This is a genomic window from Gilliamella sp. B3023 (assembly GCF_026536845.1).
Taxonomy (GTDB): Bacteria; Pseudomonadota; Gammaproteobacteria; order Enterobacterales; family Orbaceae; genus Gilliamella; species Gilliamella apicola_E.
Window position 1 is genome coordinate 53,961 of the sequence record NZ_JAFNNH010000008.1, and the last position, 55,675, is coordinate 109,635.

The window sequence follows — 55,675 nt, forward strand, 5'->3', positions numbered from 1 at the left end:
TTTATCTGCAACATGATAAGGTAAGACTAAACAAAATAATCCATTTGGTTTTAATAAACGAATTACCGCATCAATAAGTTGCTGATAGTTTAAACTCTCGGTATAACGAGCCAACTGACGTTCTGTATTTCGACATTCGACTGCTGATTGGAAATAAGGTGGATTAGTTATAATCAAATCATAACAAGCATTATCATCTATTCTAAATTGATTAACATTGATATTTAATGCTTGGATCGTTTGAAAATTAGCATTTAAGCTATTTTGCTGACATTGCATAATCGCTTGCGGATCAATGTCGATCGCATCAATTTGACATGAATGGTTTTCTAAACGTTGGGCAAGCATCAATGCTATAACACCACACCCAGTACCAATATCTAAAACATTTTGTATATCAGGTTTAATAGGAGCCCATGCACCTAACAAGCAACTATCCGTTGTCACTTTCATGGGACTTTTATCATGGGCAACAAAAAAACGCTTAAAGGTAAATCCACCTTTTTTTAATGGTAGCTGATTATTTGGCATGACTAAACTTTCTAAATAATGGCTTATTGGACGCAATTGCATCAGCCCAACGAGTTGGCTCCGGCAAACGGTAACCGCGTAAACATTGTTTGACCCAATGTAATGCGCTGTCCTGACTGATTCTATGCCCTGCGGAAACAAATAACGGATTACAATTATCTTTACTTTGTAAAACCCAGCCTATCTGTTCTTGCTTATCAAACAGAGGCGTTACATTTCCCGCTTTTTTCGATTGAGGCTCGAATTGTCCACATAATTTTCTTTTTGCTACACCAATCGTTGGTATATCGAGCAATAAACCTAAATGACTTGCAATACCTAATCGTCTGGGATGAGCAACACCCTGCCCATCAACCAACAACAAATCAGGTTTGTGCTTAAGCTGTTGCCATGCTTTAAGCAATGCTGGATACTCCCGAAAAGACAAATATCCTGGAATATAAGGAAAATTTGTTTCCAATCGAGCAATATTATATTCAACCACTTCAAAATCAGGAAATGTCAATATCACAATCGCAGCACGAGTTATCATGCCACCTTGTTCAAAACCGACATCCGTCCCACCAATCAATTTTATTGCTGGGTTAAAATCATCCACCAAGCTAACCTGATTGGCTAATTGCTGTTGTGAAAGTTTTAATTGTGCTAAATTAATAGACATTTCAACTCTGCTGAGTATTATAAGTTACAATAAAATGATTTTACCAGAATAAGTATGCCTTATACATTAGCAAATCCAACCGAATTAACCGAAGAAATTAAAAAAAGTCGCTTTATTGTTAATGCGGCACCCATTATAAATGCGGAGCAGGCTGCACAATTTATTGATAGCATTAGTGATCCAAATGCAACTCACAACTGTTGGGCATGGAAAATAGGACAACAATATCGTTTCAATGATGATGGAGAACCAACCAGTACTGCTGGGCGCCCTATTCTATCGGCTATTGAAGGACAAGATTGCGATCAGGTCGTCGTTGTTGTGACTCGCTACTTTGGCGGAATTAAATTAGGCACAGGTGGTTTAATTCGTGCTTATGGTGGTTCAGCAAGCCATTGCTTACAACAAGCTGAATTAATAGAACTTATTGCCAGAACAACCTTAGAATTTCACTGTTACTATAACGAGTGGCCTATCATAGAAAACCGACTGAAGGAACTCGATGCAATTATTGAACAACAAAATTTTGATGCAGAAGGTGTCACAGTCGGCATCGCTATCACGCAAGACAATTTACTCACACTTAAAAAGAATATTAGTGATATTACTCGCGGAAGAGTGATTATTGAATGAAATCTGAAAACTTTTTAAATACCTTCAATAACGTTAAATATACTCTTGATTGAAATAACTTCGAAATAGATAAGCATAAAAATAATTTAAATACTGCTTCAATCAATGCACTCAGCACGTTGGAAAATATACACTTAAAGTAGCGGGATGACGTTTAAAATTAATTTAAATGTTTTTAATCATTCAAAAAATGACCTCAAAAACCCCGCTCCTCAACTTTTTTTATCTATCCCTTCAAGGATAGATAATTGCTAGTGATAAATATTTAGTTATTAAACTCATATACACTACCGTCACCCCATGTACCAATGTAATAACGATTATTATGATAAGCTAATGCAACAGCTTGAGATAAGTTCGAAACTAATGTCGTCACTTTTTTGCTTTGTACATCAATTTTTCGCACCATACCTGCACCATTATCAACCACTGCCACTACATTTGGGGCAATTAGTACAATACCTACACCTGGGCGATTAAATTCGGCGCCGAGTTCCGTTTGAGTACCATTTGGACTGATCATAGTTAGACGTCCACTGTATTGAGAAACAACTAAACTATTATCCGCTAATTGAGTCACGCCAACTGGTGTAGTTAATCCACGAGCAACAATATTTTTTTGTTTTGTTTGAAGATCAAGCGAAACAATTTCACCTGTTGAACGATTAGTGATGAGTAATTGCCCCTGATTAGAAAAAGCGATTCCGGTAGGCGTATGATAACCATCAGAAATTTTTTCTGATTTACCATCACGATTAATTTTTAAAATATAATCATCGCCATAAGATGAAACATACATATTATCTTTTGCATCAAAAACTATTCCAGCTGGTGATGATATACCCGAATAAAAAGTCTCTTTTTTACCATTAGCATTTATTTTCAAAATTGAATTATTTGACCAATCTGTCACATACATCTCACCTTTACTATCAAATGCGATTCCTGTTGGAGCATTGAAGTCTGAGGAAATCTTTGTTAAACCTGCCATAGATGACCCTCCATAAAAACAGCAAAATATAAACATCGATATACGCAGTAAAAATTTTTTCATTATTAATTTCCTTATTTATAACACATTAATTTTTAATACTATTTTTAATTAATCGAATCGCAATTAACGCTAGGATTAAATTAACGATAGACAAAAAGACACAAAGTATTATGGCTCCATTCCAAGCTTTATTTTGATAAACAATACCGAGTAAATAAGTACCAATACTACCGCCAGCCAAACAAGCAAGAAGATATAAAGACGAAATAGCACCTCTAGAACTGATTGGTACAATTTTATTTAGCATTGCAATCACTAATGGTTGAATACCAAATACGAATAGGAATAAACAAAAAATACCTAATCCAATAACATATAATGATGAGCTAAATCCGATAGTAACAATCGAGACACATACCGCTAACAGACAGATGATGAATAAGTATTTTTCATTGATGACTTGAGTTAATTTACCAGTGATCATGCTTCCAACAACCGCACTTAGACCAGCAAAATTCAACCAACCTAAAACGGTTGAAGATAAGTAAAAAGGTTCGCCCTTCAAATAAAAAGTGAGTAAAGAAGATATTCCAAGATAAACAAAAAATAGTAAAAAACCGATTACTAAAAAAATAAAGACAGTTTTATCAAGAAATAATTTAAGTGCAGAGAAATACGTACCAATCACACTGGTTGTTGGAGATTGATTTGTTGTTTGCTTTATGCCAAAAGGAATAAAAAGACATACTACAATGATGAATCCCGCATAAATGATAAAAGCAATCTGCCAAGACCAAAAATCAGTTAACATCGCAATCACACTACGGCTAAAAATGATGCCAACAATTGAAGCTGAAATCATAATTCCCATTGCTTGTGGTAACTTATGATTTGGCGTGTTTTTAGCGGTATAAGCAAACAAAGCAGCAGGAACAGCAGCTGCAAAAAAGCCTATTAATGACATAACAACCAAATATAAATTAAAACAATCAATGATCACCGATAAAATAAGACAACAAATGGTACCAATACTGCCGATCAGAACTAATAACTTTGTTGAAACGTTATCCGAGAGTGGACCATAAATAAAAAAAGAAATGGCATAAAAAAAACAAGATAAACTAAACACATTTCTCGCTTCTAAAATATCAATATGATAACTTTTTGATATTTCTTGAAAGATAAGTTGACTTATATAAACCGAGCCGACTAATAGCACAATTAAAATTGCTGACAAAATTAGACTGGATTTTTTCTGTATTGTTTCTTCTTTTAACATAAATTTCATAATAAAGATTGATTAGTTTTCAAGAAGACTATCTGACAAATAATTAATTTAAAAATACATATTTTGTTATACGAAAATCGTATAGCCAAAAATGATGATTAGCAAAAGATGTAAAACTCATTCATAATAACTAGATGATTATCGTGCTAAAAAACTATACGACGATTTGGACACCAACCTAATCGACGTATTGAGAACTGTGTAATTATGGACATTTACAGCAAAAGATTACCGACTATTAAGCAATTACAATATTTCATTGCGGTCTGTGAAGAACTTAGTTTTACTGGCGCAGCCAAAAAACTTGGTATTAGCCAACCTCCTCTTTCAACTCAAATTAAAAATTTGGAAGAAACCCTACAAAGCACACTTTTTTTAAGGAACTCTCACAATATTGTATTAACCAATGAAGGCGAAATACTAAAATCTAAAGTAACACAATTATTAAGTGATCTTTGTTCAATGGTTAAATCAACAAAGCATCTAGAAAAAGTTATTATAGGAACAACTAAAACCTTAAGTTTTGACTATATTCCTTATTTCAAATCTTTTTTATCCAAATTTAGTGATGAAACAGAAATATATAAACATAACTATACCTCTAAAGAGTTAATACTTGAGTTACAAAAAGGCAATATTGATTTTGCCTTTGTTTCGGATTATTCAACTAGAGATTTTAATGAAAACTCAATACTAATCTATCAAGAACCCATGACCTTAGTATTGCCAGCTCATCACCCATGTAGTAAACAAGATAAAGTTAATCTTAATGATGTGATTGATTTACCCCTGTTTTGGTTTAAACAACATTTAAACCCATTTTTTTACGACCAGTGTGAAAAGGTTTTCAATAGCTTAAACCACCCACTACATCGTCGTGCCGAACTTGCTGATAATTTATCTATGCTACTGGAAGTTGCATTAGGTAAAGCAATAATGCTTTTACCACAATCGATGACACAAATGAAAGTCGATGGTGTTATCTATAAAAAGTTGATCAACAGCCAAGATAAAAAATTAAAAATAAATATTTATCTGATATGGCGTAAAAACATTAAAACTTCAACAGTCAATCAAGCAATAATTGATTATTTTAATCAGCATAAAATCAGCTAAATTAAACCTCAAAAACCCCGCTCCTCAACTTTTTTTGCTAATTTATTTATTATTGAAATGGTGTCAAAAATGTTGAGGAAAGGGGTTTTTGGTAAATTCTTTTAAACTATTTTTCTTTTTTTAGTTATTAAATCGCCTTTGGTTGCTTGTACATAATAAAGCCATTACAATTATGCAAAACTAATCACTTTTCTTTTAAACTTATGATTACTTACACAGATGCAACTTTAGATGATTTGCCTTTTATCGTGGATGTATATAATTCAACAATTGCTAGTCGCCAAGTTACAGCTGATTTACAGCCGGTGTCTGTTGAAAGTCGTTTAGCGTGGTTTGAGCAGCATAATCCACAAAAACGCCCACTTTGGTTAATCAAATATCAAAATCAACCTTGTGGTTGGGTGAGCTTATCATCATTTTATGGCCGTCCGGCTTACGATAAAACGGTTGAAATTAGTTTATACATTCATCAAGATTTTAGAGGGAAGAAAATCGGTCAAACCATAGTGACTGAAATTGAATTATTTGCTAAGCAAATTGGTATCGAAGCCATACTTAGCTATGTTTTTGGACACAATACGCCTAGCATAAAACTATTTGAAAAGCTTCATTATCAACATTGGGCACTACTCCCCAAAATTGCCGAACTTGATGGCGTCAAGCGTGATTTAGTTATTTTAGGTAAGCATCTGGATTAACACATCTATCTAACTTAGTTATGATTTATTTTTTTCAAAAGGGATACTCCACACATGGGCAATCTAAGAAATCTTCAATATTTATTTCAACAAGCAAAAATTACTAGTATTTTAGTTCTGCTTAATGTTGCATGGTTTGTTATTTCTCATCTACTTGATTCTCGTGGTTTTTCAACATATATGGAAAACGCCTTCTTGATTGACTGGGGTGCTGATGTTGCTCAGTTAACTTTTTCTGGTGAATATTGGCGTTTATTTACCAATATCTTTGTACATGCAGGATTAGCTCATCTTGCTATGAATATGTTAGCATTATGGAGTGTTGGGATTGTTTTAGAACGATTAATCCCACCATTTTCTTTTATTGGTATCTACTTATTGTCCGGCTTATTTGGTAGCTTAGCGAGTGACGTTTCAACCATTCGTCATAGTGTTATTAGTTGTGGTGCTTCGGGGGCTATCTTAGGTATTATCACTGCACTGCTTGCCTATTCACTCATCAATCGTACCGATCTGCAAGAGATGCCTATCAAGTCTATTGTAATCAGTTTATTTCTAACTCTGGGATTAGGTTTGTTACCTTCTATTGACAATATGGCGCACATTGGTGGTGCGATTACAGGGTTTATTTTAGGTGGAATAGTTACGGTCTGTTTGAAAAAATTTCGCTATCAAAGCAATATTTACACTCTATTAATCTTAATTCTCTTTGCGGCATCGTGTTTGCTGTTATATTCAGTTTATCAATATTATAAAACAGCATATGGTTTTAATTATTAAAAATAAAGGCGCAAATTGAACTTTGCGCCTTTATTATTTTATCTGATTTATTAATAACTACTTAGCACTCGAGCCGGATCAATTTTATATGCTCTTCGAGCTGGGTAGTAGCTGGCAATCAAACTCAATAACATTGCCGTAATAAACACAATGACAACATCAAACAGATGAATTTCGGATGGTAAAAAATCAACAAAATAGATGTTGCTATTTAAGATTTTATGTCCCATCATCGACTCAAACAAACCCATTATGTTTGAAAGTTGCCATGAAACGATAACGCCAAGCACCACGCCAATCACACTACCAATCAAACCTGAAATTACACCATACCAAATAAAAATACGTTTTATAAGATTATTGGTTGCGCCAAGTGTTTTAAGAATAGCGATATCTCGTTGCTTATCTTTAACTGCAATAACTAGCGTCGATACTATATTAAAACAAGCAACGCCAATTACGACAATCATTGCTAAATACATAATTTGTCGAATCATTTGAATATCACGATACATAAATCCAAATGTACGTTCCCAACTATTAAAATCGAGATTCTCTTCAAGATTCAACGTTGCCTGGCCAATAATATCACTAGCTTGATAAACATTATCTACATTGATCATCAATCCTGTGACACTGTCACCAATATTGAGTAGCTTTTGTGAATCAGTTAAAGGTAATAAAGCCACATTGTTACTCAATGAACCACTAAGATCTAAAATACCATGTACTTGTAAACGAACTCGACGAGGTGGTTTAAGTTGTTCTGGATTGTTTGAAACCGGAATAAGCAAAGAAACCCACTGCCCTTCTTGAACTGCAAGTGATTTAGCTAAACCGGCACCTAAAATGATTTGTTGATTATCTGCTTTAAAATCTTGCCATTTATTATTAAGTACATAATTAGGTAATGCACTTATCTTCTTTTCTTGTTCTGGGTCAAGGCCTTGTACTTCAACCGCACCTAGCTTGCTACCATTTTCGATCAATCCCGTAAAACTAACAAACGGCATAGCAGATATAATACGTTTATTTTCTTGCAGTTCAGTTTGAATATGATCCCAATTTTCCAAATTGCCCATATGAGAATAAACTTGTCCATGAGGCACGACCGATAAAACTCGATCATTTAATTCACGCTCAAAACCATTCATGGCACTTAAGCCAATGATCAGCGCCGCAATACCTATAGCGATGCTCAGAGTTGAAATAATTGATATCAACGAAACCATACCGCTTTTACGGCGTCCTTTACGGAATTTTATGGCTGTGATTAATGATAAATTCATAATCCATTTACCTTTATTTCACCGAATGAGACAACTGTCCATCACTCATAATCAATTGATGATCGAGTTGATTTGCTAAAGCGAGATCATGCGTCACCACTAAAAAAGCCGTACCATGTTCACGATTAAGTTTTATCAGTAACTCAAAAATTGAATCAGCTGTTGATTTATCTAAGTTACCCGTTGGTTCATCAGCCATTACTAGTGCCGGATTATTAATCAACGCTCGTCCTATCGCAACGCGTTGACGTTCACCACCTGATAGTTCAGATGGACGATGATTAGCACGTTTAACTAGATTTACCGACTCTAACATCGCCATAGCACGTTTTTTAGCTTCGCTAGGTGATGTGCCTCCAATCAACAAAGGCATTGCTACATTTTCAAGCGCAGTAAAGTCAGGCAATAGATGGTGGAACTGATATACAAATCCAATTTCTTGGTTACGCAAATGTGCTTTTTCTTGTTCTGATAAGCGATTCAGTTGTTGAGATTTAAATGTGATTTCACCTGAAGTTGGTTTATCTAATCCACCAAGCAAATGCAACAAAGTACTTTTACCTGAGCCAGAGCTACCAATAATTGCCAGCAATGATTTAGGATAGATATCAAACGAGACATCTTTTAATACCTCGGTCACCATTTTGCCTTCTTTATAGGTTTTATAGAGATTTTTAGCTGAAAGAAGTGGCTGTGAATTATTCATAACGTAAAGCCTCGGCTGGTTGGATATTGGCTGCACGATATGCAGGATAAATAGTTGAAATTAGCGATAACATAAGTAATCCGAAAATAATAAATATAATTTGTGCAGGTTCAACTAGCGTTGGTAATTCAATACCAGCAAAGGATAAACCAAGCACCGACATCAACTCATTTAAATATGAGGCAAGTAACAAACCAATGGCGCTACCTAATAAAGTTCCAATGACACCTGAACTAGCACCTTGAATAATAAAAATCAGCATAATCTTAAAGCGTGATAAACCCTGCGTTTTTAATATGGCCACCTCGCCTTGTTTTTCCATAACTAATAAACTAAGCGAAGTAATAATGTTAAATGCCGCGACAATTACAATTAAACTAATCAACAGCCCCATCACATTTTTTTCCATCTTAATAGCTTGGAACAGCTCACCTCGTTTTGCTCGCCAATCGGTAAACACCAAGTCTTCAGGTAATGGATTTTTTGTTACTGATGAAATTTCAAGTGGATGAGCTAAAAATAGACGCCAGCCACTAATATTATTAGCAGGATAACGTAATAAATTTCTAGCATCAGTTTGATTGATATAAATTAACGCTTGATTGATATCATGATTAACGGAAAACAACCCGCTCACGGTAAATAGACGTTGGGAAGGAATACGGCCTACTGGTGTAATCTGACTGGCATCGGTGACCATCAAGCGAATCTTATCACCAACTATCACACCTAATTGATCGGCTAACGTCTGCCCTAATATTACATTATAGCTACCCGCCTGTAAGGTATCGATTGAACCAGCATAAACATAATCTTCAATCGGATCGTGGTCGTCAACAGTAATCCCCATTAAGGTGCTGACCGTGATACTTTGTTGACTTTGTAAAACCACATCACCTGTAATAATCGGCGTTATCCGCTCAACACCTTGGATATTTTCAAATTGCGATGAAGTGATAATACTAGAATCAATTTTACCTGTTTTAGAGGTAATTTGTGCTTGAGGAAAAAACTTTAAGATACTATTTTGCATCTGCTCTTCCAGCCCATTCATTACCGACAATACTACAATTAAACCGATAGAACCAAGCATGATTCCAATCATAGACAGCCAGGAAACAAAGCGGCCAAAACCATCATTTTTTTGCCCATATACATAGCGTAAACCAATATAAAATACTAATGGACGAAATATCTTTGACATAATAGTTATTAAATACCTGAAGTTTTCAATCAACTTTTTAAATTTTAGTTGCTTATCATACAGGATTAAACAGTTATAGAAAACAACCATATAATTACGTTATAATATCACGATAACTTTGTCGCAATTATCTATTATTCCAACATGCCTAATAATATTTCTAGCATCATTCCTAAAAAATCAGGTGAAGTTAAACAAGTTGGTCAACTTGTCGGTTCTTCATTATCTCAATTTTGTGCACAAATCATTGACGCACATGATGGTTTAGTGGTGATTGTTACAGATGATATGCAACAAACAACTCGTCTCCATGAAGAGCTAAAACAATTTTCACACTATCCGTCGATCTTCTTCCCCGATTGGGAAACGCTGCCTTATGATAGCTTTTCCCCGCACCAAGATATCGTGTCAGAACGATTATCTTGCCTCTATAATCTAGGGCATTTGACCAAAGGTGCATTAATCTTACCAATTAATACGCTTATGCAAAAAGTTTGCCCGCAGAACTATTTAGGTGGGCATGTCTTTATGATGAAAAAAGGCTTAGCCATAAGTCGGGAAAATCTACGCTTGCAACTTGAAAATGCGGGTTATCGTTCAGTTAGTCAAGTCATGGAACATGGTGAATATGCTACTCGCGGAGCATTATTTGATATCTATCCGATGGGCAGTGAAAGTCCTTACCGCATTGATTTCTTTGATGATGAAATAGACAGCATTCGTACCTTTGATGTCGAAACTCAACGGACTCTCGATGAAATTACCGAAATTCAACTACTACCTGCTCATGAGTTTCCTTTTGATAAAACATCAATAGAATTGTTTAGAACCCAATGGCGAGAGAGATTTGAAGTAAGGTTAGATCCTGAAAGTATCTACCAACAAGTCAGTAAAAATATTTTACCAACCGGTATTGAGTATTGGCAGGCATTATTCTTTAATGAACCGCTCACGCCACTATTTAGCTATTTTTTATCTAATACACTGATCATTAACACTGCTAACATCGAACAGTTTGCTAATAAATATTGGCAAGATATTACTCAGCGTTATGAGAGCAGAAAAGTCGATCCTATGCGACCGCTTTTAGAACCAACAATTATTTGGTCAAAAACCGATGAAATCTTTGCTCATTTCAAACACTATCCACGAATTACGGTTTCACGCGCTCAAATCACTGAATCGAACAAAAGTATTAATTTACCATTTAGTTTACTGCCTGAAATGGCTATACAGATTCAGCAGAAAAATCCCTATTCACATTTTGAACAATTTACTCAAAATTTTAATGGCAGGATTATTTTTTCAGTCGAATCAGAAGGTCGAAAAGATGCATTGCTAGAAATATTAGGCCGTATAAGAATACATCCAACCACCATCACTCAACTTAGCCAACAATCGGATAATCGTTATTGTTTAATGATTGGTGCTAGCGAACAAGGTTTTATCGATCATCAACAAAATTTGGCCTTTATTACTGAAAACGAATTATTGGGCCGTCGAGTTATTCGTCGTAAGAAAGAGAACAAGCAGGCAATTAATACTGACAGTTTAATCCGTAGTTTAGCAGAATTAACACCTGGTAAGCCTGTTGTACATCTTGAGCATGGTGTTGGTCGCTACGCTGGTTTAACCACATTAGAAACAGGTGGTATTACTGCTGAATACCTTATTTTACTTTATGCCAATGATACCAAACTCTATGTACCCGTTTCATCGCTAAACTTAATTAGCCGTTATTCTGGTGGTGATGAAGAAAATGCTCCACTCAATAAATTAGGTACTGATGCATGGAGTAAAGCTAGACAAAAAGCTGCCGAAAAAGTACGAGATGTTGCAGCTGAATTGTTAGATATTTATGCTGAACGCGAAAGTAAGCCAGGCTTCGAATTCAAACAAGATCGTGAACAATACGAGCTGTTTTGCCAAGCTTTTCCTTACCAAGAAACGGAAGATCAGCAAAATGCCATTGGTGCTGTTATTGGTGACATGTGCTCACCTTATGCTATGGACCGATTAGTTTGTGGTGATGTTGGTTTTGGTAAAACCGAAGTGGCAATTCGTGCTGCATTTTTAGCGGTGATAAATCATAAACAAACCGCAGTCTTAGTCCCGACTACTTTACTTGCACAGCAACATTATGAAAGTTTTTGTGATAGATTTGCCAATTGGCCAATACGCATTGAAAGTTTGTCACGATTTAAAACCGCTAAACAGCAACAAGCTATAATTCAAGAACTCGCTGAAGGTAAAATCGATATTGTTATTGGTACCCATAAACTTTTACAAGAAGATGTAAAATGGAAAGATTTAGGGCTTTTAATTGTTGATGAAGAACATCGCTTTGGTGTTCGCCAAAAAGAGCGTATTAAAGCGATGCGAGCCAATATCGACATATTAACCTTAACGGCTACCCCTATTCCTCGAACGCTAAATATGGCAATGAGTGGTATGCGTGATCTCTCAATTATCGCTACACCACCTGCTCGCCGATTAGCGGTAAAAACCTTTGTTCGAGAATATGATAACTTAGTTATTAGTGAAGCCATCTTGCGTGAAATTTTGCGTGGTGGTCAAATTTATTACTTACACAATGACGTATCAGATATTGAAAATGTGGCTGAAAAGTTAGCTGAATTGGTACCTGAAGCACGAATTGCAGTTGGTCATGGGCAGATGCATGAACGCGATTTAGAGCGCGTAATGAATGACTTTCATCATCAACGATTCAACTTATTGGTGTGTACTACCATTGTCGAAACCGGAATCGACATCCCTAATGCCAACACCATTATTATTGAAAGAGCCGATAAATTTGGTTTAGCACAATTACATCAATTGCGTGGTCGAGTTGGACGCTCATATCACCAAGCTTACGCTTATTTATTAACACCACACCCTAAATTACTAAGTAAAGATGCTAAAAAACGCCTTGATGCTATCGCTACATTAGAGGACTTAGGTGCTGGTTTTGCTTTAGCTACACATGATCTTGAAATCCGTGGTGCAGGCGAATTATTAGGCAGTGATCAAAGTGGGCAGATTGAAACAATTGGTTTTAACCTTTATATCGAATTACTTGATGATGCCGTTAAATCTCTTAAGGAAGGCAAAGAACCGACTCTTGAATCATTACTCAATAATCAACAGACCGAAGTTGAGTTACGATTACCAACGTTGATTCCTGATGATTTCATCCCCGATGTCAATACTCGATTGTCACTATATAAGCGAATTGCAAGTATCGAAAGTTTAGATGAATTAACCGATATTCAAGTCGAAATGCGCGATCGCTTTGGTCAGCTACCTGATCCGGTACTTTTTTTATTAGAAACAACGAAAATCCGTTATCAAGCACAAAAAATAGGTATTACAAAAATTGAATTTGGTGAAAAAGGGGGTTTTATTGAGTTTGGATCTAACAACAAAATTTCAGTTGATTATTTAATTGAAACAATTCAAAAATCACCAAAAAATTATCGCTTGGAAGGAACAAATCGATTAAAATTACTCAAAGCTGATTTAGAGCGCATTGAACGCATTGATTATATTAAAAATTTATTAGCAGATTTTGCTGAACATCAAGAAAAATAGCTCGAAATATACAGGAACATAAGAATTGAAAAAAACAATATTAACCATTATTACTATTGCTATATTCACCATTATTACTATATTAGGCTATATTTGTATTGCATGGCATACAGGTATCGTAATAGAAAAGGAACTATACAATACGTTACCCGAAACCGTTGCAAAATTTAACAATGCGCAAAATATCTTTAAGTTAAACATTTCCCTTTCTAATCATGAAAGACATCTGTTTTCAACCAAAACACACATCTATATGACGTTAACACCCAAAGATGGAAGTTCAGAGGATGTATTAACGTTAGCTGATAAAGATTTTACTATTCATCATGGACCATTCCCAATTGCAGCTTTAAAACAAGGTATATTTTCACCACAACAGGCTTGGATTGATTATGAAATCAGCCAAGAAGCTAAACCTGCGTTATGGGAAGCTATGGGAAATCAACCATTTATTACTGGCTACATTAGTTTGGATTATAGTAATAATCTGATCATGAAACTTTTTAGTCGAAAATTTAGTGAAAAAAGGGAGTTCGAAACTAATATTAATCTTGAATACGAATTAGGTAATGGTAGTTTTACATTTATTAGTAATAATGATTCCCCTATACCTTCGATAACGCTGGATTTAGATAGATTTCACACCAAAAAAGCTAATGTATATTTCACTTTAGATAAGCTTCACATTGAGTTTGCTGGCGAAAAACAATCAACAAATACTCATTATTTATTGAGTTTAGATTCTTTAAATACAAATCTAAGAGATGCTTTTTTCAATCCTGATTATGACTTTACTAAGTCCGATAATGACACTTTCTTAATAAACAATCTAAAAGTAGATAGCACTATTGATTCCAATAATCAAAATATAACCTTACAAGCTAACCTCGATAAGTTTACCTTAATTCCTGAGTCAGACGATAAACGACCTGCTATTAAATTAAATAAAATTTCAGTCAATCAGAAAGTTAATTTTGGTGATAGCCGTACTCTAAATGGCTTTTTTAGCGGTAGTATTGACTCGATCTTATATGGACAACAAGAGTTAGGCAAAGCAGAAATAAATATTGATTATCAAGGGTTAGATAAGGCGGAATTTGGTGCAGCGTTTATCGATGAAGATACTCAATATAATCAACCTATCAATAGTCGATTTGAGTTAAAAAAATTAAATTTACATAATGATAATGGTGACATCAATATCAAAGGCTTACTTGATGTTACTAATCTTAGTAAAATTTATACAATTAATGATCCGTTTGATAACATCAATAACTTTACATTATACGTGAACGCCCCGCTTAACGTACTAGCGCGTACATTTGCTCAATATCATTCGCCTAATAATAGTGGTATAACAGAGGATCAATTTAATAAATCTAAAAAAATAGTCCAAGACATATTGGCACATATGTCTAATGATTCGCCATTATTTACCTTTAGTAAAGACGGAGAGCAAGGTTTATTTATCGATATACATCAAGATAGCAATGATGTTAATATTAATGGAAAAATTTATAATAAAAGTAATGTGTTGGAACTATTTAAATAACTATGAATTAAACGCGATTAGGCTTAAACCCGAAGTAAGAAAACAGTAAAAATTATTAATTTTAAAAAGTAATTAACAAGTAATAGAAATCAAGAGAGTAAAAATGAAGAAAACAAAATTAGCAGTTGGTGTTATTGCAATATTAGGTTTGGGGTATGTTGGTACTGCATGGTATACCGGAAATGTAATAGAAGATGGTCTTGATAGCACATTAAAAAATTTAACCCAAGAAGTTAATAGCTTACAAGATAATTTTGAGGTACAAATCACGCATACAAATGACGAAAAAAGCCTCTTTTCAACTAAAACACACATAAAATTAGCTGTAACAAACATTGAAAACTCAAAAACAGTTGTATTATACGATGATGATGTGATTATTCATCATGGTCCTTTTCCAATTGAAGCGTTAAAAAATGGCGTATTCACACCACAACAAGCTTGGGTTGAATTTCAAAATAGTGAACAATTTAATCCTGATTTATGGAAAAAAGCGGGCAATCAGCCATTTATGAAAGGTCATATAAGCCTGTCTTACTCTGACTTCATAGACTATAACATATCAACTCAACCAATTGTACTTGATTTGAAAGATATCGGAGTTGAAGATGCTGATGCTAAACTTGATCTTGGTGAGATAAATTGGCGTGCTTCAGGAAACATTAATTTTGTTGCCCCATCAATTTCGATTGAAGCAAGTAAAATTAATTATCAACATGATGCAGATAATCAATTAAAAATAACCAATTTAAAAGTTGTTAACGATGCAGATTTTCAAAATAAATATACTTTAAATGCTAGCGTTGATGATTTCTATTTTAATTTTGAATCGGCCAGAGATACACCAGAAATTTCTCTGAAAAATTTAGCTTGGAATTATGTGTTAGAAGCAAAAGAGAGTGGCTTAAATGGTGATTTTGCATTCAAGATTGGTTCATTTAAATATGGTAAACAAGACATAGGTAATGGTTCGTTTGAATTTGATTTTGAAGGATTAGATAAATCTTTTTTAGAAATTTACCCGGAAGCAGCGCCGTTTTTAGCTAAAATAAAACATAGTTCACCTAATACCAAAATGAACTTCAAAAAAGTCAATTGGCACAATGCAGCCGGTGATTTTAACTTCAGTGCATTTTTTGATGTTTCAGATTTCACTATAATGTCAAGTTTAAGATTGGCTCAAAATATCGATCAACTTAACCAATTTAAAGTAAATCTTGATGCACCATACAAAGTTATAGCACGTATTAAGACTCAATTTGATAATCCAGAAAATGAAAATATTTCTGAACAACAATTTGAGTCTGATGCTAAACAAATGCAATTCATCGTTGAAAGATCTTTTAATAGATCTCCATATCCAGCAATTTTATTTAAAAAAGGAGATGTGGAAGGTATATTCACTGAAATTGAATACACTAAACAAAGTGGTCAATTCAACCTTAATGGCAAAAAAATGAGTTTTCAAGAGCTTCAAAACCATTTTTAAAAGTTAAACTTTTTATCACTAATTTATCCCGCCACCTTTTGGCGGGATAGCTTCTAAAAAATAATTTATTTGCAAATCCGATACATATTATTTGATTAGTTATATCAAATCGCAAAATAAAGTTTTTGATTAAACAATGATAGATGTAAATTTATAGAATTTATTAAATTTTGAAATAACATACTTAATATAGTTAAATAAGTCTTTAAAAAATATCATTAGAAAATAAGAATATTATAAGTGAATATTAATGAAAAAAAGCATCTTAATTATAATGTCAGCACTAGGACTTGGCTATATTGGAATTTCATGGCATACAGGCAATATTATTGAAAGAGAATTTGATAATAACCTTCAATCCTTAACCGAAAAAGTTAATAGCTATCAACAATTATTTGATATTACGATTAATAAAAGCCATTATCAAAAGAATATTTTTTCGACAAAAGTTCACTTAACTTTTACCTTATCCCCTAAAAATCAATCTCAAAAAAGTACCCTAAAAGTATTTGATGATGATTTAACTATTTATCATGGTCCCTTCCCCACTGCAGCTTTGGCAAATGGTGTTTTTACTCCAAAATTTGCTTGGATTGAATATGAAATGGGTAAAATAAACTCTCCAGAACTTTGGAAAATTGCGGGTAATAAACCTTTTATAACAGGTCATGCAAGCATCGGATATGGGCAATATCTAATTGTTAAATTAGCGACAAAGGCAATCAAATTGAATCATTCGAAATTAGAATTTTATATTTCAGATGTTATTTACAATTTAGAAAGTGGAGAAGACAGAAATCAACTCATATCGACATTAAAATTTGATAATTTAACACTTTATAAAAATAAACAGGATGCTATTTCATTTGAGCAGTTTATCTTAACGGCAAAACCAAACCAGGATCAGATAGAATATAAAATGAACCTTGGTAACTTACACATAAACGTTGGCACGATTAATCGATTTCTATTTGATATAAGCAATATTGAAAATAAAGGCCATTATGCTTTCAATATAGATGAACAAGAAATATTTACCATTCCTAATATCGATTCAATAACAAATATTGATAAAATCAAATTCACTTCGACTTATGTTCCACCAATTGCAATTAATAATTTAAACATAAAGCAAAGTAGTAAACTTAATGATAATCTCACAGTAGATGGTTATTTTATAACAAATATTAATTCAATTACTTATGGCAATCAAAATCTAGGATAAGGAAAATTAGATATTAATTATGAAGGCATAGATGGTGAAGATTTGGGATATCCAATCGATCCAATAGCCAAACAAAAATGGCTTTTTGATAATTTTCTCACCCCTTCTAATCGAAAAATTTCATTAAATAATTTAAGTTGGCACAATGATGAAGGCGATATAGCAATCCGTGCTTTAATTGAAATAACCGATGATATCTATAAGTACCGTAATATAGATAAAATAAAAGCCCTCAAATGGAATATTGATATACCAATTAAAGTATTAGGACGTATTAAAGCACAAACCAACAATCCTATAGACAATAACGTTCAGTTGGAAGAGATACAAAGTAGTAGTCGAGAACTTTTTATAATTTGTCATCAATTTTTAAAGGATAATCCATTATTTACATTTGATAAAAACAATGAAAAAGGAATCTATTCCAACATTGATTACAATTTAGAACGAGATAAAGATGAAGTTGATGTTAATGATAAAAAATTAAATAAACAAGATTTCTTTAATCAGCTGATTAGAACAATGCGTTTATTAATCGTTAAATGATGACAAAAATATCGCTTATATTAATCGTATCTATTACAATTAAGAGCAATCATCCAAATAAATGTCATGATATAAATCATTGAAAATTTAAATCATAATTCAACTTACTTAGAATTATGGATTCTTTTACTTTAACTAAAAATAAATTTTATGAATAAACATTCTTCTGTTAGTAATGAAAATCAATTTAAACGCACCATGAAAACTCGGCATTTAATTATGCTATCTTTAGGTGGTGTAATTGGGACCGGTCTATTTTTTAATACCGGTTATATTATTGCCACTGCTGGCGCAATTGGTGCAATCATTGCCTATTTAATTGGCGCATTAGTCGTTTATCTTGTCATGTTATGTTTAGGTGAACTTGCTGTGGCTATGCCTGAAACGGGTGCCTTTCATACCTATGCATCACGATTTATCAGCCCTGCTACAGGCTATACGGTAGCCTGGCTTTATTGGTTAACTTGGACTGTCGCGTTAGGATCAAGCTTTACCGCTGCCGGATTGTGTATGCAATACTGGTTCCCGCAAGTCCCTGTATGGCAGTGGTGTTTAGTTTTTTGCTTAGTCATTTTTATGTTGAATATAATTACTGCACAATTTTTTGCCGAAAGTGAGTTTTGGTTTTCGATAATAAAAGTCATCACTATCGTAGTATTTATCATTGCCGGAAGCGCAGCTATTTTTGGCATAATTCCGATGAAAAATGATATGCCAGCTCCATTTTTACATAATATTACCGAGTATGGCTGGTTCCCAAATGGTATTACGCCAATAATTATGACCATGGTATCAGTTAATTTTGCTTTTTCTGGAACCGAACTTATTGGTATAGCTGCTGGTGAAACCCATCAGCCTGAAAAATCGATTCCATTAGCGATTAAAACCACTATTTTCAGATTAATCATCTTTTTCGTTGGTACAATTTTTGTATTAGCAGCGCTACTACCAATGGAGCAAGCTGGTGTAATCAAAAGTCCATTTGTTGAAGTGTTCGAAAGTATTGGTATCCCCTATTCGGCTGATATTATGAATTTTGTTATTTTAACCGCTATTCTATCCGCCGCTAATTCTGGTCTATATGCTTCTGGTCGGATGTTATGGTCATTATCCAATCAAGGCACATTACCTAAATACTTTAGTAAACTAAATAAAAAAGGTATTCCAACCACAGCTATTGCCGTTAGTATGATTGGCGGTTTATTAGCGCTGTTTTCTAGTGTCATCGCCCCAGATACGGTGTTTGTCGGCCTAACCGCGATTTCTGGATTTGCTGTGGTGGCGGTTTGGTTAAGTATTTGTGCTTCTCATTACTTTTTTAGAAAACAACTTTCATCTTCTGACATTGAAGGTCTCAAATATAAAGCACCTTTATACCCATTAGTACCAATTTTAGGCTTTATTCTATGCTTAGTTGCTTGTGTTGGTTTGGCATTCGATCCAGAACAGCGCATCGCGCTTTATTGTGGTATTCCATTTGTGGTGTTTTGCTATATCGCCTATCATGTTACCCGAGCTTATCAACAACGAGTGAACCGATAATGTCTAATCCAATATCATTCAACCAAAATATCATAATTGACGGTGCTTTAGCTAGTGAGTTACAGCGCCGTGGCTGTGATCTTAATGATAGTTTGTGGTCAGCCAAAGTATTAATAGAACAACCCGATCTGATTAGGCAAGTTCATTATGACTACTTTAAAGCTGGTGCAGATTGTGCAACCACTGCCAGCTATCAGGCATCACCTTTAGGGTTCGCTAAAAAAGGGATATCTTTAGATGAATCTATAAAGCTTATCAAAAAAAGTGTCGAGCTGGCTCAACAAGCAAAAGAGCAATATTTAACTCAGATTGGTAAAAATAAACCACTATTTATAGCTGGTTCAGTTGGTCCTTATGGTGCTTATTTAGCTGATGGTTCAGAATACACAGGCAACTACCAATTAAGTGAAGAAGAATTTATCGAGTTTCATCAGATCCGAATACAAGCACTAATCGATGCAAAAGCCGATATCCTAGCTTGCGAAACCTTACCCAATTTTGCTGAAATTAAAGCGCTTGTTAAAGTACTGAAACAGTATCCAACAATGACAGCATGGTTCTCATTTACCTTAAAAGATGCTAATCACCTTAGCGATGGTACCCCGCTAAAAGAAGTGATCGATTATCTAAATAACGTTGATCAAGTGGTTAGTGTTGGTATTAATTGCATTGCCTTAGAAGAAGTAACTGCCGCATTAACCGTATTACAAACCTTAACTAGAAAACCTTTGATTGTTTATCCAAACTCAGGTGAACAGTATGATCCAACCACCAAACAATGGCATAAAAATCACCAACACAACTGTACTTTCAAAAACCAATTACCAACTTGGTTAAAATTAGGTGCTAAATTGATTGGCGGATGCTGCCAAACTACACCTAAAGATATTGCAGAAATTGCTGACTATTTAAAAAACATTAAATAGTGATTCAATCTGTAAGGGATAAAATCGCTGTTAATTGAATAGATAAATTAATGGCGGTTTAACTTTTTAAGAGCTATTTGCATTCTCATCCCCTCAAAAACCCCGCTCCTCAACTTTTTTTGAATCAAAAAACCCGTTCCTCAAAATTTTATAAAGATATTAAATACTATAATGTTAACTATCCCATATAGTGTAGATGCAATGGACTTGCCTCCAAAAGCATCCATCACTAATTTAGGTTTGAGACTTGGAGTTTTTTTAGACTCAATGCTATTCAATATTGGCATGTCGATTTTTCATTGATTCTGGCGTTTGATTCAAATCTTCCATTAGGCTATAAATGATGCTGTCATAAGTCAGCAGAGATAGTTGTTCAAAGGTACTGCCCATAGGTTGATTTAATTGAACAACATTGATTGGAATTGCAACAATGTTATCAGCTAGTTTTGCTAAACTTGAGTTGATGTTGGTGGTAAATAGGATTATTTTAACACCGATTGCTTTTGCTTGATTAGCATAAGCAATGAGGCTTTTAGTTTCCCCAGAATTAGATCCTAAAATCAATAAATCGCCAACATTTGCTTTAGGTTTGCTGATTTCAGTTATTAAACTCACATTTAAACCTAAATGCATTAATCGATTAGCAAATGCACTAATCATTAATCCTGATCTGCCGGTTCCAGCTAAAAAGATATGTTTTGCGGAAATAATAGCGTTTTTAAATTCCTGAAGTTGATCTTCATTTAAATTACCTTCCTGCGCCGATATTTCTGTCAATATATTGCTAAGTACATTTTTGATAGTCACTGTTTTATTCCTATTTTATTGCCATTTTTAATTTTTCAATATTGCTTTCTATGGCATTATTTTTAAAGATGAATCCACCCGATACAATGCTATTTGCTCCAGCGACAATGCATGGTGATATAGTTTGGTCAGTAATATTGCCATCAACTTGGATGTCGTAATGATAATTACCTTTTTGCTTTTCACGGGTTAATTGTTCAATTTTTTGTAAGGTAAAAGGTAAAAAGCTTTCATTTTTTTGACCAGGATTGACTGTCATAACGAGTACCAAATCAATAAAAGGTAAGAGTAGCTTAAGGTTTTCAATGGTTGTGCTTGGATTGATAGCTATTCCAGCTTTGATATTGTTACTTTTTATTTTGTTGATAATGAATGAGTGATGGGTCGTTGCTTCGTAATGAAAGGTGATAATATCAGCTTTAGCATCAATAAAATCTGCTATGGCTAACTCAGGCTTCTCGACCATAAGATGACAATCTAAAATGAAATCAGTATGTGTTTTTAAATCTTTGACAAAGCTTGCATTAAAACCAAGATTTGGTACATAGTGATTATCCATCACGTCAATATGTAATTGACGAATACCCAATGATTTCAATTTTTCCAAGTTTTTTTTAATCTGATAAAGATCAGAATTAAATAGTGATGGAGACAGTATCATAATTATTCCCTCTTATTAACAGCCCATCAACATAAAATTGACATTACGTTTTCGTTCACGAAGCGCATCCCAGTCAACAAAATAGATTTTTCCTAATTGCCCTAATAGTGGCGAACCATCTTTAATGATCAACACCAATGAGAAATGACCAAAAAGTGATGATTTGATATGAGCATCAGTATTTAGCATAACCCATTTTTCTGCTGGATAATTGGGATCACTAAGTCCTAAACCAAATTCAACATGCTTTGGACCTGGGCTGTTGTACTGATTTTCACTGGTCATGCGTGGTACAATTTTTTCTAAGGTATTGTTGATATCGACATGAAGAAACTCATCCCCAAAAAAATTAGTGTCATGCATACACTCTTCAAAAAATAGTGAGCAGGTTGTATGTGTGGTAGCTATGGTTAACTGACCATTTTCGATATTGGATTGCTTAACAAATTGATTTAATTCTTCAGTAATATCATGGTAAGAGTGTCTGCCAGCAACAGTATTGATTTCAATGGCATGATGAATAATTTTCATATTGCTTTATTCCTTATTGCAGCCTCATTAACTTTGTTATTTCAGTTAACGAAAGTTAATGAGGCGGTCGTTATAAATACTTAATGATGCTTTTCAATTAAATAGCTAAACGTTTTTTTAACTCTGCAAAAAACTCATTCAATCCTACACCAGTAAGTAATGGTAAACCGTTGATGACTTTAGCCTTAATTGAATCTGGTACAATGGTGGTACTCACCACTACGTCATAAGAGTCGATTTTATTAAGTTCATCAGCAATTTTAGATTGATAAATTTTCACTTGATCTGTTAATTTTTCATCACTAAGCCATTTAGTGACTTTGCTTACTGCAATAGTTGAAGTTGCATGACCTGCACCACACATTATGAGTAAATTTTTCATATGACTATTTCCTTTTAATACATTTCAATTTTTTTGATTTTGTTGATATAGATAAGCAAGCAAAGGATTACGAGAGCTAAACCAATTAAGCCAAGGTATCCGATATGGGTTAATAACAGTACAAATAGTGTTACAGGCCATAATCCACATAAAATTACAGTAACAATACCAGCTGTACCTACATCATAATTAGCTAGATGGAATACATCAGTGATGACTGGTGCAAGCCAAGTTGCCATATATAGGCAGATAACTAGGTAAATGGTGCCACCAAGGATTGAACGAATAATATTACCTTTAAAGAACGGTACCATTAAGCAGATGCCAAATGCATAGAAGGCTAAATCACCAAAAGGTAGTACTTTGTTACCCGGTAAGATCAAAGCAAGTAGTAATGATACAGGCACCATGATTAACGCAGTTGCCATTACCGCAGGATGACCAACAGTTAACGCGGCATCCATTCCGATGTTTACTTGTTTTCCATTAAGTTTTTTACTAGTAAATTCACGCGCAGCGTCAGCAACAGGAAGTAAGCCTTCCATAAACATTGCAACCATTTTTGGCATAATTTTCATGATTGCAGCAGTTGAAATACCTAGCTGACCAATTTTTGGAACATCATAATTGGCTAAAATCCCAACGACAATACCGATGATTAATCCGATAACAACAGTATCACCAAAGATACCAAAACGTTTGGTTAGCGTTTCTGAATCGGCATTTAATTTATTTAAACCTGGAATTCGGTCAAAGATCCAATTTAATGGGATTGCGACAATTGCACCCGATAATGCCATGAGGTGAGTAATAGCAATGCCAGGATAACCAAAAAATGAGCTTATTGGTTTCTGTAATAGATCGGCTAAAAACCATTGCAACATTACTGCAGTTATACAGCCAATGATACCAACCCAATATTCACCTGTGACTGAATATGCCACTAAACCTAGGAAAATTGCAAACCAGAAATTCCAGATATCGACATTTAAAGTTCGAGTCCAACCGAGTGAGATAAATAAGAAATTGATAATTAATGATGCTGGAATTAGCAATAACCCCAATGTCGTTGAGAATGCCAATGGCCCACCTACTCCACAACCAATATCCATAATACTTAATGATGTTCCATACTGTTCACCCATTTTTTGGATGGCAACACCTAAAGTGTCAGATAGTAAACCGATAACTAATCCAAGACCAACGATACCGATACCGACGGTAATACCCGACATTATCGCTTTGGAAAAACTGACTCTAAAAAATAAGGCTATGATAAAAATGATGATTGGTAAAAAAACCACTCCACCAAGATCTATTAACCATTGAAAAATATTAATGACACTATCCATTTGTAACTCCTTGATAAAATTAATCAACCCTATTTAACGCCTGCGCTATTTAAAATAGAGGTAAATTCGTTAATTGATTGACACTTTTCTAATAATTTTATTTGCTCATCATTTTGAAATAAGCCAATAAGGTTCTGTAAATTTTCAATTTGCTCATGTGGCTGCTTCATTGCTAGCATAAAAATGAATTTGACTGGGATTTGTTCTTTATCATCAGTCATACCAGAAAAAATGATTGGATTTTTTAGGGATGCAAAGCAAATTTGTGACTGATTAACTTTTGAAGAATCAGTGTGTGGTATGGCAAAACCGACGGAATTAATTAATAATCCTGTTGGATATTGTTTTTCTCTTTGCAAAATTCCATCTAAATAGTCTTGTTTAACAATTCCATGTGAAAATAACATTTGTGCCATTGTTGTTAAGATCTCTTCTTTAGTTTTTGCCTCAATATTGAATAGGCATAAATGCTGATCAAAGTACATTCTTGATTCCTCTTTGATTGTCCAAAAATAGTTTAAGTTGTTTAAAGTTTGTGAGATTTTTTAAGGATGAAATTGCCTGTTTATTCGAGACTATTTCATAAATTTCAGTGAAAACGTCATTAATACTATTAATATTGTTCTCCGAAAGACTAACCATGATAATGATGCTGACATCAATCATGCCCCATTTGATCGGTTGTTTTAAGGTCATGATTGATATGCTTGATTTGATAACAAACATTGGTGAACCATGTGGTAAAGCAATTCCATTTTCAATCGAGGTATCACCGATTTCTTCACGATATAACACTGAATCACGATAGTTTTTAGTTACAAATCCTTTCTCTTCAAGCTTATTTATCAGTAAGTTAAGGCATTCATTTTTGTGTTGAATATCAACGTTTAATTCAATTAAATCGGCTTTAACGAATTTAGCTGTTGTTGGATAGTAATTGTCTGAAAAATCGGGTTGTTTATTAAGAACATAGTTGGCGTAAGCTTGGATAATATTTTGGTAATCTTGATTGTTTAATAATGACGATATTTTGACAATTGGTTTATTAATGTTGTTGATATCAAGTGTTGTGATGATTAAATCGACATTACTAAGTTTGGTCGAATTTAATTTTGAAACAGAATAGACTTCGATATTATCTTTCGACGGTAAAAGTTTTCGTACTTTATTTAAAATTAAATTTGATGAAGAGCATCCATATTGGCAAATAATGACAATATTATTTGCATCCGCGGCTTTATCTAAAGCTATTTGAAAATGAATCAATAAAAATGATATTTCATGATCATTTAAATGGATGTCAAATTTACGTTCTAAGTCTGAAAGTGCATACCATAACACACTAAATAATTTAGAATATTCTTGTTTTATCTCGTCTAGTATTGGATTTATAATACGGATTTTCTTTTGTAAACGAGTAATCATCGATGGAAAATGTGACAGTAAAGAGTGAAACAATTTACTATCACCCGTTAAATCTACATTCTCAATGTCACCAATTTTTTTTATTATCCTAAAGATGATTTGTTCATAAAAACTGTCATCAACAATGATATTTTCATCAATGATTCGATGAGCAAAAAACAGTTTGCTTAAATATTTAATATCATTGGTTGGAAACGCCACCTGAAAAGTTGACTCAAGTGTTTTTGCCAATTCCGAGGCAATCAAGTAGGATTGCATATATCGAATATGATTAAATAAAAAATCATTTTCTTCAGGAATTGAATATCCCAAACACAATCTCTTAAGTTGTATGGTAATTGATATCAGTAATGAAGATAGATAATGCTCAGTAGATTGTGCAACGACCGATTCAAAACGTTCAAACAGTAATCGATTTATCTGTTCAAACGAATCATCCCCAATAAAGGATTTCATCAATTGATTTAGATAATAGTCATCTTGTTTGTGAATATATAAGGAGAGAAAATGTTTAATCGCTCGTTGTATTTGATTTTCATTACCGTCAACATGAATTCCTTTGTGAGTGACGGTTAATACGATATTTTCTTGTTCAAGCGCACGATTAATAAATTCGATATCTTTGTGTAATGATGTTTTACTGACTAAATAGTCAAAAGATAATTGCTCAAGTGATACGTTTTCACTATTCAATAAACATCGTTTAACAATATCTAAGCGACGATATTCAGGACTTAATCGCCGTGATTTTTTATTAAAATAACTGTGACTATTTTTTTGTTCTAAATAATTAATTATTGTTTCAATATCCGTTTTTTGACCTAATAAAATTAATCCTTTACGAGGTGACTTTTCGATTCGAATATCCATATTCGGTATCGTTTTCAAACGTTCGTTTAGTTTTTCAATATCGCAATATACGGTTTTAGTTGAAATTAATAATTTTGAACTAAAAAAAGCAGCCGGTTTAAATTCTGACTGGCTAAAAAGTAGTTTAAGTAATTTGATCTGTCTTTCCATTACTCAACTCCTTTTTCTATATGTAATACCTTCATGATGATTTAAAGTATAGTTAGATAAATAAATAAGACGATTACATTTTTTTCCAGATTAATCTGGAATCAAATGTGATAATAACCAATGTTGAAAAGTCTAATTGCGTGAATAGCAATCTTAAAATGGGGTATTTTTCTTAATCTAGATGATTATAAAGGTCTTAATAATGAGGTAATACATTTAGTCATTTGACATGAAATTACTATTTTATATTTCTTTTTAATGAATAAATTAAGAATGATGATTATTTGGATGATTCATTTCAGATAGTAAAGCATATCTTTAATATTTTCATCCTATTAAATAGCTGAGTTTATTTTTTTAAAAGAGATAAATGTTTGTAATAACTTATATTATAAGTTAATTCAATAATAATGGTTTGATGCTTTTAATAGTTTGCTTTTACCTCAATAAAAAGTCTATTTTTTGCAATAAACCATTATTAGATAATCTTTTGTGATCAATCATTTATTTTGCTAATACGCGTTCAACCGTATCGACAATAGCTTGAGTTTGTGAATCAATTTCGATATTAACACTATCCCCTACTTTTTTGGTATCCAGAGTAGTAATCGATAAGGTTTCTGGAATCAGGTGAATGTTAAAATGGTTATCTTTAACCTCACCAACGGTTAAACTTGCGCCGTCTATACCAATAAAGCCTTTATATAGCACATATTTCATAAATTTTTCTGGCATAGCTAAGGTCATTTGACAGTTGGTAGCTGTTTTTTGGATATCGATAATGGTTGCAGTACAAGAGACATGTCCAGACATTACATGCCCACCTATTTCATCACCATATTTAGCACTTCGTTCAATATTAACAAAGTCGTTTTGCTTCTTATTGCCGAGAGTGGTTAAAGCAAGGGTTTCTTGCATAATGTCAAAGGTTACGCAGTCATTTTCAATTCCGGTTACAGTTAAGCAACAGCCATCATTTGCTATTGATGCCCCGATTTCAATATTATTTGTTAAGTTGTGTGGAAGTTTGACTTTATAGGTTCTTAATTTGTCCTGATCTGTGATACAAATAATCTGACCAACACCTTGTACGATTCCTGTAAACATTATCATAACCTTTATATTTAATCATTTAGCTAAATATTTTAGCGCAAACCAGTAAAAAATAATAACGATTGAAATCGAATATTTAATATATTTAATAAATGAATGATTTTATCTTCAAAAAGATATCCAATTGGATGCTCTACTGATATGATCGGATTTAATTTATGATTTAAAGGTTGCCCATTTATGTTGAAACTTATTTTAGCTATTTCAATCGGTTCAGTTTTCGGAGGATTGCTTCGCTGGTTCTTATCGTTAAAATTAAATGTCATTGCTTTTGCTATTCCTTTAGGTACATTATTTTCTAATTTGATCGCTGGTTATATTATTGGTTTTGCAATTGCTTTTTTTAATCATGCAAATCTTTCTGCTGAGTGGCGATTGCTGATAATTACTGGTTTTTGTGGTGGGTTATCTACTTTTTCAACATTTTCAGCTGAAATTGTTAATTTTCTTCAAGAAGGTCGTATTGGTTGGGGATTAGCGACCATTGCTGTTCATGTTACTGGCTCAGTTTTAATGACATTTTTAGGCTTTTTTACCTATCAATTTTTTCGTTCATGAAGGTATATTAACCCAAAACAATATAAAAAATGATCACAAATAGTATTTACAACCTCAAATTACTGTATTAATATACACTGTATATGTAAACAGTATCGAGGTTTTTATGCTTATTGAACATTCTTCACCACAACTTATGGCTATCAATTTTGAAACACCCTTTCAACAGGTGTTACAACAACAGCGACCTTTATTACGTTCATTTAATAAAGAGAAAAAATGGCAATTATGGCTATCAGATCGTCCGATGCTAAAACGTTCATGGGTGAATACTGCTGGACTAGATAAAGAAAAAGTTGTTCATTTAGCTAATTTGAATAATGAAAATTTAGTATCTACTATTGAGAAAGCATTACAAAGTAAAACCTGTAGTTATGTAGTTGCATGTGTTAATGATCTTAATGAGCAAGATAAACTGCGTTTACAACAAGCCGTTTTAACCAGCAATACCTGTTTGTTTTTAGTTCACGATGAACAAAACCAACAACCAATTCAATACCATTAAAAAAATATCTGTTTCTAAAATTTATAGTTATAAAAGAAAGACACTGTCTAATATGGCAGTGTTTTGAATGATTTTTCGTTTTTAAAAACTTAGAAAGGAAATAGGGAAAAAAACACGTTAAGTGTTAGCATCATTTTTCGCTTGATTAATGATAGCGTTAGCTATCCATTGAGAAAGCGATATAATATATGAATCATCTAAATTCCAAACATCTTTTAAAACCGTTATTTGCGAACCACAGATGATTGATATGGTATAAATGACTTTATTATATTGCTCTTCACTAAGCTGTGATTGTAACGGTTGTAATAATTTCGAAATTACCTCTTTACGATTTTCCCGTACTCGTTTTGTTGTATTAGGTGCTGATTTAGAACGCTCATTCGCCCATTGTTGCAAAGATAATCGCATCGTCGCTCTTATAGCACCTTCATGTTTTATCATTTCAGTATAAGCAAACGATATGAATTCATTAACTCTTTGGCTTATATTTTGCTCGTCTGTATGCCATTGTAAAATAGGATCAAGTGAACGATTAACCACTGCCGATATCAGATCATTTTGTGTTGGAAAATAGCGATAAGCAGTCGATCTTGAGATTCCTGATTTATCAGCTAACTCAGTAATCGTAGGTTCAATTCCATTTTCTAATGAATCCAAAGCAATCTCTAATAGTCGCTCATAATTCTTTTTTTTAAGACTTGTAAAGTTGTTCAAAGAACTAGTTTCAAATTTGTTCATAACAGTGTTTTTTGACTTATATTAATTTTACTCCATTTCTTTCATTTTAAATAATAAATTATTAATTGTGAAATATTTTAAAAAAATGAGACTAAAGTCTCATTTTTGATATATAATGTTACCCAATAAAATTTGAATGTTTAGAAACATAATTTAGGCAAACAAATTTAAATACCAATTCTATTCGACACCAACAATAAGTAAGTAATACCGGTGCGACATTAGTCGCACCGCTATTTTATCGCAATTAATAGTACTAATTCATATTGATAAGAAGAACTTTAATATTTTTAATGTTCCTTTACTATTGATTGTTAACTGTGAGACAATCTCACATGCAGTATCCTATGTTTCAAATAAGTAATAGATATATAAGATTTTTATTATTTTGTTAACTTAATATAGGAAACACACAATGAAAGAATATCAAACTGATGTAGCTGCTTTCGTATTACGAATTGCTTTAGGTATGATGTTTTTAGCTCATGGTTTTACAAAGTTACTTGTTCTAACACCAGAAGGTACCGCAGAGTATTTTCACACTCTTGGTTTTCCTGGGTTCTTTTCTTATATTGTAATCGTTTTTGAAATTGGTGGCGGTGCATTGTTGCTATTAGGTATTCTAACTCGCGCTGTTGCATTAATTGCCTTTTTTCAACTAGCAATAATAACTATTGTGCATTGGGCTAATGGTTGGTCATTTACTAATCCAGGTGGTGGTTGGGAATATCCAGCATTTATGTCTTTAACTGCTTTTAGTCTTTCATTGCTTGGAACCGGCAGATTTAGTGTTCTATCTGGTAAAAAATATCCACAAATTATCGAGTCATAATATGTTAAATTTCTAGGAAAGGTAAAAATGATTACCTTTCCTCTAATTTTGATTTATCGCTTAAATAAATAGTTCAATCTAGTTTTAATAATGGCTTATTTTTCCTATCGATATTGTTTATTACTCTTCCCTATCTTAACATTCAAATAATTATATTTTATTTAAACCAGTTATGTTTATATAATCTATTTTATTAAACATATTACGTTACAATTTTTTGATTGTTTATTTATTGATAATAAGAAAACTATAATATGTATATTCTGGGTAAATTTATCTAAGCATTGAAAGCTTTATCTGAAATCAATCCTTAAAATATAAACTAACATCAATCGGCAAGTAATTTGAAACTATTTAACTAAAGTCTCAATCCACCATATCTTGCTTGTCACTTAGACTCTCAATAAAATCTTCAACTACTAAAGCGGCTTTTTGAGCGCCTTCTAAATATTTATCAATGAACTCTTGGTTGTAAATGGGTTCCTCTCCATAATTGGCTTTATTATCATGATTAATAAATTCATAGTGAAGTGATACTTTAAAATCCCCCTTATATTCATAAATATAATGACATGCTAAATCCTTATCAATTGAACATTTAATTACTAAAGGTTCAGATTGAATAGGTAACCAATTTGGTTGGGGAACAATTAGAATATTATTATTTTTAAATCTATACAGAACTATATTATTGTCAAATTGATTACTCTCTATAAATTTATTATAACAATAATCGCAGTTTTCTTTACTTTTTGCATACTCTAAGTTTTCTTGAAATATTTTAAATGAACTGTCATCAGAGCTATTCTTATTAGTTCTAAAAAAATCAATATCTAAATTGTTAAATTGTAAATTTTCATTTTTTATATTATTGCAATAAGCAGTTAATGCTTTGGATGTTGGATGAAGGCAAATATCACTCGAGTCAATTCTAATATCACTAATTTTATCAATTTTATGAGCTGCATCATTAGAAAACTTCTCGCAAAATTTTCTTTCTGAAACATTAGCACTATTATATCCTTCAATAACCCAAAATGGTGAATATTTAGAATTCGGATAAATACGTAAGATTGTATCTTTGGACAGTTCAACTAAACGTCCATTTTTTTTGCACTCGCTACTTGGTCTATTTTCTAAATACTTAGTCACGCCAGGTACTATGATTAAATAAGTCGGCCAAAAGAAAGTACAAAATAATGGTAATAATATATAACTCAATAGAGAAGCCAATTTATGTCTTGAACCAAAATATTTTTTCGTTTCTGATTGGCAAAAACGAATGATAAGCGGAAAAACAATAGCTGAAAGAAAAAATACAAAAAACTCTAAATTAGCATTGATTGAAATATAAATAGCTAAAGCCAAAATTATAGTTGCAAGAATTGCTCTAATAATTCGATTCATTCTTGCAAAGATAACTATGAACGACAGAACATAAAAGAAATAAAAAATTGGCAACAAGAATAATAATATAATAACCTCTCTTGCTACATGATGCCCTCCAACGGATTGAAACATGTAATACACCTCTAACAGAATAATTAATATCAAATTATTTTGATATCAGCTAGTATTATCACAGATAAATATTAATGTCAAAAATAAGAATTTTTACTTCAATTATTAAAGTTCAAGATAGTATTTCAGTTATTCACTTCATTAAATTTTTTGTATAAACGATTCACACTTCATTACTGTTGCAAACTTCATTAATGCAGACATAAAACTATCATGAACTACTTGTGATGCAATAATATTGCCATTAAAGTTAAGATCACGAGTAGTACAAGCATCGTGAATCAAAATTGGTTGATAATTTAGTTCAAATGCACAGCGAGTGGTGGAATCAACACACATGTGACTCATCATTCCACAAATCACTAATTGTGATATACCTAATTGCTCTAACTTCTGTTGTAAATGAGTTTGGTAAAAGCTATTTGGATATGCTTTTTGAACAATAAATTCATTATGCTCTTCAAGAGGAAGTAATTTAGAATGTAACTGAGTTCCGTCGCTATTTTTTACAAAAAAAGCGGCATTAACATCTTGATTAATGTGCTGTATATAAATAATCGGCAATTGCTTTTGACGGAAATAATTTTGTAACTTTAAAATATATTTCAACGTCTGTTCGGTATTATTTAATGGGTATTTTCCCTCAGGGAAATAATCATTTTGCACATCAATAATTATTAATGCTTGCGTCATTTTGCTCTCCTTTATAATATTTTATGTTATTATTCTGCAGGTATTAACTTTTAAATAACATAGTAAATTGAAGGAATTAACAGCAATTCGCTTTCAAAATGAAAATATGGATAAAAAAGATCGCGCTATATTAAATGAGTTAAAAGAGAATAGTCGTCAATCTTGGCGAGAGATTGGAGAGAAGGTATTCTTGTCAAGCCAAGCAGTTGGTCAACGTGTGCAAGAGTTATTAAATAATCATATTATCGAAAAATTCACCATTAAAGAGCAAAAATCTCAATTACAATTTATTACTATTTATATGAATTCAAATCAATTTGAATCGTTTGAAAAGTTAGTAAAATCATTTGATGAGGTTTCCGAATTTTACAAAATTACTGGTGATGGTTGTTATATGATTGTTTGCCACTTTGAAAATAATAGTCTAGAGAACTTCTTAAATAAAATTGCTGATTATAGTCGTTATAAAGTCAGCCATAAGTTAAAACAAATCTTATAATTAATCGTAAAAATAAATGATTAAATATTTATAGTTAATAAGCGATTATTGTTAATAATAATCGCTTGCTTACAATTTATTTCAATAAATTAACAAAAAGATATTGCTCATTAATCGTTTCTGTTATATTTTGTACAACAGTTAAATTTAAAGGTTTTAATTTTTATGAATTGTTTTTGTATGACTAAACACCATCATCACCATCATTCCTGAATAGTCTTCGGGCGATTGGTGCTGGAAGACAAATGGTCTTCCGGTGATTTCGCAAAAGCAAATAGAGAACCCTCGGAAGATCAAACTTCCGAGGGTTTTTTGTTTGTGGTTAATAATTTTATTTAGGGAGAATAACATGTTGGATAATTCACGTTTACGTATAGCAATGCAAAAATCAGGACGTTTAAGTGATGAGTCAAAAAAATTACTAGCTCAGTGTGGTATCAAAATTAATCTACAAGAGCAACGTCTAATTGCTTTCGCTGAAAATATGCCAATTGATATTTTACGCGTTCGTGATGACGATATACCAGGCCTTGTGATTGATGGCGTAGTTGATATTGGTATTGTAGGCGAAAATGTTTTAGAAGAAGAAGTTCTAGATAGGCAAGCTGAAGGTTATAATCCACAATATAAAAAATTACGTAGACTTGATTTTGGAGGATGTCGTTTATCTATTGCCGCCCCTCGTGACTTTAACTATACAGGTCCTGAGTGCTTAAATAATTTGCGTGTAGCAACAACTTATCCTCACCTACTCCGCCGTTATCTCTCTCAATATAATGTAAGTTTTAAAACTTGTTTGCTTAATGGTTCTGTTGAAGTGGCTCCTCGAGCTGGTTTAGCTGATGTAATTTGTGATTTGGTATCAAGTGGTGCAACTCTTGAGGCCAATGGTTTACAAGAAATAGAAGTCATTTATAAATCTAAAGCATGCTTAATTCAACGTGAAGGTGAAATGTCCTGTACTAAACAAGCCCTAATCGATAAAGTGATGACTCGAATTCAAGGTGTAATTCAAGCTCGTGAATCTAAATATATTATGCTTCACGCTCCAACAGCAGTTTTAGATCAAGTTGTTTCGCTATTACCTGGTGCAGAAAATCCAACTATTTTACCATTAACCGGTGAACAAAATCGGGTAGCATTACACATGGTTAGCACTGAGTCATTATTCTGGGAAACCATGGAAAAACTAAAAGCATTAGGTGCTAGTTCAATCCTTGTATTACCAATTGAAAAAATGATGGAGTAATCAAATGAAGCTTTCTTATTGGCAAAATTGTTCTAAAGAACAGCAAGCAGAATTATTAACTCGCCCGGCAATTGCTGCCTCAGATTCTATTAGCCAAGTGGTTAAAGATATTTTGACACAGGTTAAACAAAATGGTGATCAAGCCCTCAAAGCATTGAGTAGTAAATATGATAAAACTCAAACCAATCAAATTAAATTAACTGAAGATGAGATAAAAACAGCAACTAGTCGTGTCAAATCGGATTTAAAACAGGCAATGCAATTGGCTGTAAGCAATATTGAAAAATTTCATCAGGCACAAGTAAGACAGACCATAACAGTTGAAACTATGCCTGGTATCAAATGCCAGTCAGTCACTAGACCTATTGATTCTGTTGGTCTCTATATACCAGGAGGTTCTGCTCCTTTATTATCAACTGTTTTAATGCTCGCTATTCCAGCTAAAATTGCTGGTTGTCGTAAAGTGATTTTATGCTCACCTCCCCCAATTGCTGATGAAATTTTGTATGCAGCTGAACTTTGCGGTGTAACAGAAATCTATCAACTAGGTGGGGCACAAGCGATTGCTGCAATGGCATTAGGTACCGAGTCAGTTCCAAAAGTCGATAAAATATTTGGCCCGGGTAATGCTTATGTTACTGAAGCCAAACGTCAAGTAAGCCAACGTCTTGATGGTGCAGCTATTGATATGCCAGCAGGCCCTTCTGAAGTATTGGTCATCGCCGATAGTTCTGCTAATCCATCTTTTATAGCTGCTGATTTACTTTCTCAAGCTGAACATGGACCGGATTCACAAGTGGTACTACTTACTCCTGATGAGAAGATTGCACAGGAAGTTTCGATTGAGGTTGATAAACAACTTATGCAACTATCGCGCCAAGATATTGCTGAAAAAGCGTTGAAAGAAAGCCGACTTATAGTAACCAACGATTTAGAAGAATGTGTAGATATCAGCAACCGTTATGGGCCTGAGCATTTAATTATTCAAACTAAAAATGCGGATCAACTGGTTGATAAAATTAATAGTGCCGGTTCAATATTTATCGGTGATTGGTCACCAGAGTCTGCTGGCGATTATGCATCAGGTACAAATCATGTATTGCCTACTTATGGTTATACTTCAACTTATTCAAGCCTCGGGTTACCAGATTTTCAAAAACGGATGACTGTACAAAAATTAACGCCTGATGGATTGAAAGCGATAGGTACAGCAGTTGAGCTAATGGCACAAGCTGAGCAACTGACTGCACACAAAAATGCGGTTACGATTCGCTTAGCTAAACTTAATGCTGATAATAAATAATAGGTGGATAAAATGGATATTAATCAATTAGTCAGAAAAAACGTACAAAAGTTGACACCTTATCAATCAGCCAGACGTATTGGTGGTAAAGGTGACGTGTGGTTAAATGCCAATGAATACCCTGTTGCCCCCAATTATCAGTTAACAGAACAAACATTAAACCGTTATCCAGAAGCACAGCCTGAACATGTTATAAATGGTTATGCGCAGTATGCAGGAGTTCGACCTGATCAAGTGATAGTTAGCCGCGGTGCTGACGAAGCGATAGAGCTATTAATGCGTGCTTTTTGTGAACCTGATACAGATACAATACTTTACTGTCCACCAACTTATGGTATGTATCAAGTCAGTGCTGAAACTTTAGGAATAAAAACTAAAACTGTACCGACCAAATCAGATTGGCAACTTGATCTTGAAGGAATTAAGCAAAATATTGATAGTGTTAAATTAATCTATGTTTGTTCACCAAATAATCCAACTGGTAATTTAATCAATCAAGATGATATTAAAACATTACTTAATATAGCCGAAGATCGAGCGCTAGTTGTGATTGATGAGGCTTATATTGAGTTTTCGCCTAATTCAACGGTAGTCAGTTGGCTTAAAGACTTTCCTCACTTAGTGATTTTACGCACCTTATCAAAAGCATTTGCACTTGCCGGCTTACGTTGTGGATTTACTTTAGCTAATAAGCCAGTAATCGACGCGTTACAAAAAGTGATCGCTCCATATCCATTAGCTACACCTGTAGCTGACATTGCCACTCAGGCATTGAGTAAAGATGGTATTAATACGATGAGATTGCATGTCATCAATCTGAATAATCAAAAAGAAAAGCTGGCTAAGCATCTTTCAGCACTGCCTATAGTCGAAAAAGTTTATCCTAGTGAATCAAATTATTTATGTGTTAAATTTCAGAGTAATAAGGATGTATTTCATAAACTTTGGAATGAAGGCATTATATTGCGTGACCAAAGTAAATCAATTGGTCAAGATGGTTTTGTTCGAATTTCGATTGGTACTCAAGCTGAATGTGAAGCAGTAATAACAGCACTTAAAGCCATATTATAGGAGCAAGTATGTTACAAAAATATTTATTTATCGATCGTGATGGAACATTAATTGTTGAACCTCCTATCGATTTTCAAGTTGATAGTTTCGAAAAACTTGAATTTGAACCTAATGTGATACCCGCATTACTTAAATTACAAGCTGCTGGTTATAAATTAGTTATGGTGACCAATCAAGATGGTTTAGGCACCAGCAGCTATCCACAAGCCAAATTTGATGGCCCTCATAACTTAATGATGCAAATATTTGAATCACAAGGCGTCAGATTTGAAGAAGTTTTAATTTGTCCACATTTTCCTGAGGACAATTGTGAGTGCCGTAAACCTAAACTAAAACTGGTGCTTCCTTATTTAATGAATGGCAACTTAGACAAACAAAATAGCTATGTAATTGGTGACAGGGTCACTGATATCCAGCTTGCAGAAAATATGCAAATAAAAGGGTTACGTTATGATCCAGTGAATCTTAATTGGAACGAAATAGCTCAACGTTTAACCACAGCAGATCGTTATGCAAAAGTCGAAAGAAACACCAAAGAGACTAAGATTTTAGTTGAGGTTTGGTTAGATAGGCAAGGTGGTAGCCAAATTAATACAGGTATTGGTTTTTTTGACCATATGCTCGATCAAATTGCTACTCATGGTGGCATTAAACTCAATATCCAAGTTGAAGGTGATCTTCATGTTGATGATCATCACACCATTGAAGATACTGGCCTTGCTTTAGGTGAAGCGCTAAAACAAGCTCTTGGAGATAAACGTGGAATCACACGCTATGCATCAGTTATTCCAATGGATGAATGTTTAGCAAAATGTGCAATAGATATTTCTGGTCGGCCTTACCTTGTATTTTCGGCACAATTTAGTGATCCTAAAGTTGGAGATATGAGTACACAAATGGTAGAGCATTTCTTCTACTCTTTAACTTATGCTATGGGGATCACCTTACATATTGAAACATCAGGAAATAATGATCATCATAGAATCGAGAGCTTATTTAAAGCGTTTGCTCGAACACTTAAACAAGCAATTAAAATTGAAAGTGATAGATTACCTAGTTCGAAAGGAGTGCTATAGATGAAAATTGTCATTCTCGATACAGGCTGTGCAAATCTTTCATCAGTAAAATACGCAATACAACGACTAGGCTATAATCCAATTATTAGTCTTGAACCTGATATTGTGCTTGAGTCGGATAAACTCTTTTTACCGGGTGTGGGTTCCGCATCTGCAGCAATGAAAAAGTTAAAAGAACGGAATTTAATCGAGCTGATAAAAGTTTGCACCCAACCTGTATTAGGCATCTGCCTTGGTATGCAACTTTTGGCCGATTATAGTAATGAAGGGCATGTCCATACGTTAGGTATCATTCACGAAAAAGTCTCTGAAATTCCTGATTGTGGACTACCACTACCGCATATGGGGTGGAATCAAGTTAACCCTAAAGCTGGCCACCATTTATTCCGAGATATTCCTAATGGTGCTTATTTTTACTTTGTACATGGATACGCCTTACCATTATGCTCATCAACTATCGCAGAAACCAATTACGGCGAAAGCTTTACAGCTGCCGTACAAAAAGACAACTTTTACGGTGTGCAATTTCATCCAGAGCGTTCTGGCTCAGCCGGTGCAAAATTACTAAAGAACTTTTTGGAGATGTAAAAATGGCAGTTTACCCTATTATTATTCCTGCTCTTGATTTAATTGATGGCACTGTGGTTCGATTACATCAGGGTGATTATGAACAAAAACGTGATTACGGTAATGATCCTTTAGCTCGATTACAAGACTATCAGAGGCAAGGAGCTAAATTACTACATTTAGTTGATTTAACAGGTGCTAAAGATCCAAAAGCTCGACAAATCGCATTAATTAAAACACTGATTAATGGTGTCCAAGTTCCAGTACAAGTTGGAGGAGGAATTCGCAGTGAAGATGATGTTAAAGCGCTTCTCTCTGCTGGTGCAACACGAGTTGTTATCGGTTCAACTGCAATTAAAGATCCCAAATTAGTAAAAAAATGGTTTGAAAATTATGGACCTGAATCTTTGGTATTAGCATTGGATGTTCGTATTGACAAATATGGCAATAAAAATGTCGCTATTCATGGCTGGCAAGAAGATTCTAAGCAAACTTTAGAACAAGTAATTGAGGATTACTTACCTTATGGCTTAAAACATGTCCTTTGTACTGACATTTCAAAAGATGGTACATTAACTGGTTCTAACATAAGCTTGTATCAAGAAATTAGCAAAAAATACCCAACTATTGATTTTCAAGCTTCTGGTGGAATCGGACAGTTGAACGATGTAAAGGACTTAAAAGACAGTGGTGTTGCTGGTGTCATTGTGGGTCGGGCATTACTAGAAGGTAAATTTACAGTTCAGGAGGCAATTTCATGTTGGCAAAAAGGATAATACCTTGCTTGGACGTTCGTAATGGCCAAGTTGTTAAAGGCGTGCAATTCCGTAATCACGAAATCATTGGTGATATTGTACCATTAGCTAAACGCTATGCGGAAGAAGGTGCAGATGAACTGGTTTTCTATGATATCACTGCTTCATCTGATGGGCGTGTGGTTGATAAAAGTTGGGTGGCTAAAGTTGCTCAAGTTATTGACATACCCTTTTGTGTTGCTGGTGGTATAAAAACGGTTGAAGATGCTGGGCAGATTTTAACTTATGGGGCAGATAAAATTTCAATCAACTCCCCTGCTTTAGCTAACCCAAACTTGATTACTCAATTAGCTGATTGCTTTGGTGTGCAATGTATCGTGGTAGGGATTGATACTTGGTATGATAAAGATTCAAATAGTTATCACGTTTATCAATTTACCGGTGATGAAAAGCGAACTGTAGCCACCAAATGGAATACAATTGATTGGGTTCAAGAGGTCCAAAAGCGAGGTGCCGGTGAAATTGTATTGAATATGATGAACCAAGATGGTGTTCGTAATGGTTATGATCTTAAGCAACTTAAAACGATTAGAGAAGTTTGCCAAGTACCACTGATTGCTTCTGGCGGTGCGGGTACTATGGAGCATTTTTTACAAGCTTTTAAAGAAACTAATGTTGATGGTGCTTTAGCGGCTTCAGTCTTTCATAAACAAATTATTAATATTGGCGAACTTAAACAATATTTAGCTCAACATGGAGTAGAAATACGATTATGTTAACTCAACATTCCCAAATACAGATAGATACAAAATCACTTGATTGGCCAAAAGTCGATAATTTAATGCCAGTTATTATTCAGCATTATATTTCTGGTGAAGTGCTCATGCTGGGTTATATGAATCAGGAAGCTTTAGCTCAAACCCTAAATAGCGGAAAAGTAACGTTTTATTCTCGGACTAAACAACGTTTATGGACCAAAGGCGAAACCTCCGGTAACTTTTTAAATGTCGTTAATATCTCAACCGATTGTGATAACGATACGCTGTTAATTTTAGTCAATCCGATTGGACCAACTTGTCATACTGGAACAAACAGCTGCTTTAAGAATTCTAAAACTGAATGGGGCTTTCTATACGATTTAGAACAATTACTTGGCTCTCGTAAGCAAGCTGATCCTAACACCTCTTATACTGCAAAACTCTATCATGATGGTACTAAGCGTATTGCTCAGAAAGTCGGAGAAGAAGGTGTAGAAACCGCCCTTGCTGCCACTGTACGAGATAAAGAAGAATTGAAAAATGAATCGGCAGATTTGATTTACCATCTATTAGTCTTACTACAGGATCAAAATCTATCACTCCAAGATGTGATTGGCATTTTAAAAGCTAGACATAAATAATATTAAAAAGAAACCAAGCGAGGCACAATCTTTGAGCTTGGTTTCTTAAAATACATTTCAAAATGACCTATCGATTTATCTAACAGGTAATTTAACTCCATTAAACATAGCTTGCACTGCTACATTGTTTTCACAAAGACTAATTTTATCTATTGTTTGTCTATTTAAATGTGGAGAAAATTGACTAATAAAATCATACATATAATTACGCAAGAACAGAGATCGCGCAAAGACGATATAAGTTGTACTGTAAGGGAATATATGGCCGGCATTTAGCACCACAAATTCACAATCTGAACTTTCATCAACCGCCATTTTAGCCACAATGCCAACACCAACACCTAATTTGACATAGGTTTTAATCAAATCAGCATCAGTAGTGCTAAATACAATATTTGGGACTTGATTAGCTTTAATAAATGCCTGATTAAGATCGGAACCATCATTAGAAAAATCATAACTAACTAATGGATATTTAGATAGCTCATCAATTGTAACTAAACTGCTTTTAGCTAAAGGGTGATCTTTCATGACAATGACAGCTTGGTTCCAATGATAACAAGGTAATGCAATCATATCATCACTAAGATCTGATAAATCGGTCACGATAGCAAAATCAGCTTGTCCAGTTTGTACTTGCATCAGGCATTGAGGAGATGACCCTTGTTCCATATGAAGAGTGATACTCGGGTACTGTTGCATAAATTGTTGGATAACAAGAGGTAAAGTATAACGAGCTTGAGTATAAGTGGTTGTTATCGTTAATGAGCCTTGATTTGGTTGACTAAACTCTTTAGCTAAAATTTTAATATCTTGTGCTTTATTCAAAATATCACGGGCTAAAGCTATAATCTGCTCACCAACTGGTGTAACTTCTGAAAGATGTTTACCTACACGGGTAAAGATTTGTACATTTAGCTCATCTTCCAATAATTTAATCTGCTTACTTATTCCAGGTTGAGAGGTATAAAGTTTTTCAGAGGTAAGCGATACATTGAGATCATTATTAACAACCTCAACAATATAACGCAGCTGTTGCAACTTCATGACAAAGGCTCCTTTAACTATATACCTTTCCCTTTTCTCAAAAAAAACTTGAGGAAAGGGGTTTTTTAAGGTAATTCCCTTCACACCTTACCACAAAAACGGCTTTTTATATTAAACAGCTACTGAACCTGAGCTATTCTTTATAAAATGATTAAGTGTTATTACCTATTTTTTACTATTAACCCATTTACCATGAACATATTGCATGACCCAACCAGTAGATTTTCCGTTAACTTCAGAAGTAACATACTGTTCTTTATTCTTTCGGCTATAACGAACAATACTTGGATTACCATTTGGATCATGGCTTGGTGCTTCAGTTAAATAAATAAATTTTTCTGGTAAACGATATTTAAAGCGTTGTAACTCTTCAACTAATGGTGCACGAGTTTCCCGTGATTTTGGGAAATTATGCGCTGCTAAAAATATACCTGATGCACCATCTCTAAGGACAAAATGTGCATCTGATTTAGTACATTGTAATTCAGGCAAATCAACTGGATCTTCTTTAGGAGGAGCCACATCACCATTTTTCAAGATTTTACGTGTATTTTTACAATCTTGATTAGTACAGCCCATATAGAGTCCAAAACGACCTGATTTAAGGTGCATTTCTGATCCACATTTTTCACATTCGATAATGGGCCCATCATAGCTTTTTACTTTAAATGTACCCTTTTCAACCAAAGAACCATCACAAATAGGATTATTACCACAAATATGTAGCTTACGCTCATTATCAAGCAGATAGCTATCCATAGCGGTATGACATTTAGGGCAACGCTTAAGTGCTCTTAAAGCGTTGGTTTCAGCTGTTTCAGCTTCTTCCAAAATGTTTAAGGTTTCATGTTCTGGAATTAAGTTAATTGTCTGCTTACAACGCTCTTTTGGCGGTAATGCATAACCAGAACAAGCTAAAAACACGCCGGTTCCTGCAGTTTTAATCCCCATTTCACGACCACAATTAGGACATTTAATTTCTGGTGTTAAAACTAAAGGATTTAATTGCATTCCACCATGATCTGGATCTTGTTCAGCGATTTCAAGATGCTGGCTAAAATCTTCAAAAAATTGATCTAAAACTTCGCGCCATTCTTGTTTTTTATTAGCGATCTCATCAAGTGCATGTTCCATACGAGCGGTAAAATCATAACTCATAAGATCATTAAAATTTTCACTTAATCTATCGGTAACAATTTCACCAATTTTTTCTGCGTAAAAACGACGATTATCTAATCGTACATATCCACGATCTTGAATAGTTGAAATGATCGTTGCATAAGTAGAAGGACGACCAATTTCTCGTTTTTCCAACTCTTTTACTAAAGAAGCTTCATTGTAACGAGCAGGTGGTTTAGTAAAATGTTGATCTGGATTTAAGCTAAGTAACTCTAAAATATCTTTGACAGATACAGCGGGTAACATTTTATCTTCATTGTTTTTACTCAACTGAGATTGTACTTTTGTCCAACCATCAAAACGTAAAGTACGACCTTTTGCTTTTAAAGTAAAATCCCCAGCTTTAACAGTAACAGTAATTGAGTTATATTCAGCTGATGTCATTTGACAAGCAACAAATTGACGCCATATTAGTTGATACAACTTAACAGCATCAACTTCAACATCACTCAGACTTGTAGCTTGTATATTAACATCAGAAGGACGAATAGCTTCGTGCGCTTCTTGTGAGTTTTTCTTACTGGTATAAACATTCGGTGATTTTGGTAGATATTTATCACCATAATTTTCACCAATATAATCTCGGACCATCGTTAATGCGTCTTGACTCAAATTTGTAGAGTCGGTACGCATATAAGTAATATAACCTGCCTCGTATAAACGCTGTGCTAACATCATTGTCTTTTTCACCCCGAAGCCAAGGCGAGTACTTGCAGCTTGTTGTAAAGTCGACGTAATAAATGGCGCAGTTGGATTGCTTTTAGTTGGCTTTTCTTCAATATTGGTTACTTGATATTGTTTATTATTTAGCTCTGCTAAAGCAATATCAATAGCAACCCGATCTTTCGGTTCAAACGCATCATCTTTATAATGCGTAACTTGCATAGTTAGTTTTTCTTGATTAGCTGTTTTTAAGTCAGCATAGAGCTCCCAATATTCTTCAGGAATAAAGGCATGGATTTCACGTTCACGTTCAACAACTAATCGTACCGCAACGGATTGGACTCGACCAGCTGACAAACCTCTTGCTACTTTTTTCCAAAGTAATGGCGACACCATAAAACCAACTACGCGGTCCATAAATCGGCGTGCCTGCTGAGCATTAACACGATCCATATCAAGCATAGCAGGATGCTTAAACGCATTTTGAATCGCAGTTTTAGTGATTTCGTTAAATACAACACGTCGATATTTATCATCATCACCACCAATAACATCTTTTAGATGCCACGCGATGGCTTCCCCTTCTCTATCCAAGTCGGTTGCGAGATAAATCATATCCGCATCTTTGGCTAACTTTTTAAGCTCATCAACTACCCGCTCTTTACCGGGTAAAATTTCATAATGAGCTTTCCAACCATTATAAGGATCGACACTCATACGATCGACTAAGATCTGCTTTTCAGATCGTTTTACTTTCTTCTCGGCTTTATCTTTGCTGTTTTTTTCATTGCGGTGGCTACTACCACTAACTGGAAGATCTCGAATATGCCCTACGCTTGATTTAACCACGAAATCTTTGCCAAGATATTTATTAATTGTTTTTGCTTTTGCTGGTGATTCCACAATAACAAGGGATTTTCCCATAATTAAACCTATTTATCCTGTAGTTTAAGTTATTTACTGTCTAAATTAACATCAAGTAATGACAGTAAATCATCTTTAATTGTCGACACTTTACTTGCATACTGCTCTTTTTGCTCTGCATCTTCAATTAATTGTGTAATTGTTTGTGACAACGTACATCCCCGGCGTTTAGCTAAATTAGCTAATCTTTGCCAGACTAGAAATTCTAAATCAATAGACTTTTTACGTGTATTTTGCTGCTCGGCATTAAAATGTCGTTTTCGTCGCGCCCGAATGGTTTGCTTCATGCGGTTATCTAAATCGGGATTTAAATGCTGCTTAATCCAATCAACGACGGCTGTCGGTTTGTGTTCTAATAACAATAGTTCATTTACGGCTTGTTGAGCTGCACTCTTTTCAACATAACGAGTGATAGGCTCCCCTTCTAAATGTCTTTTTACTAAATAGTGCCACTTCCAACCGCATTCAAGGTTTTCTAATTGTTGATATTTCATAAGCTCACCTTGTGACGCTGTAACTAAATATGTTAGTTGTAGCATAATCTTGACACACAATAAAGAAAATTATTGCATTTGACAAATTTTTTATAAATCTGCTATCGTTCGCCTATCATTTTGAACTTCTACTTAAGGAATTACAAATAATGGCAAAAGCCGATGTTATTTATATTAATGGTTACATTTACACTGCTGACGAGCATGATACCGTTTGTGAAGCGCTTGCAATTAAAAATGGCTATATTGTTGCAACTGGTACCACACAAGAGATAAATAACTCCCAATATGTTGATAATTGTACAATAATTCATGATCTACTAGGTAAAACAATGATGCCTGGCATAATTGATGCTCATCTACATACTTTTTGGGGCGGTATGCAATTATCATCATGTAATTTAAATTATCAAAGTTTAACTGTTGATACTACCTTAGCCATTATTCAAGAATATTTAGATAATGATTCCGCAGACAATAGTGAAAATTGGTTACAAGTTCGTGGCTGGTTACGCCAAGAAGTGTTACCAATCGGAACCGACATTACCCGCTTTGATCTTGATAAACTTAATACCTCGCGCCCTGTAATTCTGTTTTCAAATGATTGTCATACGCTTGTTGCAAATAGCATTGCTTTAGAAAAATTTGGACTTGACCGTAATACGCCAGAGCCTTCTGATGGAAAAATTGGACGCACTGAAGATGGCGAATTAAACGGTATATTAGAAGATGCCCCTGCTATGCGCGCATTTGACAGCATTTCTAAAATTACCGATGAACAAGCAGTAAACATAGCTAAATTATCACAAACTGAATTAAATAAGCAAGGTGTAACGTCAGTTATGGATGCACGCATCACTGAAACACAAGCCGATGCATTTCTAAAATTACAACAACAAGATCAGCTCTCAATACGTTTATTTGGAGCACGTGAATTACCACCTGATGATGTCGGTACTATTGAGGATATTCCTGCTGTTATTGATCGCGTTAAACAATTTGCTATGCGTTATGATGATAAAAACTGGCAACCTAAGCCAGGTATAAAAGTATCGCATACCAAATTATTTGTCGATGGAGTGATGCAAGCACCATTAATGACAGCTCGCTTACTAAAACCTTATCAGTTAGAAAATGAAAAAGATCGCCTTGGTGATCTATATTATTCAACAGAGATGTTAGATGCATTAATACTCGAATCATCTAAAGCTGGATTTCATCCTCACATGCATACTGTTGGCGAAGGAGCAATTGAAGTTGTTCTTAACGCGATTGAAAAAATGCGAAAAACACTACCAGATGCGGATATTCGTCCAAGTACTGCACATAATGAACTCAGTGCAATGCATCAATTTGCTCGTTATAAACAATTGAAAACCAGTGTAGTATTTTCATTCCAATGGGCTGGCTGTAGCTCAGCAATGGTAGAACAATACGAAACCTTATTTGGTGCCGAACGCTATAATGGTTTAGAAGCCCACGGTCAGTATATAGATGCTGGAGTCACTTGTGCGTTTGGTAGCGATTGGCCAATTGATCCACTTAATGAATGGTATGATTTCCAAATCGCCATGACCAGACAAATTGATGCACAGCACCCTCGTTTAAATAGTGACCGCAATTTAACAGCGACCGAAGTCCTACGCTGTGCAACAATTGGCGCCGCTTATGTGTTAAAACAAGATGATTATATAGGCTCTATCGAAAAAGGAAAATTTGCAGATTTAATTATTTTAGATCGTAATCCATTTACCATTCCAGCAACGGATATTCAAAATGTCAAAGTATTAACGACGATTGTTGGAGGGAAAACAGTTTATCAACACGCCTAATAATCGTTAAAAAATTTATTACCCCGCCTATTAGTCGGGGTAATTTTTCAATGATTAATCAGCATCAACAATAACATCGCCTTCCACTGCTGGTTTTCGAGAAAAATGTAAAATCGCAGCAATAATAAATGCTCCGATAAACATATCAATGACATACCATAATGCACCTTTGGTTACACCACCTAACGCAACTAAACCACCAAATGCAACTAATGAATCAATACCATTAATCATGCCTAGCATTCCCGCAACTGCTGTACCAACAACGATCGCAATAATAACGCGTTTTGGATCTTTAGCCGCAAATGGAATCGCCCCTTCTGTAATACCAGCTAGGGATAAAAAGAACGCAGTAATACCAAACTCTTTTTCTTCCTTAGTATATTTAGAGCGAGACACAATCAAAGAAGAAATAGCCAATCCTAAAGGAGGAATTGCACAGCACATACGAAATACACCATTAGGACCGTAAACACCTTCTGCCATAGCTGCTAATGTAAAGGCTGTAGCTGCTTTACTACATGGTCCGCCCATATCTAGCGCTGCAAGAACACCAATACCTATACCTAAAAATGCTGCGTTAACTTCAGACATGCCTTTTAAAGTTTCGACCATCGCTTTTACAAACCAATCAAGCGGATATGACAAGCCATAAATATAAATAGGGGCCATAACTAATAAGGTCACAGTTGGAATAATCATAACAGGCATAACAGAGGCAATAACAGGATGGACTTTAACTGTTTTAAACCATTTTACAAAATAACCAATTAAAACACCGAAAATCATAGCACCAATAAAGCCTGTACTTACATGATTAGCACCAATTGGATTATTTACTACATATCCCATAATAAATGCTGGAGCTAAGGCGGCATTACCACCAATCGAATAAGCCATATATGCCGCAAGCACAGGTACCATCATTGCAAAGCCATAAAACGCAACTTGCTGTAAATCGGCAAAGAATTGATTACTTGGTAAAATAGTGTCACCAGTTACATGACCAGTCATTAACACTATTGAAAAAAGAATACCTGAAGCAATAATAACTGGTAAAAATTTACTGATACCGGTATTTAATGACCTAAATATTTCTTTTCCAATACTCTCCTTAACTTCTTTTTTTGATGATAGTGCTTCAGCATTGTTAAAAATATTAACCGTGTTTTTAACTGCTTCACCGGTGCTGACCTTAATCACATTTTTAAAAGGTTCTAACCTTTCAGCATTATCAATAGAAATATCTGTTGCTAACAAAATCACATCAGCACTTTTTAAATCTTGTTCTGTTAAAACATTATCAATCCCTGCTGCGCCTTGTGTTTCGACCTTACAATCCCATCCTCGTTTTTTAGCTTCATTTTCAATTTTTTGTTTAGCAATATAAGTATGAGCCATACCCGCTGTACAGGCACATATGGCCACAATTTTTTTATTTTTTAGCGATTCTTTACTCATATAAACCTCGGATTAATTTTGCTACAGTTTGAATATCACTATTTAAAAGTTCTTCAATAAAATCATCATCAGCCAAATTAGATGCCAATTTAGCAATTATTGTCAAATGCTCTTTATCCGCATTTTCTGGAGCGCCAATCATTACTACTAACTTAACTTTATTTTCATTATTCCAAATTATTCCTGGATTATACTTACCTACCACAATAAATGGTGTTTTTACTGCGCTACTTTTAGCATGAGGCAAAGCAATATCTGTTAGTACATCTGTATCCATTTCTTTTTCATGATTCATAACATCTTGGAAAAATTGTGTGACATTGTTTAAATACTCGTTACTGTTTTCTGCCATTAATTTGATCACTAATGATTTATCTTGAGCAAGATTATCAGTTAGTTCGACGGGAATAACCGGAATTAAAGCCATAAATAAGTCCTCTTGATAATTATTTAGTATAAAATTTTAGTAAAATAAAGATATACAAAACAAATATATAACGTTCATTTTTTATTGACACTTAATTTTTTGATTAAATAATTTGATCTTGCTCACAAATATGAAATATTTAAAATTTATTGATGATTAAAGTAATCATTACTTTTAATAGCAAATTATCACACCGAATAAAACTAGTTGATAAAAATTAACTGCTGAGCAGCAACCAATTATTGCGTTATAAAAGAAGTAAAAATTCTAGATGTTGAGAATAACATTCTAAAAATCTCACATGTACTTAACCAATTATCAAATATCAAGATAACATGCTGGCTTTTAAAATTTGTGCTGCATTGAAAAGTAAAGCTTGCATTCGAATTGCATAATCAAAGATTTATAAATCAGTGAAATATGGAGTAATATTATTACAATTTAAAACATCATCAAGGGTTTAAGCAATCATTTGTTTTCAGCAGATAATAATACTTGAACGTTTAAAAGAATAATCTTCAGGTTTATTAAGCTTTACATTCAACTCTGATGCAGCAAAATTTTTAATAGGGGAAAAGCAATCTAATAAATAACTTGCTTGAAATACTGACAGTTAGAAATCAATACAATAATTTCAAGTTTGTTGAGGAAAGTCTGTTTTTTATTAAGATATAAACTTTAAAATCAACTTATTTTAAAAACATTAACTTGTTGACTGATTGAATGTTTACCTTATACTATGCGCAATTGTTAACCGGCAGTACAAAAATGTTCAACTTCTCAAATCTTCTTAATTGTGTACTCTTTCCAATCGTTAAGCCTAATTATTCAAAATTAAAATGCCAATTAGAAAATAAAGTGATTGTCATTACCGGCGCTAGCTATGGAATTGGTGAAAGTCTGGTTAATCTTTTAGCCAATATTCAATGTCATCTTATTTTAGTCGCTAGAACACATGATAAATTAATAAATATACAGCAGTCATTAGCTCACAAAAAAGCTAAGATTGATATATTTTCGGTTGATTTGCGCGAATCGGAACAATTGGATAATTTAATTACTAATTTACAGCGATACTCTGTTGATATCTTAATCAATAATGCTGGCAAATCAATTTGTCGGTCAATACTGCAATCATTATCACGTATGCATGATTTTGATAGAACGATGAAGTTAAATTATTATGCACCGGTCAAACTCTGCTTGGCGTTAATTCCCCAATTACAGCGTAATCAAGGGCAAATTATTAATGTTTCTGCCATAAACGTACTTTTAGCCCCAACGGCTAATTGGGCTGCTTATCAAGCCTCAAAAACGGCCTTTGACCAATGGTTAAGCTGTGCAAGGCCAGAATTGGAAAATCAGAAAATCAATGTTTCAACAGCTTATTTACCTCTTGTTAAAACACGAATGATTGAACCTACTAAGATTTATAAGAGATTTCCTGCCTTACAAGCTGATGAAGCTGCAGCCATAATTTGCCGTTTATTACAAACAAAAAAACATCAATATAAACCATGGTGGACTATCATAGTTCAACTTGCCTCATTATTTTTTAATAATATTTGGGTTAAATTGAACCGTTATTTTTTGAAGAAAAAGCTATGATAAAACTTATTAAAGCGCTGTATAAAAAGAAATTATTAACTTTATTAGGCATTTGGCACTTATTAAATAGCATTCATATTGTTGGTATCAATTTAATGGCGTTGCTTTATGTTCGTCAAAAACTTTCTCCTAACCAAATTGCTATCGATGAGAACGGCACTGGCACTGATTATCGTACCCTTTTTAATCAATCTCAGCACCTTGCCAAACAATTAGCAATTAATTTTAAAATAAAGCGTCATCAAAAAGTCGCTATTATAGCGCACAACCACCTACTCTTAGTTCATACTTTATTTGCTATGACAAGATTAGGCGTTGATGTTTATCTTATCAATACTGAACTGTCGACAAATCAACTTAAGTCCATTCACGAAAATGTCGGTTTTGACTGGATAATTCACGATCCAGAAATAGCGTGTTTATCAAATGTAAAAAGCTTACCCATTTATCATGAAAGCCTTATGTCAATTCACTCTCTATTAGTTTCGACCTCGACAATTGATGTAAAAATTAAAACGACCCACTTCTCAAAAATTACTGTTTTAACGAGTGGCACAACAGGCCGTTTTAAATTAGCTGCACGCGATAGTAAGGCACAAAATTTTATTAGTCCATTTTGTCAACTACTGGTGAAACTAAATCTTTTCCGTTATCAAAAAATCTATATTGCAACGCCTATTTATCATGGGTTTGGCATGGCAAGTTTATGTATCGCTGTGTTATTAGGTGCAACAATGTTTTTAACAAAAAAATTTGATAGTCAAAAAGCATGTGGGTTAATTGCGAGTAACCAAATAGAGGTGGTCACACTTGTTCCTTTAATGTTAAAGAGGATGTTGAAATGCTCTAAACATCAACTCACTAGTTTAAAATGTATTATTACCGGAGGAGCGCCAATTACAGCAATATTAGTTGATCAAGTCATTACTACGCTTGGAAAGATATTATTCAATTTGTATGGCACATCAGAAGCAGGTATTTGCATGATTGCCTCGCCCGATGATCTCTCTATCAAACCTGAAACCATTGGTAAACCGCTGAGAGGATTATCAACTAAATTACAGAAGCAAAACAATGCATCACAAAAACACCATGAGCTGTTTATTAAATGTGCTTGGTCAACTGTAGGCAACTATTGGGTTTCAACAGGAGATTTAGTCTATCAAGATGCTGACGGTTATTACTTTTTAGCAGGTCGAGTTGATGATATGATTGTTTCAGGTGGTGAAAATGTTTATCCATATGAACTTGAACACTGCTTATCAACTCATCCGGAAATTAATGATGTAACAGTGATAAGTGTGCCGGATGAAGAATTCGGGCAAAGATTGGTCGCCTTTATTGTTTTAAATCCTAATACCGAACAATCCGAAACTAAAATACAGGACTGGCTTAAATCAAAAATAGCCCGTTATCAGATGCCCAAAAAAATCATTTTTATCGACGAACTACCTATGACAAGTATTGGAAAAATAAACCGTAAAAAATTACAAAAGCTATTTTTTAATCATTTAAGTAATGCATAACACTTAGTTAGCAATAAATGAACTGTTGTCCATTATTATATTCTAATAAAAATTTTTCTTAGAAAGGTATTATGAATTTGTAGGCGGCGCTATTTAACCTCTACTTTGAGTTACTCTTCTTGAAAAATAAGCCTGAAAAGTTGACTGGTTTATTTCTAGTTTTCAGTATTTATTTATGGTTAACGTCCTAAAAAAATATCTTTACTGGATCTAGAACCCTCATCTTTAATTTGTTTCTTCTTTTCTATTAAATAGTTATTTGCTTTGATATATATATCTTTATCGCATTCAATGTTTAAGATTAATTTATTATTACTTTTATTTATGACGAGAAAATGATTATCCTTATAATCAAAAATAATATTTTCTACCGATGTAGCGCCTTTATTAAAATTAGATAAATTATAATAATATCTGAAAGTTACATATTGTTTTGAGATATGAATATAACCATACTCTTTTTCATCAACTTTAGCAAAAATTTTTAATGTTAAAGAATCCTCATCTTCAATTTTATCATATTTATAGGATTTTATATAAAACTTAGGGCTAGTAAATGAGCACGTAAATAACAAAGATATTATTAAAAAAGTTATAACTGAAATTACCTTAAAGATTTTCATTTCATTATACCTGCTGCTTAAGATGCACTATACATAGAACTTGCACATTGTCTTTTGAGCAAATTATATCCTTTTGTTGCATTTACCACATCATAATTATCAACATACATTTTTAAAATTAGACATTTGCATATCATCTACATCAAAACTTGTTCCTTTGAGACTAACGAACGAGAAAAACAAAACTTGAATTAAAAGAAAAATTTTTCCATTATGCCTATCCCTCTATTTTTAAATTTAAATCTTCTGGTGCTATGAAGATAGTTTCTTTGAAACCAACGCTTTTAGATGCTCCAACCAGAACTTTCTTTATTATCTTTTTCAACTCACCAATACCCATCCTAATTAATATATCCATAGCTTTTCTAGATATTAAAAGACCGTCCCCGAAGGGATTAACGAGAGTATTATAATCATGCGTATAAGCATGAACTTTGGTTATCTTCCTTTTAGTTTTATGGGATCTTGGCTTATATTGGTTCCGGTATTACTGTCGTAATATCGGAACCGATTAGATAAGCAGAAGCGTTGAAACTTTAAAAGGATTATGCATTACCATTCTAACACGAGCTGCTTTACTCATTCCGTCAGTTTAAAAATCAGCACTGGCGAGATATCAACACCATATATCTCCTTATATAGAAATAATGTTTATTTCATTCCTTTATGAAGGATATAGCAACTTTCTTTAAATTTTAGCTCACAAGCTTGTTCAAAATACTTTTTAGCTAAATCACTATTTTTTTCAATTCCATCACCTTTATAATACATAACACCTAAATTATGCATTGCTTGAGTGTCACCATTATCTGCTGCTTTTGTGTACCAATATAATGCCCCGATATCAACTTTGACCCTATTACCTTGGGCATACATACGTGCTAAATTATACTGAGCTTCCCTATCTCCCTGATCAGCTTCAGTATTACAAGCAATAAAAGCTTGATCAAATTTGTTTTGTTCATAATAGGTCGCACAATTATTAGCGTAAGCCGTGGTCGATAATAATGCTGTTAATACAACATATACCAATATAGCGCTTTTTCTTTATTTCCTTCATGATCAAGCATCCAGGTTAAACCACTGTGCTCCGCATAAACAAACCCTTGTTTAGTAGCTTTAGTGTACCAATAGAGCACTTTTTTTCTATTTTTATCGAAATCGAACGACCGCCCTAATTCATATTGAGCAACAATAAATCCTTGCTCTGCTGCTTTAGTGAGCCATTTTTCACGTTCAAACCTTCTGGATAAATCATATTGTGCTTGAACAGATCCGGCTTCCGCTGCTTGAGTGAGCCAATAGAGTGCTTTTTCTTTGTTTTCCTCGACTCCCTCACCTTCTTCATACATGCGTGATAAACCATATTGCGCAATAGAAACCCCTTGTTCCGCTGCCTGAGTAAGCCAATATAGTGCTTTTTCAGTATTTTCTTCGACACCGTAACCGTTGTAATACATAAATGCTAAATTAAACTGAGCATCTTTATCTCCCTGCTCAGCCTCAGTGTTACAAGCAATAAAAGCTTTATCAAAAGCTTTTTGTTCAAAATAGGTAACGCAATTATTAGCGTAAGCTGTCGTCGATAATAATGCTGTTAATACAACAAATAGTACTTTTTTCATTAGTTTTCCTTAAATTCCTAAAATATAATAATTTTTTTTATTTTGCCTGCTGGCAAGAAAAGAACAAAAATACGCTTACTATCTATTACTTGTTAACAATGTACTTTTAAATCGCTTATCGGTATATGCAGTTGATAAAATGACTAACACGCCAACCCAATATCTTGAGCCGTATTAAAATGTCACTGTTAAGCTAATTTATATCAAAAAAGTGATTGTGTTAACAGAATAAATAACATTTTGAGTCTATATAAAAAAAGAACTGCCTTAATATATGAGGCAGTTCTTTTAACATGTTTCTAATTTGCATGACTTATGAATAATGTTTATTTGATTCCTTTGTGAAGGATATCGCAACTTTCTTTAAATTTTAACTCACAAGCTTGTTCAAAATACTTTTTAGCTAACTCGCTATTTTTTTCAATACCATCACCTTTATAATACATAACGCCCAAATCATGCATTGCTTCAGTGTTACCATTATCTACAGATTTTTTATACCAAAATAGTGCTTTTTCTTTATCGACTTCGATCTCGTATCCTTTGTCATACATATGTGCTAAACGATATTGTGTTTGACTAAGCTCTTTTTTCATTGCGTTACTGAGCCAATATACCGTTTTATCTTTATTAACTTCGAGACCGTCACCTTTGTCATACATTTCTGCTAAATCATATTGCGCTTGAGCAATTCCATATTCTGGTACATCGCTTTTTCTAGGTAACCTCTTACGTAGTTCTGCTATAACATCGTCACTTTCATTATTCAAAACTGCTAAATAATACTGCGCCTCAACAAATCCTTTTTTTACTGCTTTCGTGTACCAATATACTGCTTTCTCTTTATTGACCTCAACACTGTCTCCTTTATCATATCTCTTTGCTAACTCGAATTGCGCCCTACCATCCCCTCGTTCCGCAGCTTTTGTATACCAATACACCGCTTTTTCTTGATTGACTTCGACACCGAGCCCATAGTTATAAATGTTTGCTAATCCAATTTGTGCAGAAATAAGCCCCTGTTGCTCAGCTTTAGTATACCAATATAGCGATTTTTCTTTATTACCATGTTGCCCTAAATCATATTGCGCAACAACAAATCCTTGCTCTGCTGCTTTAGTGAGCCATTTTTCACGTTCAAACCTATTGGATAAATCATATTGCGCTTGAACAGATCCGGCTTCCGCTGCTTGAGTGAGCCAATAGAGTGCTTGTTCTTTATCGACTTCGACTCCCTCACCTTCTTCATACATGCGTGATAAACCATATTGCGCAACAGAAACCCCTTGTTCCGCTGCCTGAGTAAGCCAATTTAGTGCTTTTTCTGTATTTTTTTCGACGCCGTCGCCGTTGTAATACATAAATGCTAAATTAAACTGAGCATCTTTATCTCCCTGCTCAGCCTCAGTGTTACAAGCAATAAAAGCTTTAT

At 33.9% G+C, this 55,675-nt stretch carries 54 protein-coding genes and 1 other annotated feature (1 of these 55 running past the window's edge); of the genes, 26 read left to right on the forward strand and 28 right to left on the reverse strand.

Going from position 1 to position 55,675, the window contains the following annotated elements; genetic code table 11:
* Positions 1-531: the 5' portion of a tRNA1(Val) (adenine(37)-N6)-methyltransferase gene (locus tag J3U16_RS06585; RefSeq protein ID WP_267342704.1), read on the reverse strand. 216 nt of this gene lie to the left of the window's left edge; 531 of the gene's 747 nt are visible here — the first part of the coding sequence; its start codon is at positions 529-531; the stop codon falls past the left edge of the window.
* Positions 521-1,186 (reverse strand): deoxyribonuclease V, encoded by a 666-nt coding sequence (gene nfi, locus J3U16_RS06590; RefSeq protein WP_065563507.1) that lies wholly within the window; start codon positions 1,184-1,186, stop codon positions 521-523. Before nfi ends, J3U16_RS06585 begins: the two co-directional genes overlap by 11 nt.
* 60 nt (positions 1,187-1,246) lie before the next feature.
* Between nfi and J3U16_RS06595 the strand changes: the two genes are divergently transcribed.
* Positions 1,247-1,825, forward strand: a complete 579-nt coding sequence (locus J3U16_RS06595) for an IMPACT family protein (RefSeq protein ID WP_267342705.1) — start codon at positions 1,247-1,249, stop codon at positions 1,823-1,825.
* Between the two features lie 265 nt (positions 1,826-2,090).
* On the opposite strand, the gene J3U16_RS06600 is transcribed toward J3U16_RS06595, so the two are convergent.
* On the reverse strand, positions 2,091-2,816 hold the full coding sequence (locus tag J3U16_RS06600) for a serine/threonine protein kinase (protein WP_267342706.1): 726 nt from the start codon (positions 2,814-2,816) through the stop codon (positions 2,091-2,093).
* 88 nt (positions 2,817-2,904) lie between these two features.
* Complete coding sequence (locus J3U16_RS06605; protein WP_267342707.1) at positions 2,905-4,098, reverse strand: MFS transporter; 1,194 nt, start codon at positions 4,096-4,098, stop codon at positions 2,905-2,907.
* 216 nt (positions 4,099-4,314) lie between these two features.
* Here J3U16_RS06605 and J3U16_RS06610 point away from each other — a divergent pair, with 216 nt between their 5' ends.
* From J3U16_RS06610 to J3U16_RS06620, 3 genes are all read left to right on the forward strand, one after another.
* Entirely contained in the window at positions 4,315-5,223 is a 909-nt protein-coding gene (locus tag J3U16_RS06610) for a LysR family transcriptional regulator (protein ID WP_267342708.1), read from the forward strand.
* Positions 5,224-5,426: 203 nt separating this feature from the next.
* Positions 5,427-5,921 (forward strand): GNAT family N-acetyltransferase, encoded by a 495-nt coding sequence (locus tag J3U16_RS06615; RefSeq protein ID WP_267342709.1) that lies wholly within the window; start codon positions 5,427-5,429, stop codon positions 5,919-5,921.
* Positions 5,922-5,975: 54 nt separating this feature from the next.
* Positions 5,976-6,701, forward strand: a complete 726-nt coding sequence (locus tag J3U16_RS06620; RefSeq protein ID WP_267342710.1) for a rhomboid family intramembrane serine protease — start codon at positions 5,976-5,978, stop codon at positions 6,699-6,701.
* 50 nt (positions 6,702-6,751) lie between these two features.
* Here J3U16_RS06620 and lolE read toward each other — a convergent pair whose 3' ends face one another.
* From lolE to lolC, 3 genes are read right to left on the reverse strand one after another with little or no spacing between them, the layout of a single operon-like run.
* The gene (gene lolE / locus J3U16_RS06625) at positions 6,752-7,990 is read right to left on the reverse strand and encodes a lipoprotein-releasing ABC transporter permease subunit LolE (RefSeq protein ID WP_267342711.1); all 1,239 of its coding nucleotides are present in this window, start codon (positions 7,988-7,990) and stop codon (positions 6,752-6,754) included.
* Between the two features lie 13 nt (positions 7,991-8,003).
* On the reverse strand, positions 8,004-8,696 hold the full coding sequence (gene lolD, locus J3U16_RS06630; RefSeq protein ID WP_065563449.1) for a lipoprotein-releasing ABC transporter ATP-binding protein LolD: 693 nt from the start codon (positions 8,694-8,696) through the stop codon (positions 8,004-8,006).
* Positions 8,689-9,891 carry a lipoprotein-releasing ABC transporter permease subunit LolC gene (gene lolC / locus J3U16_RS06635; protein WP_065734904.1) on the reverse strand — a complete coding sequence of 401 codons (1,203 nt, stop codon included), beginning with the start codon at positions 9,889-9,891 and terminating at the stop codon, positions 8,689-8,691. The genes lolD and lolC overlap by 8 nt, the downstream gene beginning before the upstream one ends.
* Positions 9,892-10,044: 153 nt before the next feature.
* On the opposite strand from lolC, the gene mfd reads away from it, so the two are divergent.
* The 7 genes from mfd (at position 10,045) to mmuM (ending at position 20,774) form a co-directional block, all read left to right on the forward strand.
* The gene (gene mfd / locus J3U16_RS06640) at positions 10,045-13,494 is read left to right on the forward strand and encodes a transcription-repair coupling factor (protein ID WP_267342712.1); all 3,450 of its coding nucleotides are present in this window, start codon (positions 10,045-10,047) and stop codon (positions 13,492-13,494) included.
* A gap of 25 nt (positions 13,495-13,519) precedes the next feature.
* Positions 13,520-15,046: a DUF945 family protein gene (locus tag J3U16_RS06645; protein ID WP_267342713.1), complete on the forward strand. Its 1,527-nt coding sequence runs from the start codon at positions 13,520-13,522 to the stop codon at positions 15,044-15,046.
* A gap of 103 nt (positions 15,047-15,149) precedes the next feature.
* A complete protein-coding gene (locus J3U16_RS06650) occupies positions 15,150-16,535 on the forward strand; it encodes a DUF945 family protein (protein ID WP_267342714.1) in 1,386 nt (461 codons plus the stop codon).
* A gap of 250 nt (positions 16,536-16,785) precedes the next feature.
* Positions 16,786-17,760, forward strand: a complete 975-nt coding sequence (locus J3U16_RS06655) for a DUF945 family protein (protein WP_267342716.1) — start codon at positions 16,786-16,788, stop codon at positions 17,758-17,760.
* Between the two features lie 42 nt (positions 17,761-17,802).
* The gene (locus J3U16_RS06660) at positions 17,803-18,306 is read left to right on the forward strand and encodes a hypothetical protein (RefSeq protein WP_267342718.1); all 504 of its coding nucleotides are present in this window, start codon (positions 17,803-17,805) and stop codon (positions 18,304-18,306) included.
* Positions 18,307-18,456: 150 nt separating this feature from the next.
* Positions 18,457-19,848 carry an S-methylmethionine permease gene (mmuP, locus tag J3U16_RS06665; protein ID WP_065734860.1) on the forward strand — a complete coding sequence of 464 codons (1,392 nt, stop codon included), beginning with the start codon at positions 18,457-18,459 and terminating at the stop codon, positions 19,846-19,848.
* The gene (gene mmuM / locus J3U16_RS06670; protein WP_267336871.1) at positions 19,848-20,774 is read left to right on the forward strand and encodes a homocysteine S-methyltransferase; all 927 of its coding nucleotides are present in this window, start codon (positions 19,848-19,850) and stop codon (positions 20,772-20,774) included. Before mmuP ends, mmuM begins: the two co-directional genes overlap by 1 nt.
* Positions 20,775-21,044: 270 nt before the next feature.
* On the opposite strand, the gene hxlB is transcribed toward mmuM, so the two are convergent.
* From hxlB to J3U16_RS06710, 8 genes are all read right to left on the reverse strand, one after another.
* Positions 21,045-21,581, reverse strand: a complete 537-nt coding sequence (gene hxlB / locus J3U16_RS06675) for a 6-phospho-3-hexuloisomerase (RefSeq protein WP_267342720.1) — start codon at positions 21,579-21,581, stop codon at positions 21,045-21,047.
* Between the two features lie 10 nt (positions 21,582-21,591).
* Positions 21,592-22,242, reverse strand: a complete 651-nt coding sequence (locus J3U16_RS06680; RefSeq protein WP_267342721.1) for a ribulose-phosphate 3-epimerase — start codon at positions 22,240-22,242, stop codon at positions 21,592-21,594.
* Positions 22,243-22,257: 15 nt separating this feature from the next.
* Positions 22,258-22,773, reverse strand: coding sequence for a YjbQ family protein (locus J3U16_RS06685; RefSeq protein ID WP_267330311.1), 516 nt, complete (start codon positions 22,771-22,773; stop codon positions 22,258-22,260).
* 97 nt (positions 22,774-22,870) lie between these two features.
* On the reverse strand, positions 22,871-23,155 hold the full coding sequence (locus tag J3U16_RS06690) for a PTS sugar transporter subunit IIB (protein WP_065563458.1): 285 nt from the start codon (positions 23,153-23,155) through the stop codon (positions 22,871-22,873).
* Positions 23,156-23,169: 14 nt separating this feature from the next.
* Positions 23,170-24,507, reverse strand: a complete 1,338-nt coding sequence (locus J3U16_RS06695; protein WP_065563459.1) for a PTS galactitol transporter subunit IIC — start codon at positions 24,505-24,507, stop codon at positions 23,170-23,172.
* Positions 24,508-24,536: 29 nt separating this feature from the next.
* Positions 24,537-24,992: a PTS sugar transporter subunit IIA gene (locus J3U16_RS06700; RefSeq protein WP_267330310.1), complete on the reverse strand. Its 456-nt coding sequence runs from the start codon at positions 24,990-24,992 to the stop codon at positions 24,537-24,539.
* Positions 24,982-26,952, reverse strand: coding sequence for a BglG family transcription antiterminator (locus tag J3U16_RS06705; protein ID WP_267342723.1), 1,971 nt, complete (start codon positions 26,950-26,952; stop codon positions 24,982-24,984). Before J3U16_RS06705 ends, J3U16_RS06700 begins: the two co-directional genes overlap by 11 nt.
* Positions 26,953-27,456: 504 nt before the next feature.
* Positions 27,457-28,059 carry a riboflavin synthase gene (locus tag J3U16_RS06710; RefSeq protein WP_065734866.1) on the reverse strand — a complete coding sequence of 201 codons (603 nt, stop codon included), beginning with the start codon at positions 28,057-28,059 and terminating at the stop codon, positions 27,457-27,459.
* 186 nt (positions 28,060-28,245) lie between these two features.
* Between J3U16_RS06710 and crcB the strand changes: the two genes are divergently transcribed.
* A complete protein-coding gene (gene crcB, locus J3U16_RS06715; protein WP_065563463.1) occupies positions 28,246-28,623 on the forward strand; it encodes a fluoride efflux transporter CrcB in 378 nt (125 codons plus the stop codon).
* Between the two features lie 106 nt (positions 28,624-28,729).
* Positions 28,730-29,128: a cell division inhibitor SulA gene (locus J3U16_RS06720; RefSeq protein WP_065734868.1), complete on the forward strand. Its 399-nt coding sequence runs from the start codon at positions 28,730-28,732 to the stop codon at positions 29,126-29,128.
* 117 nt (positions 29,129-29,245) lie between these two features.
* On the opposite strand, the gene J3U16_RS06725 is transcribed toward J3U16_RS06720, so the two are convergent.
* Positions 29,246-29,869, reverse strand: coding sequence for a TetR/AcrR family transcriptional regulator (locus J3U16_RS06725; protein ID WP_065563465.1), 624 nt, complete (start codon positions 29,867-29,869; stop codon positions 29,246-29,248).
* A gap of 415 nt (positions 29,870-30,284) precedes the next feature.
* Between J3U16_RS06725 and J3U16_RS06730 the strand changes: the two genes are divergently transcribed.
* Positions 30,285-30,701, forward strand: a complete 417-nt coding sequence (locus J3U16_RS06730) for a DoxX family protein (RefSeq protein WP_065734870.1) — start codon at positions 30,285-30,287, stop codon at positions 30,699-30,701.
* A gap of 366 nt (positions 30,702-31,067) precedes the next feature.
* Here J3U16_RS06730 and J3U16_RS06735 read toward each other — a convergent pair whose 3' ends face one another.
* Both J3U16_RS06735 and J3U16_RS06740 read right to left on the reverse strand, forming a co-directional pair.
* Positions 31,068-32,222, reverse strand: a complete 1,155-nt coding sequence (locus J3U16_RS06735) for a hypothetical protein (protein ID WP_267342725.1) — start codon at positions 32,220-32,222, stop codon at positions 31,068-31,070.
* A 141-nt stretch (positions 32,223-32,363) separates the two neighbouring features.
* A complete protein-coding gene (locus tag J3U16_RS06740) occupies positions 32,364-32,915 on the reverse strand; it encodes a cysteine hydrolase family protein (RefSeq protein ID WP_267342727.1) in 552 nt (183 codons plus the stop codon).
* Positions 32,916-32,982: 67 nt separating this feature from the next.
* Between J3U16_RS06740 and J3U16_RS06745 the strand changes: the two genes are divergently transcribed.
* The 9 genes from J3U16_RS06745 to hisIE all read left to right on the forward strand — a co-directional run bounded on the left by J3U16_RS06745 (position 32,983) and on the right by hisIE (position 40,834).
* Positions 32,983-33,414 carry an Lrp/AsnC family transcriptional regulator gene (locus J3U16_RS06745; RefSeq protein WP_267342729.1) on the forward strand — a complete coding sequence of 144 codons (432 nt, stop codon included), beginning with the start codon at positions 32,983-32,985 and terminating at the stop codon, positions 33,412-33,414.
* A 191-nt stretch (positions 33,415-33,605) separates the two neighbouring features.
* Positions 33,606-33,731: a sequence feature (His leader region), on the forward strand.
* Positions 33,732-33,763: 32 nt separating this feature from the next.
* Entirely contained in the window at positions 33,764-34,663 is a 900-nt protein-coding gene (gene hisG / locus J3U16_RS06750) for an ATP phosphoribosyltransferase (protein ID WP_065563470.1), read from the forward strand.
* Between the two features lie 4 nt (positions 34,664-34,667).
* Positions 34,668-35,966, forward strand: a complete 1,299-nt coding sequence (gene hisD, locus J3U16_RS06755; protein ID WP_267330307.1) for a histidinol dehydrogenase — start codon at positions 34,668-34,670, stop codon at positions 35,964-35,966.
* 12 nt (positions 35,967-35,978) lie between these two features.
* The gene (hisC, locus tag J3U16_RS06760) at positions 35,979-37,037 is read left to right on the forward strand and encodes a histidinol-phosphate transaminase (RefSeq protein ID WP_267331990.1); all 1,059 of its coding nucleotides are present in this window, start codon (positions 35,979-35,981) and stop codon (positions 37,035-37,037) included.
* Between the two features lie 8 nt (positions 37,038-37,045).
* Positions 37,046-38,113, forward strand: a complete 1,068-nt coding sequence (gene hisB, locus J3U16_RS06765; protein WP_267330305.1) for a bifunctional histidinol-phosphatase/imidazoleglycerol-phosphate dehydratase HisB — start codon at positions 37,046-37,048, stop codon at positions 38,111-38,113.
* The gene (gene hisH / locus J3U16_RS06770) at positions 38,114-38,701 is read left to right on the forward strand and encodes an imidazole glycerol phosphate synthase subunit HisH (protein WP_065563474.1); all 588 of its coding nucleotides are present in this window, start codon (positions 38,114-38,116) and stop codon (positions 38,699-38,701) included.
* A 17-nt stretch (positions 38,702-38,718) separates the two neighbouring features.
* Positions 38,719-39,456 (forward strand): 1-(5-phosphoribosyl)-5-[(5-phosphoribosylamino)methylideneamino]imidazole-4-carboxamide isomerase, encoded by a 738-nt coding sequence (gene hisA / locus J3U16_RS06775; RefSeq protein WP_370632616.1) that lies wholly within the window; start codon positions 38,719-38,721, stop codon positions 39,454-39,456.
* Complete coding sequence (hisF, locus tag J3U16_RS06780; protein WP_267336882.1) at positions 39,438-40,214, forward strand: imidazole glycerol phosphate synthase subunit HisF; 777 nt, start codon at positions 39,438-39,440, stop codon at positions 40,212-40,214. The genes hisA and hisF overlap by 19 nt, the downstream gene beginning before the upstream one ends.
* Complete coding sequence (gene hisIE / locus J3U16_RS06785; protein ID WP_267342731.1) at positions 40,208-40,834, forward strand: bifunctional phosphoribosyl-AMP cyclohydrolase/phosphoribosyl-ATP diphosphatase HisIE; 627 nt, start codon at positions 40,208-40,210, stop codon at positions 40,832-40,834. The genes hisF and hisIE overlap by 7 nt, the downstream gene beginning before the upstream one ends.
* A gap of 75 nt (positions 40,835-40,909) precedes the next feature.
* On the opposite strand, the gene cysB is transcribed toward hisIE, so the two are convergent.
* From cysB to matP, 3 genes are all read right to left on the reverse strand, one after another.
* Positions 40,910-41,881 carry an HTH-type transcriptional regulator CysB gene (gene cysB / locus J3U16_RS06790; protein ID WP_267336883.1) on the reverse strand — a complete coding sequence of 324 codons (972 nt, stop codon included), beginning with the start codon at positions 41,879-41,881 and terminating at the stop codon, positions 40,910-40,912.
* A 165-nt stretch (positions 41,882-42,046) separates the two neighbouring features.
* Positions 42,047-44,647, reverse strand: a complete 2,601-nt coding sequence (topA, locus tag J3U16_RS06795; protein ID WP_267342732.1) for a type I DNA topoisomerase — start codon at positions 44,645-44,647, stop codon at positions 42,047-42,049.
* Positions 44,648-44,676: 29 nt separating this feature from the next.
* Positions 44,677-45,141: a macrodomain Ter protein MatP gene (matP, locus tag J3U16_RS06800; RefSeq protein WP_065563479.1), complete on the reverse strand. Its 465-nt coding sequence runs from the start codon at positions 45,139-45,141 to the stop codon at positions 44,677-44,679.
* A 149-nt stretch (positions 45,142-45,290) separates the two neighbouring features.
* On the opposite strand from matP, the gene J3U16_RS06805 reads away from it, so the two are divergent.
* Positions 45,291-46,973 (forward strand): amidohydrolase, encoded by a 1,683-nt coding sequence (locus J3U16_RS06805; protein WP_267342734.1) that lies wholly within the window; start codon positions 45,291-45,293, stop codon positions 46,971-46,973.
* Between the two features lie 54 nt (positions 46,974-47,027).
* Here the strand turns inward: J3U16_RS06805 and J3U16_RS06810 are convergent, their stop codons facing one another.
* Positions 47,028-48,434 carry a PTS fructose transporter subunit IIC gene (locus tag J3U16_RS06810; RefSeq protein WP_065563481.1) on the reverse strand — a complete coding sequence of 469 codons (1,407 nt, stop codon included), beginning with the start codon at positions 48,432-48,434 and terminating at the stop codon, positions 47,028-47,030.
* Positions 48,427-48,861 (reverse strand): PTS sugar transporter subunit IIA, encoded by a 435-nt coding sequence (locus tag J3U16_RS06815; RefSeq protein ID WP_065734881.1) that lies wholly within the window; start codon positions 48,859-48,861, stop codon positions 48,427-48,429. The genes J3U16_RS06810 and J3U16_RS06815 overlap by 8 nt, the downstream gene beginning before the upstream one ends.
* Before the next feature lie 723 nt (positions 48,862-49,584).
* Here J3U16_RS06815 and J3U16_RS06820 point away from each other — a divergent pair.
* Both J3U16_RS06820 and J3U16_RS06825 read left to right on the forward strand, forming a co-directional pair.
* Positions 49,585-50,469, forward strand: a complete 885-nt coding sequence (locus J3U16_RS06820) for an SDR family NAD(P)-dependent oxidoreductase (protein ID WP_267342736.1) — start codon at positions 49,585-49,587, stop codon at positions 50,467-50,469.
* A complete protein-coding gene (locus tag J3U16_RS06825) occupies positions 50,466-51,995 on the forward strand; it encodes an AMP-binding protein (RefSeq protein WP_267342737.1) in 1,530 nt (509 codons plus the stop codon). Before J3U16_RS06820 ends, J3U16_RS06825 begins: the two co-directional genes overlap by 4 nt.
* Before the next feature lie 179 nt (positions 51,996-52,174).
* On the opposite strand, the gene J3U16_RS06830 is transcribed toward J3U16_RS06825, so the two are convergent.
* The 5 genes from J3U16_RS06830 to J3U16_RS06850 all read right to left on the reverse strand — a co-directional run.
* Positions 52,175-52,618, reverse strand: coding sequence for a hypothetical protein (locus J3U16_RS06830; protein WP_267342739.1), 444 nt, complete (start codon positions 52,616-52,618; stop codon positions 52,175-52,177).
* A 217-nt stretch (positions 52,619-52,835) separates the two neighbouring features.
* Entirely contained in the window at positions 52,836-52,976 is a 141-nt protein-coding gene (locus J3U16_RS06835) for a hypothetical protein (protein ID WP_220226119.1), read from the reverse strand.
* Positions 52,977-53,269: 293 nt separating this feature from the next.
* The gene (locus J3U16_RS06840; RefSeq protein WP_267338573.1) at positions 53,270-53,650 is read right to left on the reverse strand and encodes a tetratricopeptide repeat protein; all 381 of its coding nucleotides are present in this window, start codon (positions 53,648-53,650) and stop codon (positions 53,270-53,272) included.
* The gene (locus J3U16_RS06845) at positions 53,632-54,243 is read right to left on the reverse strand and encodes a tetratricopeptide repeat protein (protein ID WP_065563485.1); all 612 of its coding nucleotides are present in this window, start codon (positions 54,241-54,243) and stop codon (positions 53,632-53,634) included. The genes J3U16_RS06840 and J3U16_RS06845 overlap by 19 nt, the downstream gene beginning before the upstream one ends.
* Positions 54,244-54,569: 326 nt before the next feature.
* The coding region (locus J3U16_RS06850; RefSeq protein ID WP_267342740.1) for a tetratricopeptide repeat protein at positions 54,570-55,675 on the reverse strand (1,106 nt) is incomplete at its 5' end.

What these genes read in the sequence shown, in the direction of transcription:
- J3U16_RS06595 (WP_267342705.1), top strand. Translation starts at nt 1,247, where the DNA reads ATGCCTTATACATTAGCAAATCCAACCGAATTAACCGAAGAAATTAAA.
- J3U16_RS06600 (WP_267342706.1), bottom strand. Translation starts at nt 2,816, where the DNA reads ATGGCAGGTTTAACAAAGATTTCCTCAGACTTCAATGCTCCAACAGGA.
- J3U16_RS06605 (WP_267342707.1), bottom strand. Translation starts at nt 4,098, where the DNA reads ATGTTAAAAGAAGAAACAATACAGAAAAAATCCAGTCTAATTTTGTCA.
- J3U16_RS06610 (WP_267342708.1), top strand. Translation starts at nt 4,315, where the DNA reads ATGGACATTTACAGCAAAAGATTACCGACTATTAAGCAATTACAATAT.
- J3U16_RS06615 (WP_267342709.1), top strand. Translation starts at nt 5,427, where the DNA reads ATGATTACTTACACAGATGCAACTTTAGATGATTTGCCTTTTATCGTG.
- J3U16_RS06620 (WP_267342710.1), top strand. Translation starts at nt 5,976, where the DNA reads ATGGGCAATCTAAGAAATCTTCAATATTTATTTCAACAAGCAAAAATT.
- lolE (WP_267342711.1), bottom strand. Translation starts at nt 7,990, where the DNA reads ATGAATTTATCATTAATCACAGCCATAAAATTCCGTAAAGGACGCCGT.
- lolD (WP_065563449.1), bottom strand. Translation starts at nt 8,696, where the DNA reads ATGAATAATTCACAGCCACTTCTTTCAGCTAAAAATCTCTATAAAACC.
- mfd (WP_267342712.1), top strand. Translation starts at nt 10,045, where the DNA reads ATGCCTAATAATATTTCTAGCATCATTCCTAAAAAATCAGGTGAAGTT.
- J3U16_RS06650 (WP_267342714.1), top strand. Translation starts at nt 15,150, where the DNA reads ATGAAGAAAACAAAATTAGCAGTTGGTGTTATTGCAATATTAGGTTTG.
- J3U16_RS06655 (WP_267342716.1), top strand. Translation starts at nt 16,786, where the DNA reads ATGAAAAAAAGCATCTTAATTATAATGTCAGCACTAGGACTTGGCTAT.
- mmuP (WP_065734860.1), top strand. Translation starts at nt 18,457, where the DNA reads ATGAATAAACATTCTTCTGTTAGTAATGAAAATCAATTTAAACGCACC.
- mmuM (WP_267336871.1), top strand. Translation starts at nt 19,848, where the DNA reads ATGTCTAATCCAATATCATTCAACCAAAATATCATAATTGACGGTGCT.
- J3U16_RS06680 (WP_267342721.1), bottom strand. Translation starts at nt 22,242, where the DNA reads ATGATACTGTCTCCATCACTATTTAATTCTGATCTTTATCAGATTAAA.
- J3U16_RS06685 (WP_267330311.1), bottom strand. Translation starts at nt 22,773, where the DNA reads ATGAAAATTATTCATCATGCCATTGAAATCAATACTGTTGCTGGCAGA.
- J3U16_RS06690 (WP_065563458.1), bottom strand. Translation starts at nt 23,155, where the DNA reads ATGAAAAATTTACTCATAATGTGTGGTGCAGGTCATGCAACTTCAACT.
- J3U16_RS06695 (WP_065563459.1), bottom strand. Translation starts at nt 24,507, where the DNA reads ATGGATAGTGTCATTAATATTTTTCAATGGTTAATAGATCTTGGTGGA.
- J3U16_RS06700 (WP_267330310.1), bottom strand. Translation starts at nt 24,992, where the DNA reads ATGTACTTTGATCAGCATTTATGCCTATTCAATATTGAGGCAAAAACT.
- J3U16_RS06705 (WP_267342723.1), bottom strand. Translation starts at nt 26,952, where the DNA reads ATGGAAAGACAGATCAAATTACTTAAACTACTTTTTAGCCAGTCAGAA.
- J3U16_RS06710 (WP_065734866.1), bottom strand. Translation starts at nt 28,059, where the DNA reads ATGTTTACAGGAATCGTACAAGGTGTTGGTCAGATTATTTGTATCACA.
- crcB (WP_065563463.1), top strand. Translation starts at nt 28,246, where the DNA reads ATGTTGAAACTTATTTTAGCTATTTCAATCGGTTCAGTTTTCGGAGGA.
- J3U16_RS06720 (WP_065734868.1), top strand. Translation starts at nt 28,730, where the DNA reads ATGCTTATTGAACATTCTTCACCACAACTTATGGCTATCAATTTTGAA.
- J3U16_RS06725 (WP_065563465.1), bottom strand. Translation starts at nt 29,869, where the DNA reads ATGAACAAATTTGAAACTAGTTCTTTGAACAACTTTACAAGTCTTAAA.
- J3U16_RS06730 (WP_065734870.1), top strand. Translation starts at nt 30,285, where the DNA reads ATGAAAGAATATCAAACTGATGTAGCTGCTTTCGTATTACGAATTGCT.
- J3U16_RS06735 (WP_267342725.1), bottom strand. Translation starts at nt 32,222, where the DNA reads ATGTTTCAATCCGTTGGAGGGCATCATGTAGCAAGAGAGGTTATTATA.
- J3U16_RS06740 (WP_267342727.1), bottom strand. Translation starts at nt 32,915, where the DNA reads ATGACGCAAGCATTAATAATTATTGATGTGCAAAATGATTATTTCCCT.
- hisG (WP_065563470.1), top strand. Translation starts at nt 33,764, where the DNA reads ATGTTGGATAATTCACGTTTACGTATAGCAATGCAAAAATCAGGACGT.
- hisD (WP_267330307.1), top strand. Translation starts at nt 34,668, where the DNA reads ATGAAGCTTTCTTATTGGCAAAATTGTTCTAAAGAACAGCAAGCAGAA.
- hisC (WP_267331990.1), top strand. Translation starts at nt 35,979, where the DNA reads ATGGATATTAATCAATTAGTCAGAAAAAACGTACAAAAGTTGACACCT.
- hisB (WP_267330305.1), top strand. Translation starts at nt 37,046, where the DNA reads ATGTTACAAAAATATTTATTTATCGATCGTGATGGAACATTAATTGTT.
- hisH (WP_065563474.1), top strand. Translation starts at nt 38,114, where the DNA reads ATGAAAATTGTCATTCTCGATACAGGCTGTGCAAATCTTTCATCAGTA.
- hisF (WP_267336882.1), top strand. Translation starts at nt 39,438, where the DNA reads ATGTTGGCAAAAAGGATAATACCTTGCTTGGACGTTCGTAATGGCCAA.
- hisIE (WP_267342731.1), top strand. Translation starts at nt 40,208, where the DNA reads ATGTTAACTCAACATTCCCAAATACAGATAGATACAAAATCACTTGAT.
- cysB (WP_267336883.1), bottom strand. Translation starts at nt 41,881, where the DNA reads ATGAAGTTGCAACAGCTGCGTTATATTGTTGAGGTTGTTAATAATGAT.
- topA (WP_267342732.1), bottom strand. Translation starts at nt 44,647, where the DNA reads ATGGGAAAATCCCTTGTTATTGTGGAATCACCAGCAAAAGCAAAAACA.
- matP (WP_065563479.1), bottom strand. Translation starts at nt 45,141, where the DNA reads ATGAAATATCAACAATTAGAAAACCTTGAATGCGGTTGGAAGTGGCAC.
- J3U16_RS06805 (WP_267342734.1), top strand. Translation starts at nt 45,291, where the DNA reads ATGGCAAAAGCCGATGTTATTTATATTAATGGTTACATTTACACTGCT.
- J3U16_RS06810 (WP_065563481.1), bottom strand. Translation starts at nt 48,434, where the DNA reads ATGAGTAAAGAATCGCTAAAAAATAAAAAAATTGTGGCCATATGTGCC.
- J3U16_RS06815 (WP_065734881.1), bottom strand. Translation starts at nt 48,861, where the DNA reads ATGGCTTTAATTCCGGTTATTCCCGTCGAACTAACTGATAATCTTGCT.
- J3U16_RS06820 (WP_267342736.1), top strand. Translation starts at nt 49,585, where the DNA reads ATGTTTACCTTATACTATGCGCAATTGTTAACCGGCAGTACAAAAATG.
- J3U16_RS06825 (WP_267342737.1), top strand. Translation starts at nt 50,466, where the DNA reads ATGATAAAACTTATTAAAGCGCTGTATAAAAAGAAATTATTAACTTTA.
- J3U16_RS06830 (WP_267342739.1), bottom strand. Translation starts at nt 52,618, where the DNA reads ATGAAAATCTTTAAGGTAATTTCAGTTATAACTTTTTTAATAATATCT.
- J3U16_RS06835 (WP_220226119.1), bottom strand. Translation starts at nt 52,976, where the DNA reads ATGGATATATTAATTAGGATGGGTATTGGTGAGTTGAAAAAGATAATA.
- J3U16_RS06845 (WP_065563485.1), bottom strand. Translation starts at nt 54,243, where the DNA reads ATGAAAAAAGTACTATTTGTTGTATTAACAGCATTATTATCGACGACA.